Below are 50,627 nucleotides of genomic sequence, written 5' to 3'. Positions count from 1 at the left end.
TCGGCCTGCGGCCGACCCTTGACTCGGTCCGCTCCAGCACGGGTGAGAAGCGAGCGGGCGGCCGGGGGTGTAGCGGGGGGCCGGCGGGGTGGGGGCGACGGTTGGCTGGGGAGGGCCCGGTGGTGGAGGGGGCGCCTCCGCGTCTCGCGTGCACGCCGGACGAGCCATGCGACTGCGGCAAGTGGCGAGGGGGACGTGTCCACGCTACACATGCACGGCGGGTCGGTTCAGCGGCTTGCGGTAGTGGGGCGGGCGGGTGGGACGCACCCGCGCCTCACATGTAGGCGGGGGCCCGGTCAAGCACGAGGCCCGACGATTTAACCGCGCTGACCGAGCGGACTACCCATCCTCGGCGAATGGCCCTCCCGCTCGACGATTGGCAGTTGTGTGCCAGCCATGGGAGAGGAACACCGGGATCCTGGCCCCCCGGTGGCACAAACTTGTCAATCCCAGCCACAGCCCGGCGGGCCCTGGTGGCACCGAGGAGAGGGGCTTCGAGTGCGACGGCGATCGCGGCGGGGGTGGTGAGCGGGGCCCGGCGTACACGGTCGACGTTCCGATAGCCGAGCGCGGACTCGACGGACACGAGGGCGTCGTCCCTCGGCCCGGTGCGCAGGAGGTCACACCCCCCAACCCCACCCGCCCCATACCCCCATGGTGCCGAACCGCCCCCACCGGATTCGCCCCTGTGGACAACCCGGGGGTGGCGGACGCTGAGCGCCGGAGAGTGGCAGATGTGTTCCGGTGGTGGCCCCGGGGACCTCGTGAAACGCGTTCCGGCGGTGGAACGGATCTGCCAATTGCTGGTCCGGGGCAGGGGGTTGGCGGGAATCCTGACTTGGACACACCTCGGCCGCGGCGGCTCCCCTCCGCGCCGCCGCGGCCGATCCCCGTGTGGGAGGAAGGTTTAGCTGGGGTCGGACGTGATGTGGACGTTGTCCGGCTTGAAGATGCCGTTGTCCGCGGCCTCGGTGATGTGGACGTTGTCCGGGTTCACCGTGCCCTCGTCCTTGCCGCCGGTGATGTGGACGTTGTCCGGGTCGACGACCGGCTCGTCCTTCGTGGTGTCGCTCATGGTGCTTCCTCCCCTTGTGACTCAACTGGCAAATGGGGGCCCGCCCGGCCGTTCCCCCGAATGGACGGCCGGGCGGGCTACCGGGTCGCCTCACCCTAGACCGTGGGCTGGGCGACCTCCGAGGCGGTCCGTCTGTCCCCCGATGCAACGGATCGACAGGACGAGAGTGCCGTCCCGCGATAAACGAACGATGAACGCCGTGGCAGCCCTACGCCGCGGCGGCCGGCGTCAGCAGTGCCCGGACGGTCTCGGCCTCGGGGGATCCCAGTGCCTCGTAGGTGGCGAGGGCCTCCTGCCAGCACACCTGGGCCCTTCCCGATTGGCCGATTCCACTGAGAGCCCGTCCCAGCACCGTCAGGACATTGCCGCGCCGCCACTCCCCGCCGATGCCACGCAGCACGGTCAAGGCGGCCTCGGCGTTCGTCGAGGCCTGTGCGGGGCGTTGAGCTGCCAGGTCCATCTCGGCGAGCCTGAGCAGGGTCATCCCCTCCCAGAGGCGCTGGCGGCTGTCACGGAAGACCTTCAGGGCCGCGTGCAACTGATCGTTTGCCTCCCCGTACAAACCGTTCTCGGTGAGGGCCATACCCAGTGCGTAGCGGCCGTTGGCGCCCTTCAGGGCATGTCCCAGCGCCTCATAAGTCTCGACACCTTGCTGGGCGAGTACCACGGCGCTGCGCGGCCGCCGCGTGGCGAGATGGATACGCGAGAGGTTGCACAGGACACTCGCTTCCCCGGCCAGGTCTTCGCAGTCCCGGAAGTCCGCGAGTGCCTGCTCCAAGTGGCGTTCGGCGTCCGCGTGCTGGTTCTGGTAGAAGGCCATGGCGCCGCGAATGTTGGCTGCCCAGCACCGCGCCAGGGGGTCGGTCCGGGAATCGGCAAGCTGCAGGGCCTCGCGTGCTGCGTCGTCGGCTTCCGCGAAGCGCCCGGAAAGGTGATGGGCGACGGCGAGGACGACGGAGGCGCGCACCTTTGTCCGCCGGTCCTGGCAGGAGCGCGCGGCGTCGCGCAGGGCGATGGCCACCGCTTCGTATTCCCTGGCGTTGGCACCGGACTCCGAGAGGTCGACCGCCGCCCACAGAAGGTCGATGGCGCGGATCAACGTTCCGGAAGTCCCGAATTGGCGCATACAGGCAAGCAGGCAGACCGCCTCCGCATACAGCCAGTCCTGTGCCTGGTGCCGGTCCTCGAACGTCAGCCCCGGGTACTCGGTCCGCTGGAGGTGGTCCACCAGTCGGTCCCCGGGGCGCTCGATCGCGTACACGCCCGCCGCTGTGGCCAGATAGAAGTCCAGCAGTCGGGACGTCGCCGCGTCCCGCTCGCTCGGGGGCTGTTCGTCCCGTTCCGCGCAGGCACGGGCGTAGAGGCGGACCAGGTCGTGGTAGCGGTAGCGGCCCGGGGCGGCCGACTCCAGGAGGGACGTGTCGACCAGGGACTCCAGGAGGTCCTCGGTCTCCTCCAGCGGCAGGTCCAGTACCGCCGCGGCGGCGGCGAGGGATATGTCCGGGCCGTCCGCCAGGCCCAGGAGGCGGAAGGCGCGGGCCTGGGCCGGCTCCAGTTGGCCGTAGCCCAGTTCGAAGGTCGCCTTCACGGCCAGATCGCCGGCCTGGAGTTCGTCGAGGCGCCGCCGTTCGTCCGCCAGCTTCGCCGCGAGTATCGAGACCGTCCATGTCCGGCGGGCCGCGAGCCGTGACGCCGCGATGCGGATCGCCAGCGGCAGGAAGCCGCACGCCGCGACCACGTCGAGGGCGGCCTCGCGTTCCGAGGTCACCCGCTCCCGGCCCACGATCTTCGTGAACAGCGACAGCGCCTCGTCCGGGGACATCACGTCCAGGTCCACCAGGTGCGCGCCGGCCAGGTCCACCATGCGGACGCGGGAGGTGACGAGGGCCGCGCAGCCCTCCGTGCCCGGCAGCAGCGGACGCACCTGCGCCGCGTCCTTGGCGTTGTCCAGCAGGACGAGGACCCGGCGGCCGTCCAGGACCGAGCGGTAGAGCGCGGCCCGCTCCTCCAGCGTGTCGGGGATCGCGGAGTCGGTCGTGCCGAGGGCACGCAGGAAGGACCCGAGGACCGTCTCCGGTTCCGCCGCCCGGGGCCCCGCGCCCTGCAGGTCCACGTACAGCTGGCCGTCGGGGAAGGCGCCCCGGGCCTGATGGGCGACGTGGACCGCGAGGGTCGTCTTGCCGACGCCACCGATTCCGGCCAGTGCCGACACCGCCATCACCCGGCCGTCGGCCGACGCCAGCACCTCTCCCAGTTCGGCCACGAGACGTGCCCGTCCGGTGAAGTCGGGGACGCTGGCCGGTAGTTGCGCAGGGCGGACGGGGGCCGCTGACGGCTCGGGGGCCGGAGCCGAAGGTTCCGCCAGGCTCGGGTCCGCCTGGAGAATGCGCTGCTGGAGTTCCTTCAGGCCCGGGCGGGGGTCGACGCCGAGTTCGTCGGCCAGCAGGCGGCGGGTGTCCGCGTAGACCGCCAGCGCCTCCGCCTGTCGGCCCGAGCGGTACAGCGCCAGCATCAGCAGTTCCCGGAGGCGTTCGCGCAGGGGGTGGGCCGCCGTGAGGGCGGTCAGTTCTGACACCGCCTCCGCGTGGCAGCCCTGCTCCAGGTCCATGTCCAGGCGGGATTCGAGGAGTTGGAGGCGCCATTCCTCCAGGCGTGTGCGCTGGGTCTCGGCGTACGGGCCGGGGATGTTCGCCAGCGGCTCGCCGTCCCACAGGGCCAGCGCCTCGTTCAGGATCTGCCGGGCCTGGCACAGGTCCCCGGAGTTCTTGGCCTTCTCCGCCTCCGCGGCCAGCTCCTGGGCGGCGGCGAGGTCCAGGGAGCGGGCGCCCGGCAGGCGCACCGCGTATCCGCCGGACTCGCTGACCAGCACGCCGGCGGAGAGGACCTTGCGCAGCCGGGAGGCGTACGTCCGTACGGCCGCCAGCGCCCGCGGCGGCGGCTCGTCGCCCCAGAGCGCGTCGATCAGCTCGGACGCCGTGGCCGTGCGTCCCTCCCGCAGCAACAGCGCCGCCAGCAGGGCTCGTTGCTGCGGCGAGCCCGTGGCCAGCGGTTCCTCCTCACGCCAGGCGCGCACCGGTCCGAGCACGCCGAAGCGCAGAGTCGCCGATTCCTCGGCACTCCGCTGCTTCGGTACTCGCGGTACACCGTCCATCGCTGCCCCCTGGCCCCCCGCCGAACGTCTCCAATCAGGAGGCCAGTTTGCCTTGTTCATGGCGGATGCGTCAGCCATGGGAGACGCCGATCACAGGCTGTGGCGCCGGGCGTCACAGTGTCCTCACACGCTCTTCTCATAACGGAAGGCGCGGATTCATGCCGGGCGGGCCCAGTTTGCTGACGATCCGTCAGATCAGCGCTACCGTGACCGCCATGGAGACCTCGCCGAGCAACGCCACGTTCCCGCAGATCATCTCCGTCGACGACCACACCGTGGAGCCCCCGCACGTCTGGCAGGACCGGCTCCCAGCGAAGTACCGGGAAACCGGTCCGCGTATCGTTCGCGCGCCCCTGAAGGAGCTGACGTTCCTGGGTGGGAAGTTCGCTCCCGTCATGGGTGAGCCCGGTGACGAGGGGCCGATCGGGGACTGGTGGGTGTACGAGGACCTGCGCCGGCCCCTCACCCGCCTCGACACCGCCGTCGGGTACGACAGGGACGAGATCAAGCTCGAGGTCATCACCTACGAGCAGATGCGGCCGGGCTCGTACGACGTACCCGAGCGCCTCGCCGACATGGACGTCAACCATGTCCGGTCCGCCGTCTGCTTCCCCACCTTCCCCCGCTTCTGCGGGCAGACCTTCACCGAGGCCGAGGACCGTGAGCTCGGGCTGCTGTGCGTGAGGGCGTACAACGACTGGATGGTGGAGGAGTGGTGCGGCCCGCAGGCGCACGGGCGTCTCATACCCCTCGCCGTCGTCCCCCTCTGGGACGCCCGCCTCGCCGCCGCCGAGGTGCGCCGCAACGCCGAGCGCGGGGTGCGCGCCGTCGCCTTCTCCGAGATCCCGCCCCGCCTCGGGCTGCCGTCCGTGCACTCCGACGACTGGGACCCCTTCCTCGCGGCCTGCGACGAGACCGGCACCGTCGTCGCCATGCACATCGGCTCCAGCAGCCGGATGCCGTCCACCTCCGCCGACGCCCCGCCCGCCGTCGGCTCCACCATCACCTTCGCCAACTGCTGTTTCTCGATGGTCGACTGGCTGATGAGCGGCAAGTTCGAGCGCTTCCCGAATCTGAAGGTGATGTACGCGGAAGGGCAGATCGGCTGGATCCCGTACATCCTGGAGCGTGCCGACGTCGTCTGGGAGGAGAACCGCGCGTGGGGCGGCGTCGCCGACAAGGTCCACCGCCCGCCGTCCGAGCTGTTCGCCGATCATGTCTACGGCTGCTTCTTCGACGACGCCTTCGGGCTGCGGAACCTGGACTCCATCGGGGTCGGGAACGTCCTCTACGAGACCGACTATCCGCACTCCGACTCCACCTGGCCGAAGTCGCGCGAGGTCGGGGAGGCCCAGATGGGGCACCTGGACGCGGACGTGGTCGACCGGATCGTACGGCGCAACGCGATCGAGCTGCTCGGGCTGACCGAGGACGGCCTGTGGCCGGGCGGCGGACGGTGAGCGGCGGCGTCCTGAGGTACGGGATGCAGCTGCCCGTCCAGTCCCAGTCCACGCTCTACGCCGAGCCCTGGGAGGCCCATGCCGGGCCCGGAGACCTCGTCGCGATCGCCCGGGCCGCCGACACCGCAGGGTTCGACTACGTCGCGTGCTGTGACCACGTCGCCGTCCCGCGCCGGCTCGCCGCCGCGATGAGCACGGTCTGGTACGACCCCGTCGCCACCCTCGCCCTTCTCGCGGGCGTCACCGGGCGGGTGCGGCTGCTCAGCCATGTCGCGATCGTCGGGCTGCGGCATCCGCTCGTCACGGCCAAGCAGTACGCGACCCTCGACCACCTCTCCGGCGGACGGCTCGTCCTCGGGGTGGGGGCCGGGCATGTGCGGGAGGAGTTCGAGGCGCTGGGCGTGGACTTCGGGCAGCGGGGCGCCCTGCTCGACGAGACGATCGACGCGCTCAGGGCGGCGCTGGGGCCGGACGAGTTCCCCGTCCACCACGGCAAGGCGTACGACTTCGAGGGGCTCGGGCAGCGCCCCCGGCCCGCCCAGCCCCGCATCCCGCTGTGGGTCGGCGGCTCCTCGTCCGCCGCCGTGCGCCGGGCCGCGCTGAAGGGCGACGGCTGGCTGCCCCAGGGGGATCCGCGCGACCGGCTGCCCGCGCAGCTCGCCCGGTTGCGGCAGATCCGCGAACAGGCGGGGCTCGACGCCCTCTTCACCGTCGGCGCCATCACCGAACCGCTGTACGTCGGCGTGCCGGGCTGGGACGTCGGGCCGCGCACGGTCAGCGGGGCGCCGGAGGCGGTCGCCGACTCCCTGCGCGCCTACCGCGCGATGGGCGTGCACCAGATCCAGGTGCGGTTCCGCAGCCGGAGTGGCACCGAACTCATCGACCAGATCGCCGCGTTCGGGGCCGAGGTCGCGCCCCGTCTGGACTGAGGAGGCAGGCCGCATGGGCAAGCTGGACGGGCGCGTCGTCATCGTGACCGGGGCGGCGCGCGGGCAGGGTGAGCAGGAGGCCCGGCTGTTCGCGGCGGAGGGCGCCCGGGTCGTCCTCACGGATGTGCTCGACGACCAGGGGGAGGCCGTCGCCAAGGAGCTCGGGCAGTCGTACGTCCGTCTCGACGTGGGGCGGGAGGACGACTGGACCGCCGCCGTGGCGCATGCGAAGGAGACGTACGGGCGCGTCGACGGGCTGGTCAACAACGCCGGGATCCTGCGCTTCAACGCCCTGGTCGACACGCCGCTGGACGAGTTCATGCGGGTCGTCCAGGTCAACCAGGTCGGCTGCTTCCTCGGTATCAGGGCGGTCGCGCCGGAGATCGCGGCCGCCGGGGGCGGCACCATCGTCAACACCGCCTCGTACACCGCGCTGACGGGGATGGCGGCCGTGGGCACCTACACGGCGACCAAGCACGCCGTCCTCGGCCTCACCCGGGTCGCCGCGATCGAGCTGGCACCGGAGGGGATCCGGGTCAACGCCGTGTGCCCCGGCGCCGTCGACACCCCGATGGCCAATCCGGCCCGGCTGGACCCGCGCGCGGACGCGGGGGAGATGTCCCGGGCCCTGGACGAGGTGTACGGCAGGCTCGTGCCGCTCGGCCGGATCGGCAGGCCGGAGGAGGTGGCCAGGCTCGCCCTCTTCCTGACCTCGGACGACTCCTCGTACATCACCGGACAGCCGTTCGTGATCGACGGCGGCTGGCTGGCCGGGGTCTCCATTCTCTGACGGATCGTCAGCTATTGACGCTCCCGGCGGCCGGTGTCAGAGTCGGCCGCAGATAGAACTGACGGTCAGTCAGATAAGGCCGCGCGTGGGGGACACCCGTCGGCGGCACATTCTCGTGGGGACGGTGAAACTCCGTGGAATTCGGGCTCTTTGTACAGGGATACGTGGGAAAGCGGGCCGGGACCGACCCGCTCGCGGAGCACAAGGCGCTGATGGAGGAGACCGAGTACGTCATCCAGGCGGACGCGTCCGGCTTCAAGTACGCCTGGGCCTCAGAGCACCACTTCCTGGAGGAGTACTCGCACCTCTCCGCCAACGACGTCTTCCTCGGCTATCTCGCCCACGCCACCGAGCGCATCCACCTCGGCTCCGGCATCTTCAACCCCCTCGCCCAGGTGAACCACCCGGTGAAGGTCGCCGAGAAGGTCGCCATGCTCGACCACCTCACCGAGGGCCGCTTCGAGTTCGGCAGCGGCCGGGGCGCGGGCTCCCACGAGATCCTCGGCTTCCTCCCGGGCATCACCGACATGAACCACACCAAGGAGATCTGGGAGGAGACCATCGCCGAGTTCCCCAAGATGTGGCTCCAGGACGAGTACGCCGGCTTCCGGGGGAAGCACTGGCAGCTCCCGCCGCGCAAGGTGCTCCCCAAGCCGTACGGGAGGTCGCACCCCGCGATGTGGTACGCGGCCGGGTCCCCGCCCTCGTACGCCATGGCCGCCCGCAAGGGCCTCGGGGTGCTCGGGTTCAGTGTGCAGAAGGTCTCCGACATGGAATGGGTGCTGGAGCAGTACAAGACGGCGGTGGTGGACGCCGAGCCCGTCGGGGACTTCGTCAACGACAACGTCATGGTGACGACCACCGCCGTGTGCGCGCCCACGCACGAGGAGGCGATCCGGATCGCGGCGGCCGGGCAGCTGCACTATCTGCCCTCCCTCGTCTTCCGCTACCACGACACCTTCCCCCGCCCGGAGGGCTTCCCGGTCTGGCCGGAGACGCTGCCCGAGTACACCGAGGAGTTCATCGAACTCCTCGTCGAGGAGGAGCTGCTCATCTGCGGCGACCCGGACGAGGTCCTCACCCAGTGCAAGCGGTGGGAGCAGGCCGGGGCCGACCAGCTCAGCTTCGGGCTGCCGGTCGGGATCCCGAAGGAGGAGACGCTCCAGACGATCCGGCTGATCGGCGAGCACGTCATCCCGAAGATCGACACCGACCCGGTGCACCGCACGACCCGGTTCCGCCAGGCCGCCTGAGGGGGTGCCCCGCATGCTCGACCACGTCATCAGGGGCGCGACCGTCGTGGACGGGACCGGCGCGCCCGGGTACAGCGCCGACGTCGGGATACGGGACGGCCGTGTCGCCGCCGTAGGGAGGATCACCGAGGCGGCCCGGGGCAGCGAGGACGCCACCGGCCTGGTGCTCGCCCCCGGCTTCGTCGACCCGCACACCCACTACGACGCCCAGCTGTTCTGGGACCCGTACGCGACCCCCTCCCTGAACCACGGGGTCACCACGGTCGCCGCCGGCAACTGCGGCTTCACCCTCGCCCCGCTCAACCCCGCGCGGCCCGCCGACGCCGACTACACCCGCCGGATGATGTCCAAGGTGGAGGGGATGTCCCTGGTCGCCCTGGAGGAGGGGGCGCCCTGGAACTGGCACGGGTTCGGGGAGTACCTCGACGCCCTCGAAGGCAGGATCGCCGTCAACGCGGGCTTCATGGCGGGCCACTGCGCGCTGCGCCGCCATGTGATGGGCCCGGACGCGGTCGGCGGACAGCCCACCCCCCAGCAGCTGGACGCCATGCTCCGGCTGTTCCACGAGGCCATGGACGCGGGGGCCTGGGGCCTGTCCACCACCCAGTCGTCCACCCACTCCGACGGCGACGGCGCCCCCGTCGCCTCCCGCCACGCCCGGCTGGCCGAGCTGCTGGCCCTGTCCCGGGCGGTGGGCGAGCACGAGGGCACCCAGATCGAGGCGATCGTGGCGGGCTGCCTCGACCGGTTCAGCGACGCCGAGATCGACCTGCTGGTGGAGATGAGCGCGGCGGCGGGACGGCCCCTGAACTGGAACGTGCTCACGATCGACGCCGCCGTCCCCGAGCGGGTGCCGCGTCAGCTCCTCGCGAGCGAGCGCGCCCGGAAGGCGGGCGGCCGGGTGGTCGCCCTCACCATGCCGATCCTCACCCCGATGAACATGTCGCTCGGCACCTTCTGCGCCCTCAACCTGATCCCCGGCTGGGGTCCGGTGCTGAGCCTGCCGGTGCCCGAGCGGATCGCCAGGCTCCGGGACCCGCAGGTCCGGGGCGAGCTGCTACGGTGCGCCGACTCCAAGGAGGCGGGCGTCTTCCGGCGCCTCGCCGACTTCGGACGGTACGTCATCGGGGACACCTACAGCCCGCGCAACGAGGGCCTGACCGGGCGGGTGGTGCGGGACATCGCGGCCGAGCGCGGCCAGGACCCCTTCACCTGCCTGGTCGAGATCTGCGCCGACGACGACCTGCGCACGGTCCTGTGGCCCATGCCCACCGACAACGACCCGGACTCCTGGGCGCTGCGCGCCGAGACCTGGCGCCACCAGGACGTCCTGCTCGGCGGCTCCGACGCGGGCGCCCATCTGGACCGGATGTGCGGGGCCCCGTACACCACCCGGTTCCTCGGGGACTGTCTGCGCGGCCGGCGACTGGTGCCGCTGGAGCGGGCCGTGAAGATGCTGACCGACGATCCCGCGCAGCTGTTCGGGTTGCGGGAGCGGGGCCGGGTGCGGGAGGGCTTCCACGCGGACCTGGTCCTGTTCGACCCGGAGCGCGTCGACGCCGGCCACGCCACCCTGGTGCACGACCTGCCGGGGGAGAGCCCGCGCCTGGACTCCCGGGCGATCGGGGTGAACGCGGTCTGGGTCAACGGCGTCGAGGCGATCCGGGACGACGTGGTGACCGGGGCCGTGCCGGGCCGGGTGCTGCGCTCCGGACGGGACACCAGGACGGTGAGCACCACGTGACCGAGCGGCAGCGGCTGTTCATCGGCGGCGCCTGGGTCGAGCCCGAGGACGGGCACCACCCGGTCGTCGGCCCGGCGACCGAGGGGATCGCCGGCTGGGCGCCGGAGGCCTCGCGGGACCAGGTGCGCGCGGCCTGCGCGGCGGCCCGCGAGGCGTTCGGGCCCTGGTCGCGGACGGCGCCGGAGGAGCGGGCGGCGGTGCTGGCGCGGGCGGCGGAGGTGATACGGCGCAACCTCGTGCCGTACGCGGAGCTGGCGCAGGCGGAGAGCGGCGCCACGACCCGTACCGCGCGCGGGATGCAGGTAGGCGTCGCGGCGGCCCGGTTCCGGCGGTACGCGCGCGTGGAGCCGGTGGAGCAGCCGCTGCCGCCGCAGATCAACGAGGCGGGCCCGTTCGGCCCGGCGGCGGTCGTCGGCGCGGTCGCGGAGCGCCGCCCGGTCGGCGTGGTCACCTGCATCACCTCGTACAACAACCCGTGGGCGAACCCGGCGGGCAAGGTCGCGCCCGCGCTGGCCATGGGCAACACGGTGGTGGTCAAGCCGGCCCCGCAGGATCCGCTGTCCGTGTACCGCATGGCCGAGGCCCTTCAGGAGGCGGGCGCGCCGCCGGGTGTCGTGAACGTGGTGAGCGGTTCACGGCCGGAGGTCGGCGAGGCGGCCGTCGACTGCCCCGACGTGGACATGGTGAGCTTCACCGGGTCCACGGCCGTGGGGCAGCGGATCGCCGAGGTGTGCGGCCGGTCCATGAAGCGCCAGCTGATGGAGCTGGGCGGCAAGGGCGCGGCGCTGGTCTTCGACGACGCGGACCTCGATGCGGCGGTGGCCGGGATCGGGACGACGTTCTCCTTCTACAGCGGCCAGATCTGCACGGCACCCACCCGGGTGATCGCCCAGCGGGGCGTTTACGGCCGGCTGGTGTCCGAACTGGCCGCCCACGCCCGGCGGCTGACGGTCGGGGACCCGCGCACGCCGGGCACGGTGGTGGGGCCCGTGATCTCGGCGGCGCACCGGGACCGCGTGGAGGCGTATGTGGAGTCGGGCCGCAAGGAGGGCGCGCGGCTGGTCGCCGGGGGCGAACGCCCGCCGTTCGAGCGGGGTTTCTATGTGGCGCCCACCCTCCTCGCGGACTGCACGCCCGACATGCGGGTGGTCCGGGAGGAGATCTTCGGCCCGGTGGTCGTGGTCGTGCCGTTCGAGGACGAGGAGGAGGGCATCGCCCTGGCCGACGCCACCGACTACGGCCTCATCGACTACGTCTGGTCCCGGGACGTGGCCCGCGCGTTCCGGGTCGCCCGCCGGCTGCGGGCGGGCCAGGTGGGCGTCAACACCGTCGGCCGCAACATGGAGGCCCCGTTCGGCGGCTTCAAGAAGAGCGGGGTGGGCCGGGACGTCGGCGCGTACGCCCTGCACGCGTACAGCGAGCTGCAGGCGATCGTGTGGCCGGGGTGAGCGGACCGGCCGGGGACCGCCTCAGGCGTCCAGGTCCACCCGGACCGTGAGCAGTTCCGTGCCGAGCGCCTGTACCGCCGTGCTGTTGAGGCGGGGCAGCGTCCGCAGCCGGGCCCGGGCGTCGTCGTCGGGGAGCGGATGGGCCGTGCCCGGGTACCAGCGGCCCCCGATGCGGACGCGCACCCGGGGATCGGCCTGGATGTTGCGGATGTACTGGGACTTCTCGCCGTGCTCGGACACCAGCCAGAAGGAGTCGCCGATGCGGCGCCCGCCGAGGGGGGTCCGGCGCGGCAGGCCCGAGACGCGGCCCGTGGTCTCCAGGAGCGTCTGGAGGGGCATACGGCGCTGCACAGGATTGACGACATGGCGCTGGAGCGCAGTGACCGCGCGGTACTTGAGGTCGGTGAAGCCCGGCATGGTCGTGTGTTCCCCCTGACGACGTGAAGAGCGAGGCCCTCAGCGCAGTCTGGCAGACGGCTGAGCGGGGCGCGCGGAAAAGTCCGCGCGCCCCGAGCGAAGGACCGCCGCGCCCCCGGTGAACGGCCGGTGGCCCAGGGCGCTACGACCGGCCCAGGAAGATCGGGTTTGTGAACGCGGCCAGGACACCCGGCACCGGGCCCGCCGCCGCCTCGTGCCGCAGCTCCGCCCGGACGTAGGCCGCGTACGACGGTGTCGTGTGCCACTCCACCGTGCCCGACCCCGACACCGGCAGCGGATCGCTCGTGAACAGCGTGCCCTGGTCGGTGACGAAGCGGACCGTGCAGCGGGGCACGCCCTGCGCCTCCAGCCGGACCGTGACCGGGGTGTCGGGGTCCACCCGCAGCCGCTCGCCGATCCCCGCGTGCTCGCCGTGGCCGCCCGAGACGCCGAAGGTCAGCGAGACGTTCTTCGACTCGGCGACGTACGAGCGGCCCGCGCGGATCCCCTCCTGGACGGCCTCCCTGGTCAGGTCGTCCGCGAGGACCACCGTCTGCGGGGTGCCGATCGCGTCGGGGTCGCGGTGCGCGTCGCTGTTGCCCATCGCCGGGAGCCAGTGGCCGTGCCCCTCCCGGACCGACGCCACCAGCGTGTTGTCCCACTCCGCCAGCGTCGCCTCGTCGTCCGGGGTGAACGGGCCGTTCCACACCTCCACCGCGTCCGCCTCGGCGAAGCCGAACTTCCAGCCGCATCCGACGCAGGTGGCGTGCGGATGGGCGGGCACGACCAGTCCGCCCGCCCGGTGGATCTCCCGGGCGAACCGGGCCCAGCGGTTGTCACGTGCCCGGTAGCGCCAGTCGACGAAGGTGCCCGGGTCGGTGCCCAGCGCGAGCACATGGCCGTTCCGGGTCGTCACCTCCTCGCCCAGCATGATCAGCAGGTTGTCGCCCGCCTGGTCGGCCCAGTGCGCGTGCGAGGAGTTCGTGTTGTGCTCGGAGGTGTTGATGAAGTCCAGGCCCGCGGCCCGGGCCAGCGCCGCGATCTCGGCGGGCGTGCGGCGGCCGTCGGAATACCAGGAGTGCATATGGCAGTCGCCGCGGTACCAGGCGCGGCCCCGTCCCTTGGCCCGGGACGGCGGGTACACCGGCGCCGGGGTGACGCCCTGTTCGCCGTAGGCGAGGGTGATGGTGATCTCGTAGGCCAGGCCCTGCGGGGCCACCGTGTAGGGGCCCAGGGCGATGTGCCAGGTGCCGGGGTGTACCGGGCCGGGCAGATAGCCGGGGGTCGCGTCGTCCGCGCGGACGAAGAACTCCGAGCGCGCGCCGCCGGACCAGCCGCGGAAGCCCGTGCCGCCCAGCTCGGTGCCGCGCTCGTCGAAGAGGCCGATGTCGAGGGCGTTGCCCTGGGTGCCGGCCGGGACGGACGGCTTTTCGTAGGTGTAGGCGACCTTGATCTCCCGGACGCCCGCGGGGACGTCGACGGGGAGGTAGACGAAGTCGGGGGAGCCGGGCGGCAGGGTGCCGCGCACCGTCCTCGTCTCCTGGTTGTCGGCCGCCTCGGCCGCGGGACCGCTGGAGAAGCTCACGGTTCCCAACGTAAGGGCGACGGCCGCGCTCGTCACGAACAGTGCGCGTCTGCCGATGCCGTGGTCGTCCTCGCACATGCTGCTGCTCCCAACGTGTCGGATGACAGGGGGTGGGCAGGGGTCGCACCAGACACTGTCTCCTCCGGCCGTGAACTCCGGCGCACAGGAAGCCGATCGCCCGCCGCGTGTCGTCGGAACATCCGGTGCCCGTGCGAGCGTTGACACCCCTGGTGTCCGGCCGCCCTGCCGTTGCCCGTCCGCCCCTCTGTGCTGATCACGGCAAACGTATGCTCGGAGGATGACGACTTCCGCGACCTCCGGAACCGGCCCCACCGAGAACTCCATGCGTCGCGCCCTCAAACGTGCTCGAGAGGGTGTCGCACTCGACGTCACCGAGGCCGCGGTGCTGCTCCAGGCCCGCGCCGCCGATCTGGACGACCTCGCCGCGTCCGCCGCCCGGGTGCGGGACGCGGGCCTCGCGGCCGCGGGCCGGCCGGGTGTCATCACCTACTCGAAGAGCGTCTTCGTCCCGCTGACCCGACTGTGCCGGGACAAGTGCCACTACTGCACCTTCGTCACGGTCCCCGGCAAGCTGCGCCGGGCCGGGCACGGGATGTTCATGTCTCCGGACGAGGTCCTCGACATCGCCCGCAAGGGTGCGGCCCTGGGCTGCAAGGAGGCCCTGATCACCCTCGGCGACAAGCCGGAGGACCGCTGGCCCGAGGCCCGCGAGTGGCTGGACGCGCACGGCTACGACGACACGATCGCCTATGTCCGGGCCATCTCGATCCGGATCCTGGAGGAGACGGGCCTGCTGCCCCATCTCAACCCGGGCGTCATGTCGTGGACGGACTTCCAGCGGCTGAAGCCGGTGGCGCCGTCGATGGGGATGATGCTGGAGACGACGGCCCGGCGGCTGTGGTCCGAGCCGGGCGGACCCCACTACGGCTCCCCGGACAAGGAACCGGCGGTGCGGCTGCGGGTCCTGGAGGACGCGGGCCGTTCCTCGGTGCCCTTCACCTCCGGACTCCTGATCGGGATCGGCGAGACCTACGAGGAGCGCGCCGAGTCGCTGTTCGCGCTGCGGAAGGTGGCGCGGGCGTACCACGGGGTACAGGAGCTGATCATCCAGAACTTCCGCGCCAAGCCGGACACGGCGATGCGCGGGATGCCGGACGCGGAACTCGACGAACTGGTCGCCACGGTGGCGGTGGCCCGGCACATCATGGGCCCGAGCGCCTGTCTCCAGGCGCCGCCGAACCTGGTGGACGACGAGTACGAGCGGCTCATCGGCGCCGGCATCGACGACTGGGGCGGGGTGTCCCCGCTGACCATCGACCATGTGAACCCGGAGCGGCCGTGGCCGCAGATCGAGCAGCTGCGGGAGCGTTCCGCGGTGGCCGGTTTCGAACTGCGCGAACGCCTCTGCGTCTACCCGGAGTTCGTGCGGCGCGGGGAGCCCTGGCTGGACCCGCGGCTGCGGCCGCACGTGGACGCCCTCGCCGACCCCGAGACGGGACTGGCCCGGCCGGACGCGGTGGTCGAGGGGCACCCGTGGCAGGAGCCGGAGGAGGTGTTCACCTCCGCCGGGCGCACCGATCTGCACCGCACGATCGACACCGACGGCCGCACGGGCGACCGCCGGGACGACTTCGACGAGGTCTACGGCGACTGGGAGGCGCTGCGGGAGGCGGCCGCGCCGGGCATGGCGCCCGAGCGCATCGACGCGGACGTACGGGCGGCACTGCGCACGGCGGCCGACGACCCCACGCGGCTGACGGACGCCGAGGCGCTCGCCCTGCTGCACGCGGACGGTCCCGCCCTGGACGCGCTGTGCCGGATCGCGGACGACGTGCGCACGTCGGCGGTGGGCGACGACGTCACCTACATCGTCACCAGGAACATCAACTTCACCAATGTCTGCTACACCGGCTGCCGCTTCTGCGCGTTCGCCCAGCGCCGCACGGACGCCGACGCCTACACGCTGTCGCTGGAGCAGGTCGCCGACCGGGCCCAGCAGGCGTGGGACGTGGGCGCGGTGGAGGTCTGCATGCAGGGCGGCATCCATCCCGACCTGCCCGGAACGGCGTACTTCGACATCGTCAGGGCGGTGAAGTCCCGGGTCCCCGGCATGCATGTGCACGCCTTCTCCCCGATGGAGGTGGTGAACGGCGCCACCCGCACCGGACTGTCGATCCGCGAGTGGCTGACGGCGGCGAAGGAGGCGGGCCTCGACACGATCCCCGGCACGGCGGCGGAGATCCTGGACGACGAGGTCCGCTGGGTGCTCACCAAGGGCAAGCTGCCGACGGCGACCTGGATCGAGGTCGTCTCGACCGCCCATGAGCTGGGCATCCGGTCCTCCTCGACGATGATGTACGGCCATGTGGACCAGCCCCGCCACTGGCTCGGCCACTTCCGCACCCTCTCCCGCATCCAGCAGCGGACGGGCGGCTTCACGGAGTTCGTCACCCTCCCCTTCATCCACACCAACGCCCCCGTCTATCTGGCGGGCATCGCCCGCCCCGGCCCGACCCTGCGGGACAACCGCGCGGTGACGGCGATGGCGAGGCTGCTGCTCCATCCCCACATCCCCAACATCCAGACCAGCTGGGTGAAACTGGGGGCCGAGGGCGCGGCGGAGATGCTCCGCTCCGGCGCCAACGACCTGGGCGGCACGCTGATGGAGGAGACCATCTCCCGTATGGCGGGCTCCTCGTACGGCTCGTACAAGTCGGTCAGGGAGCTGGTCGCGGTGGCCGAGGCGGCGGGCCGCCCGGCGAAGCCCCGTACGACGCTCTACGGCGAGGTCCCGGAGGAACGCCGGCGCGCGGCGGCGGCGTCGGACGGGCATCTGCCGGAACTGCTGCCGGTACTGGACTGAGGGGTCGAGCCGGCCCGGTCACCTCACCGTGCTCCTGTCGGTCGGCCGACGGGGAGACGTGCGGTGGGGTCCGGGCCGGCGGGGATCCGCGGTCTCGTCGACGGGGCGTCCCGGAGGGGTCAGCTGTCCTCAGCGGCTGCTCCCGGCAGGTTGGTCACCAGGAGGACCACGCCGGTCAGGACGATGATGCGGGTGGCCGCGTCCAGACCGTTCCACGTCTTGGACTGCCACATCGCGAACCACTCCCCGCCTATCGCGATGAAGCCCGCGCCGAACAGCAGCAGAAGCATCGACAGGCCGACGGTGGACAGCCGCCGGGCGCTCGGGTGGCGCCGGGCCCACAGCCAGGTCGCGGCGATCAGGAGCAGCGCCGCCGCCGTCTCCCAGACGATGATCGCGACGTAGGCGGAGTCCTGAAGGGCGTGCGAGGTGATCGCGTGCCACATCAGATCGCCGTCCTTGAACGTGGTGTCCATGGCCAGAACATGGCGGACGAACTGCTGGTTGGTTCCGAAGTCGGTGATGTTCCCGAACGCGACGAGTGCGATGTAGAGGGCGACGGTGCCGACGAGGGAGGTAGCGGCGACACGAAGTGCGGGCAGGGGGCGGGGGGTTCTGGTTTCGGCCATGGTCCCACTATGGAGAGGGCTTCCGGCCGCTCCTAGATCATTTTCGGGCGCACACCGAAGTGTGGTGTGCATGACGGCCAGGCGCTCCCGACTGATCGTCTCCGTTCGATTACAGTGCTGCGCGTCGGACGTACGGGCGGTGCCAGGAGGAGGCCTGAGGTGGGTGCGACATCCGGTGCCGTCTGGGGTCGCGCCGAGCAGCAGGACTTCCGCAGCCGCGTGCGCGGCACGCTGCTCGGCGCGGCCGTCGGCGACGCGCTGGGCGCCCCGGTCGACGGGCTGTCCCTGGAGCGGATCCAGGAGGCGCACGGGCCCGAGGGGCTCGCCGACCTCGCCTCCGGACCCGACGGGCGCGGCGCGATCAGCCGGCACACCCAGCTCACGCTGTTCTCCTTCGACGGGCTCGTCCGCGCCCAGGTCCGCCGGGACACCGGCGCCTGGCACCCGCCGACCGATCTGCACCGGGCGTATCTGCGCTGGGCGGTCACCCAGCACGACTGGGGGCCCGACGAGCGCCGCACGGAGGACGGCTGGCTGGCCCGCGAGGAGTGGCTGTACGCCCGCCGCTCCCCGTCCCGGGCCTGTCTGCTCGGACTCGCCGACGGCACCATGGGCACGCTGGACGCGCCCAAGAACCCCGGCGAGCCGGGCCCCGACGCGGCGGCCCGCTCCGCGCCCTTCGGGCTGCTCGTCGGCTGGGATCCGCAGCTGGTGCTGCAGCTGGCGATCGAGTGCGCGGCACAGACCCACGGGCACCCCACCGCGTACTTCGCCGCGGGCGCGTACGCCGTGATCGTGCACGCGCTGGCCCGCGGGGAGATCCTCGACGCGGCCGTACAGCGCGCACTCGCGCTGCTGGCCCCGCGGCCGGGACACCAGCCGGTCGGGGACGCGCTGCAGCGCGCCCTGGGCGCCGTGCGGCAGGGCATGCCCACGGCCGCCCGGATCGAGGAGCTGGCCGGCGCCGGTACGGCGGACGGGGCGCTCGCGGTCGCCGTGTACTGCGCGCTCGTGGGGGAGGACGTACGGCACGCGCTGTGCCTCGCGGTGAACCACGGCGGGCCCTCGGCGGCCACGGGGGCGCTGACGGGCGGACTGCTCGGGGCGCTGCACGGCGAGACGGCCCTCCCGCCGGCCTGGCTGGCCGAACTGGAGGGCCGTCCCACGATGCTGGTGCTGGCGGACGACTTCGCCATGGAGATGACGCAGAGCCCTGCGCTGCACGGGCCGGGCGGGTCGTCCCCGGGGTGGCTCGTGCGGTATCCGCGGGCGTAGGGGCCGTACCCGAGGACTCCGGGCGCGGACCGGCTACACGCCCGAGGGGCTCGTCGTGGTGCCGGTCGTGTCCGTCGTACCGGGCGTGCCCGCCGCCGGGACGGTGACCGCCGTGCCGTCGTCGTCCGTGTTCAGCGTCTCGATGATCGCGTCCCGCTCCGGGGTGTCCTCCGGCTTGATCAGGCCGATCACGACGTACAGCACCAGCGAGATCACCATGGGCAGCGCCACCTGGTACTCCAGCTTCACGTCCGAGCGCTGGGAGAAGTCCAGGTGGTAGTTGACGAAGAAGAACGCGAGCAGACCGGCCGCCCAGCTGACGAGCGCCGCCGTCGGGCCCGAGCGGCGGAACGGGCGCAGCAGACCGAGGATGAACGGGATCGCGATCGGACCCATCAGACCGGCCACCCACTTGATGACCACCGTGATGATGTCCTTGAAGGTGGGGGAGTTGACCTGGGTCGCCACCGCCATCGACAGGCCGAGGAAGGCGACCGTGGTGACCCGGCCCGCGATCAGACCGGCCCGGGCGTTCCACGTCCGGGCCGCCTTCGAGAACACCGGCACCACGTCCCGGGTGAACACGGCCGCGATCGCGTTCGCGTCGGAGGAGCACATGGCCATCGTGTGCGAGAAGAAGCCGACGACCACCAGACCCAGCAGCCCGTGCGGCAGCAGCTGTTCGGACATCAGGCCGTACGCGTCCGAGCCGTCCGGCTTCTTCGCCGTGACCAGGAGCGGGGACAGCCACATCGGGATGAAGAGGATGACCGGCCAGACGAACCACAGGCCGGCCGACAGCAGGGCGGAGCGTGTCGCCTGCCGGGGGCTGCCCGTGGCCATGTAGCGCTGAGCCTGGTTCCACATGCCCCCGTTGTACTCGAAGAGCTTGATGAACAGATACGCGATGAAGAAGACCGTCATGTACGGGCCCGCGAACCCGTGTCCGTGACCGGCCAGCTTCGGCGAGTCCAGCGCCTTGGACAGACCGCCCTGGTCGGAGATCTTGTGCAGCGCGATGATCAGCATGGCGAGGCCCGCGAGCAACTGGATGACGAACTGGCCCAGTTCGGTCAGCGCGTCCGCCCACAGGCCGCCGATCGTGCAGTACACGGCCGTGATGCCACCGGTGATGAGGATGCCCTGGGTGAGGGTGACCCCGGTGAAGACGCTGAGCAGGGTCGCGATCGCCGCCCATTTCGCGCCCACGTCGACGATCTTCAGCAGGATCCCGGACCAGGCCAGGGCCTGCTGGGTGGAGACGTTGTAGCGGTCCTTCAGATACTCCAGCGGCGAGGCCACGTGCAGCCGTGAACGCAGCCGGTTCAGCCGTGGCGCGAACAGCTTCGCGCCGATCAGTACGCCGATGGCGATGGGCAGTGCCCAGGTGACGTACGACGTGACGCCGTAGGTGTAGGCGATGCCGGCGTAGCCAGTGAACATCACCGCGCTGTAGCCCGACATGTGGTGCGAGATGCCCGACAGCCACCAGGGCATCCTGCCGCCCGCGGTGAAGAAGTCGCTGACGTTGTCGACGCGTTTGTGGGACCAGACACCGATCGCGGTCATCACGCCGAAGTACGCGACCAGGACGGCCCAGTCGAGACCGTTCATGTGCCCCCTCCAGGGGTCCGCCTTGTGAACCTGCACTTACCGGACGGCACTTCGCCAGTACGCACACACGGGCGGCGCCCCCGTGCGGGAGCGGGGACTTCGGGGATTGAACCGCCGGTCAGACGGATGGTCAAGACTTTTCTCGGTCACGGATATGAACGTAAGTCAGCAAGTCGAACGATTTTACGTTCCTTTGACCCGTCCGCCGGTTGTCGCACGCGTGACGCGGACCACACCATGGGCGGGCACTTCGCCAGTCGACAGACATCCGATGGATCGGGTGGATCGGATGGATCAGGCGCGACGGACAGGGCGCACGGGATGCGGGTCCCGTACGGCCCGGAGGGGAGACGCGAGACATTCGACGACGTCACGCCGACGCGAGGAGCCGCCGATGCGACGGGTCCGGAGTCGTCAGCGCATCAGTTCGCCGGCGTTCACGAGCAGGGACTGACCCGTGATCGCCCGCGCCCGGTCGGAGGCCAGGAAGACGACCGCGTCCGCCACATCGCCGTCGGTGGCCAGCTCCGGCAGCGCCATCCGGTCCGTCAGGCGCCGGGTCACCTCCCCCTCCGGTACGCCCTCGGTGTGGGCGGTGAACCGGACGTAGGCCTGGACGGGCGGGCCCCACATCCAGCCGGGCAGCACGGTGTTGACCCGGATCCGGTGGGGGCCGAGCTCCCGGGCGAGCGAGTACATGGCGCTGGTGAGCGCCCCCTTCGACGCCGCGTACGCCGCCTGCCGCACTTGGGACGGCGCGGCCACCGAGGACTGGGTGCCGATGAGGACCACCGAGCCGCCGCCCTCCCTGAGCCCCGGCAGACAGGCCCGTGTCATCCGCAGGGTGCCCATCAGGTTCACGTCGATGACCGCGTGCCAGGTGGCGAAATCCGCGTCCTGGAGGCCGCCGAAGTGGCTGTCCCACGCGGCGACATGGACCACCGCGTCGATGCCCCCGAACCGTTCCAGCGCCAGCGCCGCGAGCGCCTCGCACTGCGCCTCGTCGGTGACGTCCGTCGCCCGGTAGGCCGTGCGTGTGCCCTCCGGATCGATGGCGGTGGCGGACTTGGCGAGGTTCTCCTCCGTGCGGGCGCCGAGCACCGCGTTGCCGCCGTCCCGCACCACGGCCGCCGCGACCTGGTGACCGAGCCCGGCGCCGACCCCCGACACCACGACCGTCTTGCCCTGGAGCAGTGACATCGGTCCTCCCGGATATGGCGGATTTCCTGACGGACCGTCAGAGTAGGTGGGTCCGGCGGAGGAGGGAAGGGAAAGGGGAACGGCGATGGGTGAGGACACGCGCAGCGCGGTGTACGCGGAACTGGCCGCCGTGGGGCCCTACGGCGTCCGTCCGGGCCATGCCCTGATCACCATGGTGGAACCGCACCCGGGGCACGAGTACGCGTACAACCGCTGGTACGAGGACGACCACTACTACGCCGGCGCCATGGCCATGCCCTGGATGTTCGCGGGCCGCCGCTGGGTGGCCACCCGGGATCTGCAACTCCTGCGCTACCCGGAGAAGTCGGCCGTGGCCCAGCCGGTCACGGCGGGCTGCTATCTCTCGACGTACTGGATCACGGACGGCCGCTACGACGACCACATGCGCTGGACGGTCGCGATCAACAAGCGCCTCAACCGCGACGCCCGCGTCTACCGGGACCGCACCCATGTCTTCACGGCCTTCCAGGACCACGAGACCACGGTGTACCGGGACGGCGCGGCGGGCCCCCGGGACGTGCACGCGCTGGACCATCCCTACGCGGGTCTGGTCCTGGAGGTCGTCGACGCGGAGGGGCCGGAGCAGCGGGCCGAACTGCTCGAATGGCTGCGGGGCCGCCATCTCCCCACCCGCCTCACGGGCTCCCCCGCCGCCATGGTCACCGTCTTCCGCCCGACCCCGCTGCCCGGCGACCGTATGACATATGTGAAACAGGTGGAGGGCGTGGACACCCGCCTCACCCTGCTGTGGTTCCTGGAGGCGGACCCGGGGCGGTGCTGGGAGCCACACTTCACGACCGCGGACACCGCGGTGAGGGAAACGGGCCTGGGGAGGGTGGAACTGGTGGCGCCGTTCGTTCCCACGCTGCCGGGGACGGATCGGTATGTGAGCGACCTCCGCTGAACCGTGCGGCGTCCCGGCTCACTCGCCCCACGAGACGGACGTGCCCCCTCGGCCGGGACGGCGGGCCAGTCGAGAGGGCTCTGTCGCTACTGCTTGCTATGGAATTGTGGCGGTCGGTGCTACTTGATCGACGTCACGAAGGCGTTCCAGGCGTCGGCCGGGAAAGCCAGGACGGGCCCCTCGGGAACCTTGGAGTCGCGCACGGCGAGCGCCGCCACGATGGGAGATTTGACCTCGACGCAGGCGCCGTTGCCCGTCGAATACGACGACTTGGTCCACGTTTCCGTGGCCCCCTGAAGAACGGCCATGTTCACTCCGTAGCGAGTTGCTGAGTTGCTGAGTTGCAGTCGTGCTGTCATCGGGTCGCGCGCTCTGTCGGTGCGCGCGACCCGAATCACGCCAACTTGTCTGGCTGATGGCGTGATCGAAGCTACTCGGCAACATCTCTGCCCGGAGTGGCCATTCACTCGACCGGATGGCATATTCCAATAGAGCCTTCCGGTCGAAGGTTTCACTGGTGTATGGTTCGCCGCCCGCTCGTACGGAGGCCCGGGGCGGGATCTCACGTGGAATCCGCGTACCTCTTGGCCACGTCCGCGATGAACTGGCGGGACTTTTCCACGCTGAGCGCCTGTGCCCGCAGATGCTCGTACATCACGGCGTACTTCTGCACGTCGTTGGCCTTTTCCAGGTACAGGTCACTGGTGACGCCCTCCAGGTACACGACGCTGGAGTCGGCCGCGTCGGAGAACTCCAGAATCGCGTACTGCCCGTTCAGACCGGGATGCGCGCCAGCCTCGAACGGCAGTACCTGCACGGTCACATGCGGAAGGTGGGACAGCTCGCCGAGGTGCTCCAGCTGCTCCCGCATCACATGGTTGTTGCCGACGACCCGGCTCAGCGCGGCCTCGTCCAGCACCACCCACAGACGCAGCGGGTTGTTCTCGGCGGCGATGCGGTCCTGGCGTCGCATCCGCACCTGTACCCGCTTCTCGACGTCCGCGGCCGACGTCTCCGGCAGCGCGCCCTGGATGAGCGCCTCGGCGTAGGAGCGGGTCTGCAGCAGACCGGTGATGACCTGGGGCTCGTAGACCCGCAGCGACTCCGCGTCCGTCTCCAGTCCGATGTAGACGCTGTAGGGGATGTCCCCGAACGCGTGCCACCAGCCTTGCTGCCGCGAATCACGCGCCATCTCCATCAGCGAGTCGACGACGCGCTGGTCCTCCACCTCGTACACGCCGCACAGGTCGCGTACGTCGCGCTGGCTGATGCTGCGGCGGCCGTTTTCCAGTCGGCTGATCTTCGACTGGGAGACGAGCAGGCGCTCGGCGACCTCTTCGGCGGTCATGCCCTTGAGTTCACGGAGCTTGCGAAGCTCCTGACCCAGTCGGCGCCGCCGGACGGTGGGATTGACATTCGACGCCACGGACGTGCACCTCCGGCTACTGCCTCTACTTTGCGTATCTGCTGCTGAGCAGATTGCCACCAAGGTGCTTACTACCGCTGGGAAACAGCGGATATGCGCTGCGTACGCGCGACTTGAGCCCTCTTTGGGCCTTCCTCGGGCGTGAGCCGGCCGCAGTGGCCGTGGGCCTTTTATGTGTCGCGGTGCGGCCCGGGCCGGCGTCGGCACACGGCCGCGCGGGGCGAGGAGACCGTGCCGTCCCGACGGACGTACGGTCCCCTCGCCCCGCGCGGGCCGACGGCTCAGTGGGCCACGACGCGGGCCATGGATCCGCGACGCGGCTGCATCGGAACACCACGGGCCGGTTCCGGTGCTGTCCTGGCCGCGGTGGCCTGACGGCCGGCCGGGGCCGGGGCACGGCGTGGCTGCGCGGCCGCGCCGTTCTGGACGTCCATCACGGCGTGCGCCACGAGGCCGCCCATGGGGTCGTGCCTGATCAGATCCCGCAGCCGGGAGCGGGACGAGCGTCCCTCGTTGCCCGGATACAGGTGCTTGCCGAGACCGACCGCGTGGGCCAGCGCGGCAAGCGCAGCGGTCCGCGGGTCCGGCGGGACGCCGGTGCGGATCGCTGAATCCAGCCGGGCCCTGATCTCCCGGCTGATGGTCGTGTCCGTCGCCTGGTAGCGCGTCGTCGGCAGCACCCCGCACATCTGGCCCGGCACGGCCTGGACCATGCCGCACCGCTCCAGATGTGACAGATAGATCTGGCGCAGTCCGAGACGTGGCCCGCCGATCCAGTGGACGGCCCGTACCGGAGCGCCGCGCCTGCGCAGCAACTCCAACGCACAGTCCAGAGTTGGATCTCCAGTCGGCCGTGGTACCACCACGGCGATACGATCCCCGTCTGGGGCTATCCGTCCGGCCAGCGCCAGCTCCACTAGCTGTGCTCCGGCCAGACCCAGGTCGAGCGACTGCGGCTGTGCAGTGGTACCCGTGGTCGGGTCCAGTGCCAGCAGCAGAAGCTCCTCCGGAATTGTTCTGCGGCTCCTGCCCATCCATGCCTCCCCGCGTGGATGAATGACAGGGTGACCCCTCTCACATTGGTCTGTCGAGGGTGCGTGACCGGAATGTAGTGGAACCGATAGGTATGTCGTTCTCGTCTAGCCCAGGGGTCAAGTCCTCACACAGGACACTGGTACATGGTTCGGGCAGTGATGTCCGGGTGGCGGTTCACGGTTCGGCAAGGCGCGCGAGCGGGTGCGTGGCGCAAGGAGGAGGCATCGGTGGCGGGCGAGTCCCCCGACAGGTCGAGGCAGCACGAGTCGTCGACGGAAACGACGTCGGGGAGCGGGGATCCGGTTCCGGGGCCGGCTGCGGGCGACCGCGACCCCCGGCTGGCGATGGCCGGCAAGACGGCGAGGGTCGACCAGGCGACGACGGTCTTGTCCACGCGCGAGTTGCGGGACTCCTCCGGCGCGGCAGCGGACGAGGCCGCTCCGGGCGCCGAGGAGTCGTCCACGACCGCCGAGGACGCCAAGGGCGGTGCGCGGCAGGAGGCTTCGCTGGCGTCCTGGGTGCGGAGCGCGGACGAGGCCGAGGCGGAGGCCGGGGCCGAGGTCGAGACTCAGGACGAGGACGCGTCGGGGGCCGAGGCTGACGCTGAGGACGCTGAGGACGCTTCGGAGGCGGAGCCCGGGGCCGAGCGCGCCGCGGCCAAGTCGGGGACGGAAGGGGACCGTTCCGGCGACGAGGGGGCCGAGGGTTCGGCGTCCGATGAGGCCAGGTCCGGCGATTCGGGGTCGCGTGACGCCGAGTCCGGTGACGCAAGGGGCGCGGGTGCCGGGGAGGCCGTCGGCTCGTCGGACGAGGAGTCCGAGGAGTCCGAGGAGTCCGAGGACGAGGGGTCCGAGAGCGCGGCCGAGGGAGAGCCCGAGAGCGTCTCGAAGGCGAAGAGCGAGGACGTCTCGGAGGAGGAGCCGAAGAAGGCTGCCGACGCCCCCGAGGACGCGCCCGCGAGCGCGGCAACCTCCGGGGAGGAGGCGGCGGCTGACGAACCCTCCGACGACGATGCGGAGGCCGAGGCGTCCGCCCACGCCGACGCGGACGCCGAGGGCTCGGAGGACGGCGCGGGCGACGCCGAGGACAAGCCGGCCGTGGATCAGCCCACCGCCGTCTTCAAGACCCCGCGCAGGCCCCCCGTGGACCAGCCCACGACGATGCTCAAGCTCGGCGGCGGCACCAAGCCGTCCGAGAAGTCTGAGAAGTCCGATAAGTCTGGTAAGTCCGACGGCTCTGACGAGTCCACGGACAAGCCCGCCGTCGACCAGCCGACGACGATGCTCAAGCTCGGCGGCGGCACCAAGCCATCCAGGACGTCGGACTCGCCCGAGAAGGCCGAGAAGTCCGGTAAGGATGGAAAGCCCGCTCCCTCCTGGGCGGCCAAGTCCTCCGCGTCGACGTCCGCCGAGCCCAAGCCCGCGGCCCACTCCGGCTCCGAGGCCGACTCCAAGTCCAAGCCCGAGGCTGAGTCCGAGCGCACCAGTACGTTCATAGCGCTCAAGCCGCTCGACGAGCCCAGGTCCACGCAGCCGAAGAGCACGCAGCCGAAGTCCACGCAGCCCAAGCCGGCGCAGTCCGCGCCCGCCGACGCCACCGCCGCGCTGCCCCGGGTCGGTCCCGAGCGGACCGCGCAGCAGCCGCTGCCGCCGAAGCCCCCGCTGGACCTGCTCGCCGAGCTGACGAACACACCGCCGCCGCCGGAGACCCCGGTGCGCACGGTGCTGCGGCGGGTCAAGATCTGGACCCCGCTCGCCGTACTGCTCGTGATCATCTTTGCGATCGTGCAGGCGGTACGTCCGCTGCCGAACCCGACCCTCGGGCTGTCCGCCGACGAGACGTACACGTTCGGTGGCGGCGACCTCGCCCTGCCCTGGCCGGGTCAGGGGCAGTCGGCGATCGAGGTCGAGGGCGTCGGCACGGTCGGTGTCGAGGGCAAGCAGGCCCCGCGGCCGATCGCGAGCGTCACCAAGATCATGACGGCGTACGTCACCCTTCAGGAGCACCCGCTCAAGGGGAACGACGACGGCCCGAAGATCACGGCGGACCAGCAGGCCGAGGACGAGTCCAAGATCGGGGACGAGTCGACGGCGACCATGAAGAAGGGTCAGGTGTTCACCGAGCGGCAGATGCTCCAGATGCTGATGATTCCGTCCGGGAACAACGCGGCGCGACTGCTGGCCCGCTGGGACTCGGACAACAAGACCTTCGTCGGCAAGATGAACGCCGCCGCCAAGCAACTCGGCATGACGAACACCACGTACACCGACCCGAGCGGCCTGGAGAAGTCGACGGTGAGCACCGCCGTCGACCAGCTGAAGCTGGCGAAGACGGTCATGCAGAACCCTGTGTTCCGCAGCATCGTCGGCATGGCCAAGGCGGACATCCCCGCACCTACCGGGACGATCTACAACAACAACGACCTGCTGGTGAAGCAGGTCGGCGTGATCGGCCTGAAGACGGGCTCGTCGACCCCGGCGGGCGGCAACCTGGTGTGGGCGGCCACGAAGGTCGTCGACGGCAAGACGCAGACGATCTACGGCGCGGTCCTCAACCAGGACGCGCACACCGGCCGCGTCTGGGACAGCCTCCAGCTGGCGATCACCAACAGTCAGAAGCTGATCGACAAGATCCAGCACAGCCTGACCTCCGCCACCGTGGTGAAGAAGGGTGAGGTCGTCGGGTACGTGGACGACCAGATGGGCGGCCGGACGCCGGTAGTCGCCACCCGGAACATGTCGGCGGTCGGCTGGCCGGGCCTGCGGACCAAGCTCTCCATCGGGGGCGACGGCAAGGCGGTCCCGCACGAGGCGAAGGCCGGCACGGTCGTCGGCAGGCTGACCGTCGGCGACGGCTCCAGCCACGCCGTGATGATTCCGGTCGCCCTGCAGAAGGACCTGGGCGAGCCGGGATACGGCGCGAGGTTCACCCGACTGGGCTGAACCGACCTCCCGCCCCTGAGGCGGACACGACACGGCGCACCCCGTCGGCGGCCCCCACCCGGGAGCCCGCCGGCGGGGTGCGTGCTAGCGTCGCGAGGCCGGGGCGGACCCGCGAGCCGCACAACCTGGCCCGGGGCGGGCCCCCGAGGGAACCTCCACGGAACGGTGGCGGAACTCTTCGGGATGTCCGGGCGCGGGGCGGGAACTGAACCGGATACGGGGCGAGAACAGAAACGGGACACGGGGAGTGCCTTCAGGTGGCCACAGTGGAGCGGACACACGCCGACGACGCCGATCCGAGCCGTCGGCCGGACCGGCCCTCGGGCCCGCGAATACCACCGGCCGAGCCCGCCGCTGACACGACCGTGCACCCGGACACACCCCCACCCCCCGAGGACGGCCCCGGCGCCGGTCCTGGGAACACCGCTTCCCGGCCGCGCACCCTGCTCACCCGGCTGCGGTCCTCGCGCGGCGCGGACCTGGCCCGCGGACACCCCGTGCTCGCGGTCACGGCCCTCGCCGGGCTGCTGCACCTCGTGTGGTTCTTCACCTTCGCGAACAGCGGCGGCGACCTCGCCGCGCAGGACGCCTGGGCGGAGTTCGTGGGGCGGCACCCCGACTCGGCGTACAACCTCGCCTGGTACGGCGGCATGCACCCGGTGTCGTACAGCGTGGTGTCGCCCTATCTGATGTCGGTGCTCGGCGTCCGTACGACGATGATGATCGCGGGCACGGTCTCGGCGGGGCTGCTCACGCTGATCCTCATCCGCAGCCGTGCGGTCCGCGAGCCGTGGTGGCCCGCCATGGCCGGGGTGTTCGCGCTGCTGTGCAACGCCATCTCGGGCCGGGTGACCTTCGGTCTCGGCACGATGTTCGCCCTGGGTGCGACGGCGTGCGTCTTCTGCTGGCCGCACCGCTGGCGCTACAAACGCTGGGCGAAGGCCCTGTGCGCAGCCCCGCTGGCCGCCCTGGCCACGATGGCGTCCCCGGTGGCGGGCCTGTTCGTCGGCCTGGTCGCGGCGGCGCTGTTCCTGCAGAAGCGCCGCCCGGGCGCCTGGGCCCTCGGCCTCGCCCCGACCGTGGTGGTGGCACTGTCGGCCTGGCTGTTCCCGTTCTCCGGGACACAGCCGATGACGTGGGCCTCGATGCTCCTGCCGTTCGCCTGCGCGGTCCTGGTCTTCGCGCTCGTCCCGAAGGACTGGCACACCGTACGGATCACGGCGGCGGTGTACGGGCTGTCCGTGGTACTCGTGTGGGTGATCAGCTCCCAGATCGGCTCGAACATCACCCGGCTGGCGATGCTGTTCGCGGGCGTGGCGCTGGTCGCGGCGCTGCCGTTCACGGTGCCGCGCAGCCGCAAGTGGTACGTCATCGTCGTCGCCTTCGTCGGCTTCACCGCCTGGATCGGCGTCAAGACGGTCGACGACATCATCCACACCACCCCGGCGGCGTCCTGGGCGCACGAGCTGGCCCCGCTGGTGAACCAGCTCCAGGTGGTCGGTGCGGAGAAGGGCCGCGTCGAGGTGGTCCCGGCGCGCTCGCACCGGGAGGCGTCGGCGCTGGCGCCGTACGTGAACCTGGCCCGCGGCTGGAACCGGCAGGCCGACATGGAGCGCAACCCGCTCTTCTACGACGACACGCTGAACTCGGCGAACTACCACGCCTGGCTCCAGCGCTGGGCGGTGCACTACGTGGTCCTGCCGAAGGACGAGCCCGACGGGAACGGCGGCGAACGCGAACGGCAGCTCGTCCAGCGGGGCATGCCGTATCTGCGGCAGATCTGGGGCGACGCCAACTGGCAGCTGTTCGCGGTGACCGATCCCGTCCCGCTGGCGGACCCCCCGGCGCTGGTCGACCGTGCGGAGCAGGGCGAGCTGACGATCGAGGTGAAGAACGCGGGCCGGGTGCTCATCCGGATCCCGTACTCGCCGTGGCTGGGCCTGGTCGACACGGAGGGCAAGGGGGTCAAGCCCCCGCAGGAGACGGAGGAGTCCAAGCACCGCCCGGACGGCATGCCGAAGACGTACGACAACGTCAACGGCTGTCTGATGGAGACGGCCGGGGACGCCTCGGGCGACAAGTGGACGGAACTCGTGGCCCCGCGCGCGGGCACCTACCGCCTGGCGGCGCCGTACCAGCTGCCGCGGGGAACGCCGTGCCCGGAGGAGCTGCGCTGACGACGGGCCGGGGCGCGACCCCGGCCCGCCCTCGGTTCTACGCCTCCGCGGGGTCCCGCACCGGGAACGCCACGTCGCACACCGGGTCCTCGGGCCCCGCCGCGTCCCAGTCCGCGAAGTACACCTCCCGGCAGGGGCCCGCGTACTCAAGCCCCTGTGCCGCGACCCACGCCTCCACGGCCTCGAACGCCGCCAGGATCTGCGGATGGGCGACCTGCGCCTTGGTGGTACGGGTGTACGCGAGCCGTCGCGCGGGCTCCACCCGCACCCCCGTCTGCCAGGCCCGCCCCTGTTCCCCGGCCCAGGCCCGGGCCGCGTGCTCGTCGGCCACCGGCACACACGCCTCCGCGGGCCCGTCGCTCTCCGGTGACACCTCCGCGTGGTAGACCACGAACGGTGCCCCGGGCGTCCCGCCGCACTCCCGCGCCGCCGTCTCCAGCCGCCCCAGTGAGGCTCCGATCCAGGCCGGCAGCTCCTCCGCCAGCACATGCCGCTTCTCGGTGATCAGCACCTGCTCCGGCACGTCCACCGTCTCCACCACGAACTTCCCGTACATCTCGGAACTCCTCCCTGACAGCCGTCCACGGAGGTACTCGGCGAGGGTCCGCTGCGCGGCGATCCGCTCCTCGACGCCCGCCCAGTAGCCGGCGAGCAGCGCGGACGCCCGGACGCCGTCCGACTCGCCCGCCGCCACCACCTCGGCGATCCGGGTGAGCGGCATGTCGAGCCGGCGCAGCAGGGCCACCGTGCGGGCGCGCTCGACCTGGTCGGCGCGGTAGTAGCGGTAGCCGGTCGTCTCAGCGACGTACGCGGGCGCGAGCAGGCCCAGCCGGTCGTACAGCCGCAGTGCTTTCGGCGACAGCCGCGAGCGCGCGGCGAACGCGCCGATGGCGAGCAGATCGTCGGTCACTCTGTCACCCCGTCACCCCGTCGCCCTCCGTCACCGGGCGCTGTTCGCCCGGTGACGAGGACGTTCGTGTCTGCCCCGGGGGCAAGGTCAAGCGCGGACGGCGGCCTTGCGCGGTGGCTCAGGCGAGAGCCTTCTCCACGGCCGTCAGGACCTCTGCCGACTCCGGCTCGGTCTGCGGGGAGAACCGGGCGGCGATCCGGCCGTCCTTGCCGATCAGGAACTTCTCGAAGTTCCAGCGGATGTCCCCGGTGTGTCCCTCGCCGTCCGCGAAGCCCACCAGCCGGTCGTACAGCGTGTGCCGCCCCTCGCCGTTCACCTCGATCTTCTCGGTCATCGGGAAGGTCACGCCGTACGTCGCCGAGCAGAACTCCGCGATCTCGTCGGCGCTGCCGGGCTCCTGCCCGAGGAACTGGTTGCAGGGCACGCCGAGCACGGTGAAGCCCAGCGGCGCGAACCGCTCCTGCAGCCGCTCCAGGCCCGCGTACTGCGGGGTCAGTCCGCACTTGGAGGCCACGTTCACCACGAGCACGGCCTTGCCCGCGTACTGGGACAGCTGCGCGGAGCCGCCCTGCAGCGCGTCGATCTCCACGTCGAGGACGGATCCGGCGGTGTTGTCAGTAGTCGTCATGCTGCGGATGCTAACTCCGTCCCATGACATCCCCGTCAGCGGCGCTGCGTTGTGACCAGCACCTCGCCCGCGGCCGTCCGCGAGTACAGCACCGACCGCCCCGCGGGCCGCCGCTCCACGAGCCGCGCGTCCAGCAGCACCTTGAGATGCCGCCCGACCGAGCCGAGCCCCTGCCCGGTCACGGCGACCAGCTGGCTGGTGCTCATGGGCGAGTCGAGGAGCACGAGGACCCGGGCCCGGGCCGGGCCGAGCAGCGCGGCGAGGCTCGTCGGCACCGCCGGGGGAGGTCCCCCGGCCAGCACGCCCGCGCACGGGTAGACGACGGCGTACCGGTCGGGGTCCTCCCAGGAGACCCAGCCGGTCTGCGGGGTGACGGGGACGAACACCAGCTGCGCGCCGGAGATCTCCCGGGGCGGGTAGGCCTGGAGGTTGATCTGGAGCCGGTTCCCGCCGAGCCAGCGGGTCCGGCCCGGCCGCAGGGTGTCCACCGCGGCCGCCCAGCCGTCCCGGCCGAGCCGTGCCGTCCGGGCCACCACATCCGCCTCCAGGACGTGGCGCCGCCGGTCCCAGGACGGCAGCACGGTCTGCGTCCATACGTAGGTCAGCAGCTCGGCGGCGCGTTCGGGCAGGTCGTCACGGTCCAGCAGGGCGGGGAGCGGGCCGCGCAGGGAGACGGCGAGGTGGGCGCGAGCGTCGGACGGTGGCACGGCGCGGACCCGGGCGACACCCTCCTCGAAGGTCTCGCCGTCCCTCGGGGCCGGGGTGAGGAAGTCGGCGAGCCACTCCCTGCCGAGACCGCTGTGGACGAGCAGCGCGGTGACGGGATCGGCGGCCAGCCGCCGCCGGTAGCCGGGCAGATGGGTCTCCAGCCAGGTGCGTTCGCCGGGGTGGGTGGGCGTGCCCGCGTGCAGCACCTTGAGGCTCGCGAAGGCCTCCGCGAGCGGCGAGAGCACGAACCGGCTGCGGGCGAGGGTGTCGGCGTTGACGTACCAGAGACCCATGACGCGTATGCCCTCCCCCTCGTGCGGGCCCCCGGTGACGTTCCGTGCGGACCTGCGGTGACCTTTCGCGCGTACGCGAAAGACTAACGACGGCCCGCGGCATCCGCTCAGACTCCGGCCATGCGCAGCTACTCCGACCTCTTCCGCACCCGGGAGTTCACCCCGCTCTTTCTGACCTCCGCTCTCCAGACGGCCGCCGCCACGCTCGGCGGCCTGGCGCTCGGCACCCTCGTGTACCGGGCCACCGACTCGCCCCTGCTCTCCGCGGTGAGCATGTTCGGGCCGCAGCTGGCGCAGGTCGTGGGCGCCACGACGCTGCTGTCGGCGGCGGACCGGCTGCCGCCGCGCGCCACGATGACGGGCATCGCCTGTGTGTTCGCTGTGGGTACGGCGGCGATGGCGGCGCCCGGCCTGCCGCTGGGCGCGGTCTTCGCGCTGATCCTGCTGCTGGGGCTGGTGCAGTCCGTCGGCGGCGGGGTCCGCTGGGGGCTGCTCAACGACATCCTGTCCAAGGACGGCTATCTGCTGGGCCGTTCGACCTTCAACATGATGAGCGGCATCATGCAGATCGGCGGCTACGCGACGGGCGGCGTCCTGGTGACGGTCCTGTCCTCGCGTACGGCCCTGCTGATCGCGTCCGCGCTGTACCTGGCGGCGGCCGCGGCCGCCGGGCTCGGTCTCACCCGCCGCACCCCGCGTGCGGCCGGCCGTCCGTCGATCGCGCAGACCCGGCGCATCAACGCGCTGCTGTGGTCGTCCCGACCGCGCCGGACGACCTATCTCCTGCTGTGGGTCCCGAACGGCCTGGTCGTCGGCTGTGAGTCTCTCTACGTCTCCTACGCGCCCGACCGTGCGGGCGCGCTGTTCGCGTGCGCTGCGCTCGGCATGTTCGTCGGGGACGTCACCACGGGCCGTCTTCTGCCCCCGAGTCTGCGCCGCCGCCTGGGCATCCCGTTCCTGGTGCTTCTGGCGACGCCGTACCTGTTCTTCGCGCTGCGCCCCGCCGCGCCCGTGGCGGCGGTCTGCGCGGCGCTCGCCTCGGTGGGCTTCGCCGCGAGTCTCGTCCAGCAGGAGCGTCTGATGAGTCTGACCCCGCAGGAGCTGAGCGGTCACGCCCTCGGCCTGCACTCGGCGGGCATGCTCACGATGCAGGGCGTGAGTGCGGCCCTGGCGGGGTCACTGGCCCAACTCACCTCGCCCGGACTGGCGATGACGTCGATGGCTGCGGCGTCGCTGCTGGCGACCTCGGCCCTGACGTTGGGAGGAGGAGCGGCGGATACGGCCGGGGCGGCCCGGACGGCCGCCGGATCGGTTGCGCGGCCTGTCCGGGAGCCCGGCCGGGCCGCCCGGCAGGACTGAGACGCTCCTCGTGGCCACGGGCCGGGCAGGTCCGGGACCACGAGGAGTTCGGCCGGGTCGAGGCCGAGGTCCGGCCCGGTTTCAGGCGCCGGTGCCGTGCGTCTCGTTCGTCGGGGCGGGGACGGCCGTCGACAGGCGCGGATCGACGGGCTGAGGGCTCTTGCTCCCGGCCGAATGCCCATGACCCGCCGACTGACCGTCACCGGTCAGCAGGCCGTCGCCGGCCGGCGGTACGTCGAGGGCCGGCTGTCCGCCCGTGGCCGGCTGTGCGTCCACGGTCTCCTTGGTCCCGCCCGTTGAACCGCCCTCGCTGCCGAACTGACGAGCCGCCCGGTCGAAGTACCGCAGCAGTTCCACCGGGAAGGGCATCACCAGGGTCGAGTTCTTCTCGGCCGCGACCTCCACGACCGTCTGGAGCAGTCGCAGCTGCATGGCCTCCGGAGTGTCGGACATGATCCGGGAGGCGTTGGCGAGTTGCTGGGCCGCCTGGAACTCGCCGTCCGCGGTGATGACACGGGCGCGCCGCTCGCGCTCCGCCTCGGCCTGCCGGGACATGGACCGCTTCAGGGACTCCGGCAGCTGTACGTCCTTGATCTCGACGCGGTCGATGTGGATGCCCCACCCGGCGGCCGGACTGTCGATCATCAGGGCGAGCCCCTCGTGCAGCCGCTCACGGTCGGAGAGCAGATCGTCCAGGTCGCTCTTGCCGATGATGGACCGCAGCGAGGACTGGGCGACCTGGCCGACCGCGAAGACGTAGTCCTGGACCTCGATCGCGGCCCGCAGCGGGTCGGTCACCCGGAAGTAGACGACGGCGTCGACCTTGACGGAGACGTTGTCCTTGGTGATGCCCTCCTGTGTCGGGACCGGCATGGTCACGATCTGCACGTTCACTTTTCGCATCCGGTCGGCGAACGGGATCAGGAACGTGATGCCCGGCTGCCGGTGGTGCGGCAGCGCCTTCCCCCAGCGGAACACGACTCCACGCTCGACCTGGTTGACCACCCGCATCCCACTGCGGAGCACGAGTAGAGCCAGCACGGCCACCAGGACGACGGCGACGACGGTGCCATCCATGGCACTTCACTTCCCTCACAGGGTGTTGATAAGTGACACCCAAGGTGACACCACGGGCCGGATCACCGGATGCGGCCGTCGCGTCAGGAGTTCGTCAAGAATCCGAGCGGACGTAGGTCACTCCTCGGGAGGTTCCTCCTCCGCGAGCCGCTCCGCGATGTCGTCCGCCCATTCCTGTGCCCATCGCCGGAGTTCGGCGAGTGCGTCCGCGCCGACCCCGTAGGCCGCGAACTCCCTGTCGTCGACCCACTCCACACCCGTCAGCCGGGCCTGCAGATCCGTCAGATCGAAGACGTCGCGGGCGTGGCGGCGACCGAGTTCCTCCAACTCCGCTCGGCTCCAGCGGTCCGCGGCGGCGTGCACGTCGACGAGGTCCCGGGCGAAGCCGCGGTCGGCCAGGGCGCGCACCTTGGTCCCCACGGCGTCCTCCAGGGAGACGGTCAGACCCAGCTCGGTGGGAACCGGCGGACGCCACAGCACTTCCTTCAGGACGTTCAGTTCCGTCGGCTCCGTCTCCTCGCCCCCGGCGGGGTCGCCGACGACCAGCCGGGCCGAGAGCGGGTCCGCCTCCAGGGACCGGACGAGCCGGCCCCGTTCCGTCAGGCCCGCGCGGACGGCGGCGGCGATGTCCGCCATCCGTTCCGGGCTCTCCGTGGCGACGTCCACGCCCCGGCTGGTCCGGTCCACCAAGCCGTGCGCCAGCAGCGCGTAGCCACCGGTGATGGCCAGCGGGTACGGGGCGCCCACGGCGAGGACGTCGGCGAGCAGGCGCCGGTGCGGTTCGGGCAGGTTCATGGGGCGGGGCGGGGGGAGGTTCATGGGGTGGCCCGCGGGGCCATGGACGGTTCGGTTCCGGTGATGCGCGATGCGGACGGCGGTCGTGGGCACCCGTCCCGGTACGGTGTGACGACGGCGAGCGGGGGCGGTGCGGGCATGCCCCGGATTATTGTCCAAGGGTCCTTCTCCGGGGCGGTTGGGCGTTGTCGTGGCGTGGCGCTTTTTGACATGTCCGGTCCGTACGCGGTTCGTCCACGACCAGAGTTCACCCTATAGTTGCGCAAGCCAGCAAGCGTCTCGCTATGCTTCCGACGATTCGCCACGGCACCCCGATGCCTCCGGCGATCGATTCCCGGCACGGGAAGGCCCAACGGACCGTCCTTATAAGGGAAGGGTGCCGTACGGCATCACCACTCCTGCGGATCGGGCGGTCGTCACGGACGCGGGCGGGCCACTCCCTGCCGAGCTACGGCGACGCACGGCGGCCGCGTCCACGGCCGTTCCCGCGCCGGACGCGGGCAGAGGGGAAGGACGGAACGTGCGGAACGCGGAGACGGCGGATGCCGTGTCCAGGGACAGGACGGGGATCGGCCGGATCGGTCCCTATCCGCTGCGGTGGCACCACGCGCTGCTCACCCTGTGGACGATGGTGTGGTTCTTCATCGCCGAACGCCATGGAGCCGTGTCCTGGCACTATCTGAAGACCGGTGAGGAGCTGCTGTTCAGTCAGGTCCCCGGCGGCGGCCTCGCCCTCTACGCCAACCATCCCGAACTCCAGATAGGACCGGTCAGCTTCCTGGTCGCCGGACTGTTCGCGCCGCTCCCCGCGCCGGTGGGCGAGAACCTGGCCGAGGCGTTCATGTCGGGGCTGGGCCTGTACATGCTGGTCCTCGTCGGCCGTGCCGCCGCCGAGCACAACCTGGGCACCGGGCTGAACCACCGGCGCCTCCAGCAGCGGGTGCTGGTGGCCGGAGCCGCCTTCATCCCCATGTGGGTGGAGGTCTCGGTACGGTTCGCGCATCTCGACGACGTACTGGCGCTGTTCTTCACCACCTTCGCGGTACGCGCGCTGATGCGCGGCAACGCCTTCGCCGTCGGTCTCTTCCTGGCGCTGGCCGTGGACTCCAAACCGTGGGCGGTGGGCTTTCTGCCGCTGCTCCTGGTGCTGCCCCGGCCCGCGCGGCTGCGCTCCGCCGCCTGGGTCGTCGGCCTGGTGGCCGCCGCCTGGCTGCCGTTCTACCTCACCCATATGGAGACCCTGGCCGCCGCCCGCTTCACCATCCCCAACCAGTCGGCGTCGTCGCTGCGCTGGTTCGGCGTGACCGACCCGGCCACCCCCTGGTGGGACCGGCCCGCGCAGATGGCCCTCGGTATCGGCCTGGGCGCGCTGGCGGTGCTCCGGCACCGCTGGGCGGCGGTGGTCCTGCTCGCCGCCGACGCGCGCATCGTGCTGGACCCGAGCGTGTACACGTACTACAACGCCTCGGTCCTGCTCGGCACGCTGATCTGGGACTCGATCGGACAGCGGCGGCTGGTGCCCTGGGTGAGCTGGATCGCGTTGATCTCGCTGTACGGCAGTGCGCTGCTGGTTCCCTCCGACTCCGCCCGGGGGCTGATCCGGCTGGCGTTCGCGGTCGGCTCCGCCGCCTACGTCCTGTGGTGGCCGCAGCGCACACCCCGTAGCAGGCGCCGCGGTCAGGAGGTCGAGGGCCCGCCGCCGCTCCCGGGGCCGATGGCCGGTGAGCACCCCTCGTCGGCGCCTTTCGAGCCGCCGCCGGCCGGGGGGTACCGGTCTGCCGTCGTCGATCACGGGCCCGCCGATCGTGGGTCCGCCGCGGGCCATGAGCCTGCCGCACGCCATGGGGCCGTCGCGGATCCAGGGCGTGGGTCCGCCGCCGAGTCCGGCACGAGCCGTCGCGGGCGGTGTGATCAGGGCGTCGGTCCCTCTCCGTCGAGGAGGAAGCGCCCGCCCGCCTTCACGGCGAGCTCCGGGCCGAAGAGCGAGCCGGGTGTGTGGGCGCCCGGCCGGCCCTCGCCCCGGGCGAGACGGCTCGCGACCTCGGCCGCCACGGCCGCGGTGAACTCCCCGGACCGGCCCGCGCGCAGCCATCCCACCCGGCTACTGCCGTCGGTGTCCTGAACCCGGGCCCGCGCCCAGGAGAACTCCCCGCCCCGCTCGCCCGGCGTGATCCGGACACCGGCGAGCCACCGCTCGGCGGCGCGACCGAGCAGCGGGTGCGCCAGCAGCACCGCCGCCACCGGCAGGGCAGGCCGCGCCGCCCGCCCGGCCGGCACCATGCTCGACGCGGCGACCACGAAAGGCGCGCCGCTCGCCCGCCGGGCCGCCACCAGCTCACCGCTCGGACCGCCGACGGTGTGCACCGTCGTCCCGTCGGGCAGGGCGAGGCGCTCGACGTCGGCCCCGAGCCGGGCACGCACCAGCCGGCCGCGCTCATAGCGGCGTCCGCCGAGCGCGAGGCTGCCGACGATGCTCGCCGCCAGGGCCGGACCGACCGGCTCGGCCCCGGCCCCGGCCCCGGCCCTCGGCACCGCGTCGACCCTCACACGCGTCGCCGGGGGCCGGTCCGCACACAGCCTCAGCACGACACTCTCGGTCGCGAGCACGCCGAACCCGGCGCCGGTCACCAGACACCGCCCGGTCACGACCGCCTCGTCACCCAGTCCCAGCAGCCCGGTGACGGCGGTCAGCTCATTGGCGAGATCGACGTAGTGCGTGCCGGGTCGACCCGCGCGGGCGATCGGCGTCGCGGTCTCGGTGAAGGGGCCGATCGTATTGACCACCACCGCCGGCGCCTTTCGGTCGATCTGCGTCACGACGGCATCGACCGAACCGGCCACCACGATCCGCACGTCATCGCCGAGCGACCCGGCCAGCGTGCGCAGGCGCCCGGGATCGCGCCCCACCAGGACCGGCGGCACCCGGTCGGCCGCCAGTCGCGCGGCGATCGCCCGACCGGTCCGGCCGGTGGCCCCGAGAACCCAGATCCGGTGCGCGTCCACCTCGCGCTCCCCGTCCGGCCTTCGGCGCGCCGGACTCAGTCGCTCCGGCGGCCGAAGGCCCCCTCGGCCGCCGCGGGCTCACCGACGGACGCCGCCTTCGAGGTGACGGGCTCCAGTTTCACGATGGGGAACCTGCGGCCCGTCTTCGTCTCGTACTCCGTGCTGTCGGGCCAGTACGCCGACCAGATCCCGTAGAGACGCTCCCACTCGGGTGACCCGGGCGTCACGACGGTCGGCGTGGCCCTCAGGATCCGGCTGCCCACCTCCACGGTCACCTCGGACATGACGGCGACGTTGCCCACCCACGCCGGATCCTTCTCCGCGCCCCGCGCGGAGCCGCAGACCAGCAGATCGTCCCCGTCGGCCGCGTACACCAGGGGGTTGATACGTGCCTGGCCGGTACGGCGGCCGACCGTGTGCAGAAGCAGCAGATGCTTGCCCTCGAAGTGGCCCCCCACGACTCCGCCCTGCGCCCTGAACTGACTGATGACCCTCTTGTTGACCTCGTTCACGTCGTCCATGTCCGCCTCGCTCCGCCGAAGACCTGACCGGTCCTTAGCTAACCAGCGCGCCACACGACTGAGCCGAGCCGCGCCGCAGCCATGCGGAGGACATGGGGAGCCGGTGTGCCCGGGCCGGTCTCGGGGAAAACCCCGACGCACGCCTCAGGGGATCTTGAGGGATCGTCCCCGATGACTGCGCATCGCGGTGCGGGCAGAGTCGAAGTCGCCCCGGAGAAACGGGACGTGACACCACATCGCTAGGGAGACCGACTGTGCCCACCACTCCGCGCGGAGCCCGCTGGACCACCGTGGCTGCGACCACCGCACTGCTTGCCGCCTTCGCGGCGGGCACGGCCGTCCCGGCGTCCGCCGCCGTCCCGACGACGACCGCCCCCACGCCGACCGTAGCGCCCACGTCTGCCGCCGTGCCCACGCCCCTTCCTCCGCTGAGTCCGGCCGCCCTGCAAAAGGCCATCGCCGGGCTGCCCAACGCGAATGTCACCGGCGCACTGGTCCGGGTGACCGGCAGCGCGGGCCACTGGTCGGGCACCTCCGGCACGGCCGACCTGGCAACCGGACGGCCGGTCCCGGCGGATGCCCGCTTCCGGATCGGCAGCATCTCCAAGGTCTTCACCGCCGCCGTCGTCCTGCAACTCGCCGCCGAGCACCGACTCGATCTGAACGGCACCGTCCAGCAGTACCTGCCCGGGCTGCTGCCCGCCGACTACGCGCCGGTCACGGTGGGAGAGCTGCTCAACCACACCAGCGGGCTGCCCGGCGGTGGCGGAGCCGAGTTCTGGGGCGACGGCACCAACCAGTGGTTCGTCGACCACCGCCTCGACAGCTGGAAGCCCCGCCAGGTGGTGGAGGGCCTGGTCGCGGGCCAGCCGATGGACTTCGCGCCCGGTAGCGCGCAGGAGTACAACGGCCTCAACACCTTCGTCGCGGGGCTGATCGTCGAGCAGGTCAGCGGCCGTTCCTTCGCCCAGGAGGTGCGCGACCGCATCATCCGTCCGCTCGGGCTGCATGCCACCTCCGTTCCCGCGGTGGACGACCCCCGGCTGCCCGGTCCGCACTCCCGCGGCTATCTGACGGTCACCGATGCGAGCGGCACCACACGGCCGGCCGACGTGTCCGAGCAGGCCGCCTGGCCCTGGGCCGAGGGCGGGATGATCTCCAGTGCCGCCGATCTGGACCGCTTCTTCACCGCACTGTTCCGTGGCCGGCTGCTGCCGCCCGCCCAGCAGCGGCTGCTGTTCACCGTTCCGGACGTGCCCAACCACCACAACAAGAACTGCGAACTGGGCCCCACCGCCGGGCACGCCTGCTTCAGCATGGGGCTGATGCGCTACGTCTCCGAGGACGGCACCGAGATCTGGGGCAAGACCGGCTCGCGCCCCGGCTACACCAGCGGTGTGTTCGCCACCCGTGATCTCGCCCGCCGCGTGGTGTACTCCATCAACCCCACGGGCCTGGAGGGCGCCGAGGCCCCGTACGTCTTCGGCGTCGTCGCAGCCACCTTCACGCCCGGCACCCAGGGGTGAATCGGAGGGGATCGGTTCGGGCCACCGCCGAGCAGGGGCGGAAGCGGGCCAGGTAGGCGAGCGTGGAGCCACGGCGGGCGGCCAGATGCAGGCCGGAGGCGTCGGCGAGGCGGTGCAGGGTGCCGAACGGGATCCAATGGCGGTCGAAGAACTCCCCGACCACCAGCCGCCCGCCGGGCTCCAGCACCCGGACCGCCTCGGTCAGCACCCGCTGCGGCTCCGGTATCTCGCCCAGCGCCGTCACCAGATACATGGCGTCGAACGTGCCGTCCGGAAAGGGGAGTTCCCGCGCGTCGGACACGGTCGGTGTGATGTTGGTGAGTCCCTTCCGTTCCGCTCGGCGCATCACGTGGTCGAGCATCTCCGGCTGGATGTCCAGGACGTCCAGCCGTCCGCCGGGACCGAGCTGCGGGGCGATGTGCAGCGACTGCAGGCCGGTGCCGGGGCCGATCTCCAATATCCGCTCGCCCGGCCCGGGCCGCAGCACGGCATCCAGGCCGGCCGGCGTCAGGCCCGGCAACTGGAGGTCGAGCAGCCTGCGTTGGGCGTACGGATAAGGGGCTTTGTCGCCGAACCACCAGGCACCGGCGGCGACGGCACCGACGGCACCGGCGGCGAGTGCCCAGCGCAGGCCGGGCCTGGTCGGGAGGGCGTGGGTCATGGGCATTCTCCGATGGCATCGAATCGAGACGACGGGCGCGGAAGGGAAAGGGGAGGCAGGGGAAGGGAGGGGGAGCGGGGGCGGGGGCGGAGGCAGCCGGTCAGGCCGTAGGGCGGGCGCGGCCCCTCGCCGCGAGCGCGACGCACACCACCGCCAGCGGCAGCTCCGAGCCGAGGGCCATCACCACCGCCGACATCTGGTCCCCGCCCGGTGCCGCCGTCAGCGTGTCGAACCAGGCGTCGACCACCAGCAGCGTCGCGGTGGCCGTGGCCGTGAGGGCATGCGCGTGATGGCCCCGCACGGCCAGCAGTCCCGTGGTGATCAGGCCCAGCGCCTCCAGGCTGTCCAGGCCTATCCATACGGTGCGCCAGTTCGCGGCGGTGGCGGTGCCGGGCAGGCCGTGGGCCAGTACGACCAGCCAGGGCAGCAGGGCCAGTCCGCAGACGACCAGCAGATGTTCCGATCGATACCGGGGGCGCATCCGCCACCTGGTCGGACCGCGCTCCGCACCCGTCTCCGCAATGACACTCAGCGCACTCATCGGTTGGGTCTCCTCGTGTTCCCGGCTCTCCTTCACGACCTCCAGCCTCCGCCGTCGGGCGGTCACAGTCAGTAACGCTGGTATCCGTTCGGGGGTGGTACCAGCTACACCCCGAAGCGGGCCCTTGCTCCATGGACCGCCCCTGACCGGGGCACCTACCGTTTTCGCATGAGCCCAACCACCCGCCTGCGGCGTGTGATTCAGCGACCGTTCCACGAAGCCGGACGACCGGTCGCGTTCCTCGCCACGGGTGTCCTGATCCAGCTCGGCGTCCTGTTCGTCATCGCCCTGCCGTGGCTTCTCTTCGTGCCGGTCTCGGTGGGAGCCGTCCTTCTCGCGGTCTTCGTTCCGTTCACCGCGGTCGTGCTCGGCGGGGCGCGGCAGGAGCGGTACAGCAGGCGAGGAAGACGTACGGCGTGTGCGACGCGACCACTGTCGGGAACCGCTCCGTCACACTGCGCCGGGATCGGTCATGGACGACGCCGCGTGTGCCGTCGGGCGGTCCGGGGCGGGTCGTCCAGCTCGCCGGACGCCGCTTCCTCGGGCCGGGGAGCACTCCTCGGCGGCGACACGAAATGCAGTCGTCCTGAACTTCCCCGCCCCGGCGACCGGACAGGTCGACCTCGAGCGAATTCATCCTGACGGACAGGGGAGTGGCCTCATTTTCGCGCACGCGCACGCGCGCGCGTGACGCCGACACGCCTGGTTCCGGTTCCTGACTCAACGTAGACCATCACAAAAGGTGTCTTTGATTGGAATAGCGACTCCAACGGACATTCCGGCTGTAAACATTGATGCGTCCGACCAGGCAGGCGCATCAGGCACCTGCCATGAAAGGAGCACGGAATGCGGGCTTTCCGTTCTGCCGCTGCGCTGGGCGTCGCGGCCGCCGTCCTGCTGGGCGGCGCCACAGGTGCCAGCGCTGCGACGTCTGCGCCCTCGGCGGTCTCTCACGCCACGCACGACCGTGGTGACCACGACGGCTACGGGCGCGGTAACCACGGCGGCCTCTGGGGCAACCACCGCTGGGGCAACCACCGCTGGGGCAACCACCGCTGGCACAACCACGGCTGGGGCAACGGCTGGGGCAACCGCGACTGGGGCTACCGCCACCACGGGGGCCAGGGCTACTACGGCCACCGCTGACCGCCCTCGGGGTGCCCTTCCGCTGTCGGGGAAGGGCACCCCTTCCGCCCTCGGCGGCATCAACTACTGAGGCGCACGGCACCCGAAACGGCCAAGGGCCGGCTCAGGAGGAAAACTCTCCCGGGCCGGCCCTCCTCCTTGTTCCCCCGGCAGGATTCGAACTGCGACTCCCGCTTCAGGAGTTCGAGCTCGTCCTGCTCGGTCGACCTCAGCTCACGGCATACGCGTTGTACACCGTGGTGGTCGAGCTGTCGCCGTGGGTGTCGGTGACCGTCGAGCGCAGACCGACGCGGCCGGAGGCCGGATTACGGACAGCCATGGTCCACTTACCGCCGGACAGCTTCGCGGTGGCGGCGTGCCAGGTGGCGCCGTTGTCGGTGGTGTACCAGGCCCGCACGGACTTCACACTGTCCGACAGCCGGCGCACCGAGTTGTCGTCCGTGCCGTTGCGCTGCATACCCAGGGCGACGGTCGTGGTCGACCTGGGGGCCGCCTGGTTCCTGGCGTTCAGCTCGTCGGGCCAGAACCGGGTGATGTAGTCCCGGATCTGCTCGTTGTTGCCGGGGTTCGCGTAGAAGTGCAGGGAGAGGCTGGAGGACGTCGACAGCGAACCGGACGGCAGTCCGCTGCGGTGGCCGGTCTGAGTGAGCGTGTACCAGCCCGCCTCGGGGATCCGCGGATGCGCGTCCATCTGGTCCGAGGGACTGTAGTTGTGCGAGTAGAGCGTCTTGCCCGCGTGGGTCAGCTTCACGTTGCCGCCGGCCAGCGTCCCGCCGTTCGGAAGGGTCGGGTCGGCGAACGGGTTGAGGGACCCGAAGTACAGCTGGTGGTACCAGGTGTTGGGCAGCCGCCCGCCGGGCCCCCAGACCGCGTGATCAAGGGTCAGTGAAGTGGTCCTGCCCGCCGCGTAGTTGTGGTCCCCGGCGTAGATGAAGTCGTTGCTCTGCTGGCTCACGTTCCACTGGCCGGGCGGAAGGTGGACGGCGAAGTGGTCGGGCAGCTCACGCTGGAACTGGAGCGAGTTCGTGGACATCGGGCAGCCGTCGCCGCCCGTCGACTGGTAGCTGAACGAGAACTGCGCCAGTCCGCTGTCGGGGCCCGAACGGGCGGACACCTTGACGGAGGTCAGCCCGGACTTCTTGAGCTTCGCGGACAACCCGGACGGCACGCCGCCCGGGTGCGTGGCGGTCGCCTGCCAGAAGTCCCCGCCGGTCGCCGCCCGGGGCTGGTACGTGGTGCCGTAGGACAGCTCGTACGCCTTGCTGCTCGACGGGATGACATACAGATCGCCTGCCTCCGCCGAAATCCCCATCTGGGCGGGGCCGTTGTCGGCGGCGCAGACATACGCGCTGACCATGTGGTCGTATCCGCTGCCCGGGCTCGGGCTGAGCGAGACATTGACCGGGCGGCCCTTCCGGGCGTCGAACGTGGTCTTCGTGGACCCGGACACCGTCACACTGTGGCCGCCGACGGTGGCGCCGTCGCCCCGGGCGTCGACGAACGACGTGGCGAGTTCGTAGCTGCCGTTGGGCAGCGACACCGCCTTGTTGCTGTCGATGTAGCGGAAGTCGTTGGTTCTGGTGTTGTAGACCGCCACCTGGGTGGGAACCGGCTTGCCGCTCCGGTCCAACGTCGTGACGGTGAGGGACCCCTTGGCCGTGGCCGACGCCGTCGAGGCGCCGGTCAGAAGAAGCGGCACGAGCACGGTGACGGCACTCGCGACTGCGGTGGTTCGCCGCATCAAACCCCCCAATAGGTGCGCGACAAAAGCGAGCCACCATAGCGCACGGGGGACACGTCGCCTTCACCGGCCTCTCACAAACGATCTCCCGGGCCGCCGTGCCGGACGGTGCCGGCCTGCGGACCAAGTGCCGGACCGATGCGCCGGCCGGCGGCAGGGCCGCGGGCTTCGTGCCCGGCGCGCTGGGGCCGCGGCCGTTGCGCGGTCAACTCGACGATCTGCGGCACACGTTGATCCTCGTCGGGCAGCCGGACGGGGAGGTGTGGGAGCTGAGGCGGTGGTGCACGGAACGGCTCGGCGTGGTACTCGATGTCCGTACCGTGGCTCGCCGCGGCCGGCCGGCGCTGGCGCTCGCCCGGCCGGACGGCCACGTGGACGGGATCAGCAAGGACGCCCCCGAGATGCGGGCACGACTGACCGACCTGTTCCGGCCCCTGCTCGGGGCCCGGCAGGAGGAACAAGAGAAGGCGAAGGCACACACGGCATGAGTCTTGTTCCGGACAGCCACCGGGATCTGCTGGAGCGGCCGCTCTTCGGCCACCTGGCCACGATCCGCCGGGCCGGGGGACCCCAGGTGAACCCGATGTGGTTCTCCTGGGACGGCGAGTACATCCGCTTCACCAACACGACGATCCGCTACAAGTACAAGAGCGGCGTCGGACTGCCGTACGCGCTGACGGTGACCCTGTTCGGCGGCACGGCGCCATACCTGAACGAATACCTCGCCACACACGGCCACGCCGACTGGTACCGCCGGTACGTGGCGGCCCTCTGCCTGCTCGGCACCGTGTCGTTCGTCCGGTACCGGTAGACGAAGGACGTGGACCTGACGGCCGTAGGACAGCCCTGACGACGGCGCCGCCCCCCGGCCTCACCGCACCCCCTCCGTGATCATGGACGCATGGAATCGTGGACGATCAGGCACTTCTCTCAGGCCAACCCGGCAGGAGCCGGACGGAACGACGTCCCTGCGCTTCTCCGCAGGGTCGCGGACTCCATCGAGAGCCTTGGCCCGGTCGAGGTTCAGGACCTCGTCCTGCACACGGAAACCACCGGGGACGGCCCTTGGCCGAGCCTCACGGTCTACTACCACGACGCCGAGAGCTGACCGGCTCCGCATGAAGCGCCCACGCGCGTGGCTCGCGGTAAGGGCCGTCCAGGAACCTGATGAAGGATGAGAAGGACGAGTGAGAGTACCGAGGGCCACCGACCTCGCCGCGGTGTGGACCCCGAACCCGGGCCACCCCTACACCTGGGCCGAGTTCTCCCGCTCACCGCAGGGCGCCCGCAGTCGGGAACGCCGACGCGGTGGCCTTGATCACTGGCCGGCAGGCTCCCAGGGCCGCGCGAGGGAAGTGCATGCTTGTCCGACTGATCGCTGGTGACGGCAGTGGTCGTGCCCTGGACAGCCAGTGCCGGTACAGGAAGTGGGACGTGGTGAGAGTTCGAGCGGCGAGGCTCCTGTGTGCCGGGGCAGTCGCCCTGCTGGCCGGCGCCTGCGGCGGTGCCCACAAGCCGCTGACGCACGTGACGGCAGCGGACGTCCTGGGTCACTGGACAAGTGACTGCGGATCGACTCTCACGGTAGAGGCGGACCGCACCTTCACCGTCCGCGACCTCCCGGTGGACTTCGCGCTGCGCTCCGGAGCCGTGAAGCGCCTGGCAGCCGGACACGGGACCTGGTACCTCTACGCAGGGGCCGAGGGGGCCACCCCGCAGACTTTCGACCTGAAGATCGGCGAGGAGTTCTACGACCTGCACTACGTCCGCCGGGGGGACTCGATCGCCCTCCGCACCGTACTCGGCGACCCCAACGACAACCGGTGGTGCGAGTTCTCTCGCCGCTCCCGCGGCTGACCGGTCGGGCGCGGGCATCCGGCACTTGGCGTGTGCCGCCGGCAGACAGAACCGTCGGTGCGGCCACCTGCCGGCCGCCAGGCACCGCAACCGCCCACGTCAGACCGACGCGATGCCCGCACCGCCGAAGTGCCGGGCGAAGAACGGCACCACGCTGTCGGCCTCGGCGTCGAGCACCCCTCGACGGTCTCAGGACGGCCCAGGCCCATGGTCCCGTCAGCCGCGCGATATCAGCTCGATCTTGATGGGAGCCGCAGATTCGAGGTCGACGGTGTCGCCTTCGTTCTCTGTGTGAGGGGCGTTAGCATCATCGGCCGGCAACACGATCAACATGGTGTGGGGCCGCGGAAGCCGTCCCACGTCTGCGGGTGGGTCGAAGCGACCGATGTCGATGATCCGTACGAGGGTCTCGGGGATGCCCACCGGGCAGGAGTCGCCGGCCTCCAGGTGTCGTGCATGCGGGTCGACCTGAAAGAGCCCGCCCCACTCACCGTTGGGCACGGCGCGCGGAATCGCCCTGTGGCCGTTCCACCGGACCTCGGAGTCCGGATCAATCTGCACCCATGGCCACTCGACCGAGATCTCGAACGGGGGTCACATGGGCGACTCGTGCACGTGCTGACGGGCAGCTGACCAACAAGACGTCGCCAACCGTGAACTGCTGTGGGCCGGTGCTCTCACCCATGGCGTGTTCCGCGCCTCCCCGTAACGGCAGCACGGTACCGCGCGGTGGGCGTAGCGACTTCGGCCGTGAGTTTCTACGACGCAGCCAAGCGCCGGTGCCCGGGTTCTCATCGGACACGCAGGGGGCACGTGGCCATTGATGAGTTGGATCAGATGCCCGTACAACTGACGAGTGACAGAACATCTTGCACCCCGCCCGGCCGCCAAGGCGGGTCGGTGGACCAAGCAGTCAGCGGGCGCGACGTTCGCCGCTGTCGCAGCATTCGCGATCACTCGCGATGTCGCGTTTGAGCCCTTCAAGCAGGTGCTGCCCGACTGGGCGTACACGGCTACGGTGCTGGTGGGACTCATCGCGGCTGCCGGCGCCTACCGCCTTGCCCTGTTGTGGCTCAGGCGACTGCCGTAGCCGGGCTCACGCGATCCTGGATTGCTGCTTTCACGAGACCACGCGGTCGGTGTAGCGGCTTTGGCCGGGAGCTGCTTCGGCGCGAGTGATCAGGAGGAAGGACCAGTTTGGGGGGATCAAGCCGCTGAACGGGCCCTTCACCGTGTGTCCCCGGCAGGATTCGAACCCGGGGCACCCGCTTCAGGAGTTCGATCCCGGTTCTGCGTACCCTGCCGGAACTCGTGCTCGCGGCCGTGTACCCGATCCCCGGACGGTCGGCCTCGTCTACGGGCGTGCAACTGCGTTGATGTCACCAGGTGATGTGAGCACTCCGCGATCTGCTGTTCCCTCGGGATGGCGATCAGTTCACCGCCCACCAGTCATTGACGATCCTGGCGTACTCCTCCGGGGCCTGTTCCCAGACGTAGTGGCCGATGCCGACGATGTCGAGCCTGCTGTTGGGCAGGTGCCGGTGCAGGTACTCGGCGTTCTCAACCGGCACCACGTGGTCGTCGCGGCCGCCGATGACCTGCACAGGCATTTCGATGCCGGGCAGTAGATCGCGCAGGACCGGTAGGTCCTCGCGGTAGGCGCGGAGGTATGCCATCTGGTCGACGATCCGCTGGCCCACGTAGGCCCCGATGTAGTCCTCACGCACGATCTCCGGCATGTCGTAGCCCTTGATCTTGCTGATGGCGATCGTGACGATGTCCTTGGGCTGGAGTGCCCGGTACGGTGCGAGGTCCTCCGCATGCACCCACTCATCCAACGGGCCTGACAGCCGCAGCGGGGCCGACGCGCCTCCGCTGCCCACGACGGCGCTGCGAAAGCGGTCCGGGTGCTGGGCCGCGGCGAACAGCACCGCGCTGGTGCCGATGTCCGGGCCCACGATGTGCGGCTTCGCCAGTCCCAACTCGTCGGCGATCCGCACGATGAAGTCGCTCATCGCCCTCGGCGACAGCAGGTCCTCCCGCATGTTCGAGTGCCCGAACCCCGGCAGGTCCACGGCGATCAGGCGGGTGTTCTCGGCCAATCGCGACCAGGTCGCGTGGTAGGCGTAGAGGCTTTCCGGAAACGGGCTCAGCAGCAGTGCTTCTCGGTCGCGGGGTCCGTCCTCGCTCTCGGCACAGCGAATGGACAGTCCGTCGACCCTCCGGAACCGGGGCTTGATCTCACTCATGTACTCGCCCTCTCTGAGAGGCGTCTTCTCGTATACCAAGGGCGGTCTTCCTGACGTGGTCCGAAGACGCCACCCAGAAGCGCGCGGCACAGGTTCGAAGCGGGCGCTCGAGTCAACAATACGCGCACATGCTCCTATACTACCGACGTGGAGTCCTGTAGGGAGGCCTCCAGATGGCAAAAGGCGCGTCCACGCAGGTAGGAGGCGTGATGGCAAGCGGGTGGGGCGCCGTCGGGACGGTCACGTCCGCAGATGCCGGGATGGGGGCGGCGCCGCTCGGAGTGCTTCCGGCGACGCGGGAGGGAGCGCCGCCGGCGAGGCCGCGATCGGACCCGTGTCCATGGTGCTGTTCTCATGACTGCGCGATGAGCGGGCTCGGCCAGAGAGGAGGGCCACGAGGGACCCGGCGGATTCTGCTGGTGGGATTGGCCGGGTCCGTGATCGACACCGCGGGCGTTGGCGCGATCTTCAGCCGGTGGCCTGCCTGGGCTGGGCTGCACCTCGGCTTGGCCGCTCCTGCCGGGTATCCGGCTGAGCATGCTTGCTCTGATCCGTACCTCGCACAGCGCAGCAACCACGGTGTCGGCCTTCGTGGGAGGCATTCGCATCGTGCCGGCGTTGGGTTGGTACATCCGGACGAATCTCACCTGAGGCGTGATCCAGATCTTTCTGAGTTCGGCGGTCTGCGGATGTCGAGAATGTGTCAGCGGCTCTGTCCCAGGGACATCAGCGGTCACCACCGGCCGCACGAGGAAGAGGGAGAAAACAGCATGGCGATTCAGCGGATGGACAACGTCGGCATCGTCGTCGAGGACATGGATGCCGCCATCGCGTTCTTCGTGGAACTCGGTATGGAGCTGGAGGGCAGGGCGGAGGTCGAGGGCCTCTTCGCCGACCAGTGCACCGGACTCGAAGGCGTCCGCTGTGACATCGCGATGATCCGGACCCCGGACGGTCACGGCCGGCTCGAGCTGGCGAAGTACCGCAGCCCCGCGGTGATCAGCGCCGGGCCGCGCAACCGGCCGCACAACATTCTGGGCACGCACCGCGTCATGTTCGCCGTCGACGACATCGAGGACACCGTTGCCCGCCTGCGCCCGCACGGCGCCGAACTCGTCGGCGAGATCGCCCGGTTCGAGGACAGCTATCTGCTCTGCTACCTCCGCGGCCCCGAGGGCATCATCGTCGGACTGGCCGAGCAACTGCGCTGAGAAGGAGAAACCGAACCAGGCGCCCCTGGATGTCCGGTTCATGGTGATCTTGTGATGCCGTAGAGGGTGAGGACTTGGTGTTGGTCGGTGTGGGCGCGTCGGGCGTAGGCGATGTTGACGCGCCCGGCCAGCTTGAGAGCACCGCGTATCAGGTCGCGGACGGTGGCCAGGACGGCGGGGGTGTTATGGGCGCTGACAACACGCGTGCCGTGGCCGCGCGTTCATGGCCCCGCCCGTGAATACCACCGCCCGTGGTTGAGGCCAGCGACGGCCTCACACCTGGGCAGCCCGTCATCCACAAGCGGGGGTAATCCCTCCGAGTGGGGCGTGGTAAAGCTAGCCCTGGTTATTCAGCGGAATTGGGCGACCTGACGCCCCGATAGCAGAAAGGTGCCGTTGACCTGCAAGGATGTGAGTGTCGAAGTCATATCCGCTGCAGAAG

42 protein-coding genes and 1 pseudogene are annotated in these 50,627 nt (G+C 71.0%); 20 read left to right on the top strand and 23 right to left on the bottom strand.

The annotated features are described in order from the left end of the window. Positions 1 to 907: 907 nt before the first annotated feature. Entirely contained in the window at positions 908 to 1,075 is a 168-nt protein-coding gene (locus ACFYX0_RS35855) for a hypothetical protein (protein WP_388976936.1), read from the bottom strand. Positions 1,076 to 1,283: 208 nt separating this feature from the next. Further along, on the bottom strand, positions 1,284 to 4,226 hold the full coding sequence (locus ACFYX0_RS35850; protein WP_388976933.1) for a BTAD domain-containing putative transcriptional regulator: 2,943 nt from the start codon (positions 4,224 to 4,226) through the stop codon (positions 1,284 to 1,286). A gap of 215 nt (positions 4,227 to 4,441) precedes the next feature. Here ACFYX0_RS35850 and ACFYX0_RS35845 point away from each other — a divergent pair, with 215 nt between their 5' ends. The 6 genes from ACFYX0_RS35845 to ACFYX0_RS35820 all read left to right on the top strand — a co-directional run bounded on the left by ACFYX0_RS35845 (position 4,442) and on the right by ACFYX0_RS35820 (position 11,850). After that, on the top strand, positions 4,442 to 5,686 hold the full coding sequence (locus ACFYX0_RS35845; RefSeq protein ID WP_388976930.1) for an amidohydrolase family protein: 1,245 nt from the start codon (positions 4,442 to 4,444) through the stop codon (positions 5,684 to 5,686). Between the two features lie 23 nt (positions 5,687 to 5,709). Further along, positions 5,710 to 6,615 carry an LLM class F420-dependent oxidoreductase gene (locus ACFYX0_RS35840; RefSeq protein WP_388976927.1) on the top strand — a complete coding sequence of 302 codons (906 nt, stop codon included), beginning with the start codon at positions 5,710 to 5,712 and terminating at the stop codon, positions 6,613 to 6,615. Positions 6,616 to 6,628: 13 nt separating this feature from the next. Further along, positions 6,629 to 7,405: an SDR family NAD(P)-dependent oxidoreductase gene (locus ACFYX0_RS35835; protein WP_388976924.1), complete on the top strand. Its 777-nt coding sequence runs from the start codon at positions 6,629 to 6,631 to the stop codon at positions 7,403 to 7,405. Positions 7,406 to 7,539: 134 nt separating this feature from the next. Further along, complete coding sequence (locus ACFYX0_RS35830; protein ID WP_388976922.1) at positions 7,540 to 8,658, top strand: LLM class flavin-dependent oxidoreductase; 1,119 nt, start codon at positions 7,540 to 7,542, stop codon at positions 8,656 to 8,658. Between the two features lie 13 nt (positions 8,659 to 8,671). Then, positions 8,672 to 10,402 (top strand): amidohydrolase family protein, encoded by a 1,731-nt coding sequence (locus ACFYX0_RS35825; RefSeq protein WP_388976920.1) that lies wholly within the window; start codon positions 8,672 to 8,674, stop codon positions 10,400 to 10,402. Next, complete coding sequence (locus tag ACFYX0_RS35820; RefSeq protein WP_388976917.1) at positions 10,399 to 11,850, top strand: aldehyde dehydrogenase family protein; 1,452 nt, start codon at positions 10,399 to 10,401, stop codon at positions 11,848 to 11,850. The genes ACFYX0_RS35825 and ACFYX0_RS35820 overlap by 4 nt, the downstream gene beginning before the upstream one ends. A gap of 21 nt (positions 11,851 to 11,871) precedes the next feature. Here the strand turns inward: ACFYX0_RS35820 and ACFYX0_RS35815 are convergent, their stop codons facing one another. After that, on the bottom strand, positions 11,872 to 12,267 hold the full coding sequence (locus ACFYX0_RS35815) for a nitroreductase family deazaflavin-dependent oxidoreductase (RefSeq protein WP_311695425.1): 396 nt from the start codon (positions 12,265 to 12,267) through the stop codon (positions 11,872 to 11,874). A gap of 142 nt (positions 12,268 to 12,409) precedes the next feature. After that, on the bottom strand, positions 12,410 to 13,930 hold the full coding sequence (locus ACFYX0_RS35810) for a CehA/McbA family metallohydrolase (RefSeq protein WP_388976914.1): 1,521 nt from the start codon (positions 13,928 to 13,930) through the stop codon (positions 12,410 to 12,412). 220 nt (positions 13,931 to 14,150) lie between these two features. On the opposite strand from ACFYX0_RS35810, the gene ACFYX0_RS35805 reads away from it, so the two are divergent. Continuing rightward, complete coding sequence (locus tag ACFYX0_RS35805; protein WP_388976911.1) at positions 14,151 to 16,736, top strand: bifunctional FO biosynthesis protein CofGH; 2,586 nt, start codon at positions 14,151 to 14,153, stop codon at positions 16,734 to 16,736. A 119-nt stretch (positions 16,737 to 16,855) separates the two neighbouring features. Here ACFYX0_RS35805 and ACFYX0_RS35800 read toward each other — a convergent pair whose 3' ends face one another. Next, positions 16,856 to 17,365 carry a DUF2165 domain-containing protein gene (locus ACFYX0_RS35800; RefSeq protein ID WP_355906907.1) on the bottom strand — a complete coding sequence of 170 codons (510 nt, stop codon included), beginning with the start codon at positions 17,363 to 17,365 and terminating at the stop codon, positions 16,856 to 16,858. Positions 17,366 to 17,524: 159 nt separating this feature from the next. On the opposite strand from ACFYX0_RS35800, the gene ACFYX0_RS35795 reads away from it, so the two are divergent. After that, positions 17,525 to 18,640, top strand: a complete 1,116-nt coding sequence (locus ACFYX0_RS35795; RefSeq protein WP_388976909.1) for an ADP-ribosylglycohydrolase family protein — start codon at positions 17,525 to 17,527, stop codon at positions 18,638 to 18,640. A 33-nt stretch (positions 18,641 to 18,673) separates the two neighbouring features. On the opposite strand, the gene ACFYX0_RS35790 is transcribed toward ACFYX0_RS35795, so the two are convergent. Next, a complete protein-coding gene (locus tag ACFYX0_RS35790) occupies positions 18,674 to 20,254 on the bottom strand; it encodes a sodium:solute symporter family protein (RefSeq protein WP_388976907.1) in 1,581 nt (526 codons plus the stop codon). Between the two features lie 414 nt (positions 20,255 to 20,668). After that, entirely contained in the window at positions 20,669 to 21,454 is a 786-nt protein-coding gene (locus ACFYX0_RS35785; RefSeq protein ID WP_388976905.1) for an SDR family oxidoreductase, read from the bottom strand. A gap of 85 nt (positions 21,455 to 21,539) precedes the next feature. Here ACFYX0_RS35785 and ACFYX0_RS35780 point away from each other — a divergent pair, with 85 nt between their 5' ends. Next, positions 21,540 to 22,379, top strand: coding sequence for a hypothetical protein (locus ACFYX0_RS35780; RefSeq protein WP_388976903.1), 840 nt, complete (start codon positions 21,540 to 21,542; stop codon positions 22,377 to 22,379). A gap of 119 nt (positions 22,380 to 22,498) precedes the next feature. Here ACFYX0_RS35780 and ACFYX0_RS35775 read toward each other — a convergent pair whose 3' ends face one another. From ACFYX0_RS35775 to ACFYX0_RS35765, 3 genes are all read right to left on the bottom strand, one after another. Continuing rightward, positions 22,499 to 22,687 (bottom strand): DUF397 domain-containing protein, encoded by a 189-nt coding sequence (locus ACFYX0_RS35775; protein ID WP_388976901.1) that lies wholly within the window; start codon positions 22,685 to 22,687, stop codon positions 22,499 to 22,501. 254 nt (positions 22,688 to 22,941) lie between these two features. Next, positions 22,942 to 23,805 carry a helix-turn-helix domain-containing protein gene (locus ACFYX0_RS35770; protein ID WP_388976899.1) on the bottom strand — a complete coding sequence of 288 codons (864 nt, stop codon included), beginning with the start codon at positions 23,803 to 23,805 and terminating at the stop codon, positions 22,942 to 22,944. A gap of 281 nt (positions 23,806 to 24,086) precedes the next feature. Beyond that, positions 24,087 to 24,839, bottom strand: a complete 753-nt coding sequence (locus tag ACFYX0_RS35765) for a GPP34 family phosphoprotein (RefSeq protein ID WP_388976896.1) — start codon at positions 24,837 to 24,839, stop codon at positions 24,087 to 24,089. Between the two features lie 228 nt (positions 24,840 to 25,067). Here ACFYX0_RS35765 and ACFYX0_RS35760 point away from each other — a divergent pair, with 228 nt between their 5' ends. Continuing rightward, positions 25,068 to 27,782 carry a D-alanyl-D-alanine carboxypeptidase gene (locus ACFYX0_RS35760; RefSeq protein WP_388976893.1) on the top strand — a complete coding sequence of 905 codons (2,715 nt, stop codon included), beginning with the start codon at positions 25,068 to 25,070 and terminating at the stop codon, positions 27,780 to 27,782. Positions 27,783 to 28,039: 257 nt separating this feature from the next. Then, positions 28,040 to 29,959, top strand: a complete 1,920-nt coding sequence (locus ACFYX0_RS35755) for an MFS transporter (protein WP_388976890.1) — start codon at positions 28,040 to 28,042, stop codon at positions 29,957 to 29,959. A gap of 37 nt (positions 29,960 to 29,996) precedes the next feature. Here ACFYX0_RS35755 and ACFYX0_RS35750 read toward each other — a convergent pair whose 3' ends face one another. The 3 genes from ACFYX0_RS35750 to ACFYX0_RS35740 form a co-directional block, all read right to left on the bottom strand. Then, on the bottom strand, positions 29,997 to 30,869 hold the full coding sequence (locus tag ACFYX0_RS35750) for a MerR family transcriptional regulator (RefSeq protein ID WP_388976887.1): 873 nt from the start codon (positions 30,867 to 30,869) through the stop codon (positions 29,997 to 29,999). 118 nt (positions 30,870 to 30,987) lie between these two features. Beyond that, on the bottom strand, positions 30,988 to 31,497 hold the full coding sequence (locus ACFYX0_RS35745; RefSeq protein WP_311695444.1) for a glutathione peroxidase: 510 nt from the start codon (positions 31,495 to 31,497) through the stop codon (positions 30,988 to 30,990). Between the two features lie 35 nt (positions 31,498 to 31,532). Beyond that, the gene (locus tag ACFYX0_RS35740; RefSeq protein WP_388976884.1) at positions 31,533 to 32,498 is read right to left on the bottom strand and encodes an ArsR/SmtB family transcription factor; all 966 of its coding nucleotides are present in this window, start codon (positions 32,496 to 32,498) and stop codon (positions 31,533 to 31,535) included. Between the two features lie 120 nt (positions 32,499 to 32,618). On the opposite strand from ACFYX0_RS35740, the gene ACFYX0_RS35735 reads away from it, so the two are divergent. Continuing rightward, the gene (locus tag ACFYX0_RS35735) at positions 32,619 to 33,857 is read left to right on the top strand and encodes an MFS transporter (protein ID WP_388976881.1); all 1,239 of its coding nucleotides are present in this window, start codon (positions 32,619 to 32,621) and stop codon (positions 33,855 to 33,857) included. Positions 33,858 to 33,938: 81 nt separating this feature from the next. On the opposite strand, the gene ACFYX0_RS35730 is transcribed toward ACFYX0_RS35735, so the two are convergent. From ACFYX0_RS35730 to ACFYX0_RS35715, 4 genes are all read right to left on the bottom strand, one after another. Continuing rightward, positions 33,939 to 34,934, bottom strand: a complete 996-nt coding sequence (locus ACFYX0_RS35730) for a slipin family protein (protein WP_388976878.1) — start codon at positions 34,932 to 34,934, stop codon at positions 33,939 to 33,941. Positions 34,935 to 35,051: 117 nt separating this feature from the next. Next, positions 35,052 to 35,729: a nucleotidyl transferase AbiEii/AbiGii toxin family protein gene (locus ACFYX0_RS35725; RefSeq protein WP_355907271.1), complete on the bottom strand. Its 678-nt coding sequence runs from the start codon at positions 35,727 to 35,729 to the stop codon at positions 35,052 to 35,054. A gap of 1,911 nt (positions 35,730 to 37,640) precedes the next feature. Further along, entirely contained in the window at positions 37,641 to 38,732 is a 1,092-nt protein-coding gene (locus ACFYX0_RS35720) for a hypothetical protein (RefSeq protein ID WP_388976875.1), read from the bottom strand. A 35-nt stretch (positions 38,733 to 38,767) separates the two neighbouring features. After that, entirely contained in the window at positions 38,768 to 39,253 is a 486-nt protein-coding gene (locus ACFYX0_RS35715; RefSeq protein WP_388976873.1) for a nitroreductase/quinone reductase family protein, read from the bottom strand. A 254-nt stretch (positions 39,254 to 39,507) separates the two neighbouring features. On the opposite strand from ACFYX0_RS35715, the gene ACFYX0_RS35710 reads away from it, so the two are divergent. Beyond that, on the top strand, positions 39,508 to 40,779 hold the full coding sequence (locus tag ACFYX0_RS35710; RefSeq protein ID WP_388976871.1) for a serine hydrolase domain-containing protein: 1,272 nt from the start codon (positions 39,508 to 39,510) through the stop codon (positions 40,777 to 40,779). Here the strand turns inward: ACFYX0_RS35710 and ACFYX0_RS35705 are convergent. Together ACFYX0_RS35705 and ACFYX0_RS35700 are read right to left on the bottom strand one after the other, a co-directional pair. Continuing rightward, positions 40,757 to 41,440, bottom strand: a complete 684-nt coding sequence (locus ACFYX0_RS35705) for a class I SAM-dependent methyltransferase (protein WP_388976870.1) — start codon at positions 41,438 to 41,440, stop codon at positions 40,757 to 40,759. The genes ACFYX0_RS35710 and ACFYX0_RS35705 overlap by 23 nt on opposite strands. A 100-nt stretch (positions 41,441 to 41,540) precedes the next feature. Continuing rightward, positions 41,541 to 41,981 (bottom strand): hypothetical protein, encoded by a 441-nt coding sequence (locus tag ACFYX0_RS35700; RefSeq protein ID WP_388976867.1) that lies wholly within the window; start codon positions 41,979 to 41,981, stop codon positions 41,541 to 41,543. Positions 41,982 to 42,827: 846 nt separating this feature from the next. Here ACFYX0_RS35700 and ACFYX0_RS35695 point away from each other — a divergent pair. Continuing rightward, positions 42,828 to 43,127, top strand: coding sequence for a hypothetical protein (locus ACFYX0_RS35695; protein WP_388976865.1), 300 nt, complete (start codon positions 42,828 to 42,830; stop codon positions 43,125 to 43,127). A 208-nt stretch (positions 43,128 to 43,335) separates the two neighbouring features. Here the strand turns inward: ACFYX0_RS35695 and ACFYX0_RS35690 are convergent, their stop codons facing one another. Continuing rightward, positions 43,336 to 44,868 (bottom strand): hypothetical protein, encoded by a 1,533-nt coding sequence (locus ACFYX0_RS35690; protein WP_388976862.1) that lies wholly within the window; start codon positions 44,866 to 44,868, stop codon positions 43,336 to 43,338. A 98-nt stretch (positions 44,869 to 44,966) separates the two neighbouring features. On the opposite strand from ACFYX0_RS35690, the gene ACFYX0_RS35685 reads away from it, so the two are divergent. The 4 genes from ACFYX0_RS35685 to ACFYX0_RS35670 all read left to right on the top strand — a co-directional run bounded on the left by ACFYX0_RS35685 (position 44,967) and on the right by ACFYX0_RS35670 (position 46,725). Next, positions 44,967 to 45,356: a hypothetical protein gene (locus tag ACFYX0_RS35685; RefSeq protein ID WP_388976860.1), complete on the top strand. Its 390-nt coding sequence runs from the start codon at positions 44,967 to 44,969 to the stop codon at positions 45,354 to 45,356. Next, positions 45,353 to 45,679 carry a pyridoxamine 5'-phosphate oxidase family protein gene (locus tag ACFYX0_RS35680; RefSeq protein ID WP_388976857.1) on the top strand — a complete coding sequence of 109 codons (327 nt, stop codon included), beginning with the start codon at positions 45,353 to 45,355 and terminating at the stop codon, positions 45,677 to 45,679. Before ACFYX0_RS35685 ends, ACFYX0_RS35680 begins: the two co-directional genes overlap by 4 nt. Before the next feature lie 90 nt (positions 45,680 to 45,769). Then, the gene (locus tag ACFYX0_RS35675; protein ID WP_388976854.1) at positions 45,770 to 45,976 is read left to right on the top strand and encodes a hypothetical protein; all 207 of its coding nucleotides are present in this window, start codon (positions 45,770 to 45,772) and stop codon (positions 45,974 to 45,976) included. Positions 45,977 to 46,302: 326 nt separating this feature from the next. After that, a complete protein-coding gene (locus ACFYX0_RS35670; RefSeq protein ID WP_388976851.1) occupies positions 46,303 to 46,725 on the top strand; it encodes a hypothetical protein in 423 nt (140 codons plus the stop codon). Positions 46,726 to 46,941: 216 nt separating this feature from the next. Here the strand turns inward: ACFYX0_RS35670 and ACFYX0_RS35665 are convergent, their stop codons facing one another. Next, positions 46,942 to 47,286: a hypothetical protein gene (locus tag ACFYX0_RS35665; RefSeq protein ID WP_388976849.1), complete on the bottom strand. Its 345-nt coding sequence runs from the start codon at positions 47,284 to 47,286 to the stop codon at positions 46,942 to 46,944. A gap of 295 nt (positions 47,287 to 47,581) precedes the next feature. Here ACFYX0_RS35665 and ACFYX0_RS35660 point away from each other — a divergent pair, with 295 nt between their 5' ends. Next, positions 47,582 to 47,815: a hypothetical protein gene (locus ACFYX0_RS35660; RefSeq protein WP_388976847.1), complete on the top strand. Its 234-nt coding sequence runs from the start codon at positions 47,582 to 47,584 to the stop codon at positions 47,813 to 47,815. Between the two features lie 340 nt (positions 47,816 to 48,155). Here the strand turns inward: ACFYX0_RS35660 and ACFYX0_RS35655 are convergent, their stop codons facing one another. Then, the gene (locus ACFYX0_RS35655; protein ID WP_388976844.1) at positions 48,156 to 48,974 is read right to left on the bottom strand and encodes an alpha/beta fold hydrolase; all 819 of its coding nucleotides are present in this window, start codon (positions 48,972 to 48,974) and stop codon (positions 48,156 to 48,158) included. 770 nt (positions 48,975 to 49,744) lie between these two features. On the opposite strand from ACFYX0_RS35655, the gene ACFYX0_RS35650 reads away from it, so the two are divergent. Continuing rightward, entirely contained in the window at positions 49,745 to 50,185 is a 441-nt protein-coding gene (locus tag ACFYX0_RS35650; RefSeq protein ID WP_355923081.1) for a VOC family protein, read from the top strand. A 38-nt stretch (positions 50,186 to 50,223) separates the two neighbouring features. On the opposite strand, the pseudogene ACFYX0_RS35645 reads toward ACFYX0_RS35650, so the two are convergent. Continuing rightward, positions 50,224 to 50,382, bottom strand: a pseudogene (locus tag ACFYX0_RS35645) (ISAs1 family transposase); the annotation flags it as partial. Positions 50,383 to 50,627 lie beyond the last annotated feature (245 nt).

The organism is Streptomyces sp. NPDC002573, from assembly GCF_042889625.1.
GTDB classification, from domain to species: domain Bacteria; phylum Actinomycetota; class Actinomycetes; order Streptomycetales; family Streptomycetaceae; genus Streptomyces; species Streptomyces gibsoniae.
The sequence above is the reverse complement of the archived record's forward strand: the minus strand, read 5'-3'. Positions and strand labels throughout refer to the sequence as shown.

Excerpts from the sequence above, each read along its gene's own strand:
- ACFYX0_RS35690 (WP_388976862.1), bottom strand. The coding sequence starts at position 44,868 with ATGCGGCGAACCACCGCAGTCGCGAGTGCCGTCACCGTGCTCGTGCCG.
- ACFYX0_RS35675 (WP_388976854.1), top strand. The coding sequence starts at position 45,770 with ATGGAATCGTGGACGATCAGGCACTTCTCTCAGGCCAACCCGGCAGGA.
- ACFYX0_RS35845 (WP_388976930.1), top strand. The coding sequence starts at position 4,442 with ATGGAGACCTCGCCGAGCAACGCCACGTTCCCGCAGATCATCTCCGTC.
- ACFYX0_RS35810 (WP_388976914.1), bottom strand. The coding sequence starts at position 13,930 with ATGTGCGAGGACGACCACGGCATCGGCAGACGCGCACTGTTCGTGACG.
- ACFYX0_RS35780 (WP_388976903.1), top strand. The coding sequence starts at position 21,540 with ATGGGTGAGGACACGCGCAGCGCGGTGTACGCGGAACTGGCCGCCGTG.
- ACFYX0_RS35715 (WP_388976873.1), bottom strand. The coding sequence starts at position 39,253 with ATGGACGACGTGAACGAGGTCAACAAGAGGGTCATCAGTCAGTTCAGG.
- ACFYX0_RS35840 (WP_388976927.1), top strand. The coding sequence starts at position 5,710 with ATGCAGCTGCCCGTCCAGTCCCAGTCCACGCTCTACGCCGAGCCCTGG.
- ACFYX0_RS35775 (WP_388976901.1), bottom strand. The coding sequence starts at position 22,687 with ATGGCCGTTCTTCAGGGGGCCACGGAAACGTGGACCAAGTCGTCGTAT.
- ACFYX0_RS35745 (WP_311695444.1), bottom strand. The coding sequence starts at position 31,497 with ATGACGACTACTGACAACACCGCCGGATCCGTCCTCGACGTGGAGATC.
- ACFYX0_RS35700 (WP_388976867.1), bottom strand. The coding sequence starts at position 41,981 with ATGAGTGCGCTGAGTGTCATTGCGGAGACGGGTGCGGAGCGCGGTCCG.
- ACFYX0_RS35785 (WP_388976905.1), bottom strand. The coding sequence starts at position 21,454 with ATGTCACTGCTCCAGGGCAAGACGGTCGTGGTGTCGGGGGTCGGCGCC.
- ACFYX0_RS35765 (WP_388976896.1), bottom strand. The coding sequence starts at position 24,839 with ATGGGCAGGAGCCGCAGAACAATTCCGGAGGAGCTTCTGCTGCTGGCA.
- ACFYX0_RS35725 (WP_355907271.1), bottom strand. The coding sequence starts at position 35,729 with ATGAACCTGCCCGAACCGCACCGGCGCCTGCTCGCCGACGTCCTCGCC.
- ACFYX0_RS35815 (WP_311695425.1), bottom strand. The coding sequence starts at position 12,267 with ATGCCGGGCTTCACCGACCTCAAGTACCGCGCGGTCACTGCGCTCCAG.
- ACFYX0_RS35835 (WP_388976924.1), top strand. The coding sequence starts at position 6,629 with ATGGGCAAGCTGGACGGGCGCGTCGTCATCGTGACCGGGGCGGCGCGC.
- ACFYX0_RS35655 (WP_388976844.1), bottom strand. The coding sequence starts at position 48,974 with ATGAGTGAGATCAAGCCCCGGTTCCGGAGGGTCGACGGACTGTCCATT.
- ACFYX0_RS35850 (WP_388976933.1), bottom strand. The coding sequence starts at position 4,226 with ATGGACGGTGTACCGCGAGTACCGAAGCAGCGGAGTGCCGAGGAATCG.
- ACFYX0_RS35740 (WP_388976884.1), bottom strand. The coding sequence starts at position 32,498 with ATGGGTCTCTGGTACGTCAACGCCGACACCCTCGCCCGCAGCCGGTTC.
- ACFYX0_RS35855 (WP_388976936.1), bottom strand. The coding sequence starts at position 1,075 with ATGAGCGACACCACGAAGGACGAGCCGGTCGTCGACCCGGACAACGTC.
- ACFYX0_RS35805 (WP_388976911.1), top strand. The coding sequence starts at position 14,151 with ATGACGACTTCCGCGACCTCCGGAACCGGCCCCACCGAGAACTCCATG.
- ACFYX0_RS35705 (WP_388976870.1), bottom strand. The coding sequence starts at position 41,440 with ATGACCCACGCCCTCCCGACCAGGCCCGGCCTGCGCTGGGCACTCGCC.
- ACFYX0_RS35735 (WP_388976881.1), top strand. The coding sequence starts at position 32,619 with ATGCGCAGCTACTCCGACCTCTTCCGCACCCGGGAGTTCACCCCGCTC.
- ACFYX0_RS35680 (WP_388976857.1), top strand. The coding sequence starts at position 45,353 with ATGAGTCTTGTTCCGGACAGCCACCGGGATCTGCTGGAGCGGCCGCTC.
- ACFYX0_RS35695 (WP_388976865.1), top strand. The coding sequence starts at position 42,828 with ATGCGGGCTTTCCGTTCTGCCGCTGCGCTGGGCGTCGCGGCCGCCGTC.
- ACFYX0_RS35650 (WP_355923081.1), top strand. The coding sequence starts at position 49,745 with ATGGCGATTCAGCGGATGGACAACGTCGGCATCGTCGTCGAGGACATG.
- ACFYX0_RS35800 (WP_355906907.1), bottom strand. The coding sequence starts at position 17,365 with ATGGCCGAAACCAGAACCCCCCGCCCCCTGCCCGCACTTCGTGTCGCC.
- ACFYX0_RS35825 (WP_388976920.1), top strand. The coding sequence starts at position 8,672 with ATGCTCGACCACGTCATCAGGGGCGCGACCGTCGTGGACGGGACCGGC.
- ACFYX0_RS35730 (WP_388976878.1), bottom strand. The coding sequence starts at position 34,934 with ATGGATGGCACCGTCGTCGCCGTCGTCCTGGTGGCCGTGCTGGCTCTA.
- ACFYX0_RS35790 (WP_388976907.1), bottom strand. The coding sequence starts at position 20,254 with ATGAACGGTCTCGACTGGGCCGTCCTGGTCGCGTACTTCGGCGTGATG.